Consider the following 56671-nt stretch of genomic DNA (forward strand, 5'->3'; position numbering starts at 1 on the left):
GGGGTTTCGGCGAGCGCTGCGAGCCGCCGGCCGGGAGCGGTGCCCGCGGGAGCATACGGTCCGCAGCTGACGCGGACGTGGGCAAAATATGCCTCGAAGCAACGCCACGACAAGCGGCGACCCTGACCCCGAAAGGTCGCTACAGTGGGCGCTCGGGGAGCGGCTGGGTGGCGGGGCCGTGCAGCACGGAGCCGTCCGGGTCGAAGCGGGAGCCGTGGCAGGGGCAGTCCCAGCTGCGTTCCGCGTCGTTGAAGGCGACCGTGCAGCCCAGGTGCGTGCAGGTGGCGGAGACCGCGTGCAGCGTGCCGGTGGTGTCACGGTAGACGGCGCACCGTTCGCCGTGCAGGCGGATGACGGCGCCCTGCCCGGCGGCCAGCTCGTCGGGTGAGTCCACATGCGACGTACGGAGGCGGTCGCCGATGAAGTGGCGGGCGACGGCCAGGTTGGCCTTGAGGAACGTGCCCGCCTCGGCCTTGACGTGGATCCGGCGGGGGTCGTAGACGCCGGCCCACTCCGGCTTGGCACCGCCGATGAGCGCGGCGAGGAGCCGGCCCGCCATGACGCCGCTGGTCATGCCCCAGGCGTTGAAGCCGGTGGCCACGTACACGTGGTCGGCGCCGGGATGGAACGGTCCGACGAACGGCACGCGGTCGGGGGTGGTGTTGTCCTGCGCGGCCCAGTGGTAGGCGAGGGCGTCCACTTTGAACCTTTCGCGCGTCCACGTGGCCAGGCGGTGCCAGCGATCCTCGACCCCCTCCGTGCCGGGTTTGAAGTGCTCGCCGGTGACGATCAGCAGCCGCTGACCGTCGCGGTAGGGCGCGGTGCGCACCGAGCGGGTGTTGTCCTCTGTGGTCAGATACATGCCCGCGGGGTCGTCGGCGGCCGCGATGGGCGCCGCGACCACCAGCTCGCGGCGCGGCACCAGCCGGGTGAAGAGGCTGGCGCGGTCGAAGATCGGATAGTGGGTGGCCACCACGACGTCGCGGGCGCTGACGGTGGCGCCTGACTCGGTGGTCAGCCGGCACGGCTCGCCCTCGTCCAGGTCGGTGATCCGGGTGCGTTCGAAGATCTGTCCACCCTGGTGGGTCAGGTCGTCGGCCAGCGCCAGCAGGTAGCGGCGCGGATGGAACTGCGCCTGGTCCTCCACGCGGATCGCCGCCGCCACCTCGAACGGCAGCCCGGTCTCGGTCACCAGCGACGCCGGCAGCCCCGCCGCCGAGGCCGCCTCGACCTCGGCGCGCACCTGCTCGGCCCCGTCCGCGGAGGTGGCGTACGTGAAGGCGGGCAGCCGCTCCAGGTCGCAGTCGATGCCCAGTTCCGCCGCGACGGCGGCGACCCGTTCGATCGCGTCGAGCTGCGAGCGCGCGTACCAGCGGGCGGTGTCGGCGCCGAGCGACGAGCGCAGCCGGTCGTAGATCAGGCCGTGCTGGGCGGTCAGCTTCGCGGTGGTGTACCCGGTCGTGCCGGCGACGATCCGGTCCGCCTCGAACACAGCCACCCGCCGCCCGGCCCGGGCCAGCTCCCACGCGGCGCACAGGCCCGCGATCCCACCGCCGACGACGGCGACGTCCACCTCGACGTCGCCGTCGACCGGCGGGTACGCGGTCGGCGCGGTCGAATCCATCCAGTACGACTCGGCACGGTCGGAGACGCTCGCCATACCCCGGTCGTACCCAGTCCCGACCCGGCTCAAGCCTGTTCGGGCGGGCCCTCGACGTGCAGCTGCGGCAGCCTCCGCTCCAGCGACGCGGGCAGCCACCAGTTGGCCCGGCCGAGCAGGTGCATGGTGGCCGGCACGAGCAGCATCCGCACCACGGTCACGTCGATGAGGATGGCGACCGCCATGCCGAAGCCGAGCACCTTCACCGCGACGTCGGAGCTGGGCACGAAGGCGGCGAACACCGCGATCATGATGGCCGCCGCCGCGGTGATCACCCGGCTGGTGCTGGCCAGGCCGTGGGTCACCGCGCGGGCGTTGTCCCCGGTGCGGACCCATGACTCGCGCATCCGGCTGAGCAGGAACACCTGGTAGTCCATGGACAGTCCGAAGAGGATCGCGAACATCAGCACCGGTGCGAAGGCGGCGAGCGGCGTAGCGGTGTCGACGCCGATCAGCTGACCGAGCCAGCCGCCCTCCAGCGCGAGGGCCACGACGCCGTACGCCGCCGCGACCGAGAGCAGGTTGAGCGCCGCCGCGGTCAGCGGTATCACCACGCTCCGGAACGCGAGCATCAGCAGGAGCATCGAGAGCAGCACCACGCCGCCGATGAGCAGCGGCAGCCGATTGGCGATGTCGGTGTTGGTGTCGATCGCGGTCGCGGTCACCCCGCCCACGTGCGCCTCGGCGCCGGTGCCGGCGGTGGCGGCCGGTATCACGCGGTCGCGGATGGTGCGTACGAGGTCCTTGGTGGCGGCGTCCTGCGGTCCCGTCGTCGGCACCACGGTCAGTACCGCCGCGTCGCCGGCCGGGTTGAGCTGCACCGGCGACACCGCCGCGACGCCCGCCGTGCCGGCGAGCTCGGCGGCCAGGCGGGGCGCGACGGCCGGGTCGGCGACAAGCAGCAGCGGCCCGTTGGCGCCCGGACCGAAGCCCTCGGCCACCGCGTCGTACGCCCGCCGGCTGGATGTGCCCTCGGGGTCGTTGCCGGCGTCCGGGAAGCCGACGTTGACACCGAGGAACGGCGTGGCCAGAGCGAGCAACGCCGCCACGCCGGCGAACATCGCCAGCACGCGGTGCCGGCGCACGAACCGGCCCCACCCCACACCGCGGGCCGATGCGGTGCGCCGCCGCACCATCGGCAGGCGGAGCCGGTCGATCCACTTGCCCAGGTAGCCGAGCAGCGCCGGGAAGAGCGTGACGGCCGCGGCCAGCACGACGAAGACGGCCACCATCGTGACGGCGGCGGCCCCGCTCATGAAGGACAGCCCCATCGCGAACAACCCGAGCATGCTCACCATCACCGTGCCGCCGGCCACGAGCACCGCGCGGCCGGCGGTGTCCATTGTGGCCACCGTGGCCGCCTCCGGGTCCAGGCCCGCCGCGCGCCACTCGCGGAAGCGCGTCACCATCAGCAGCGCGTAGTCGATGCCGAGCGCGATCCCCAGCATCGAGCCCAGCACCGGCGCCCAGTCGGGTACGTCGAGCAGCGCGGCGACGAGTCCAGTGAGGACACCGCTGACCGCCAACCCCGCGATCGCCACGCCGAGCGGCAGCCCCGCGGCGACCACGGTGCCGAACATGACCAGCAGGATGACGGCCGCCACCAGCAGGCCGATGCCCTCCGAGCCGACCTCGTTTCCCTCGGCCAGCTGGACCGCCTGCCCGCCGAGTGTCACCTCGAGCCCCGGCCGGCTGGCCGCCTCGGCCGCACCGAGCAGGCGTTCGGTGTCGGCGACCGGCATGTCCGCCGGGTTTGTCACGTCGAGGTTGAGCCGGGCCAGCAGCGTCCGGCCGTCCTGCGACACGCCGCCCGGTGACGCGTACGGGTCGTCGACGGCGGCCACGTGCGGCAGGCCGGCGAGGTCGTCGAGGAGCGCGCTCACCGCACCACGTACCGCCGGGTCGGTCACCGGGGCGTCCGCGCGCACCACGACGTCGACGCTGTCGCCGGCACGCGCGGGGAACCGCTGTGCCAGCACGTCCTGGGCCTGCTTGGAGTCCGAGCCGGGCGCCGAGTAGTCGGCCGCGAAGTCGCCGCCGAACGCGGACGACAGCCCGAAGGCGATCACGAGTGCCGCGAGCCAGGCGAGCAGCACGGTCCCGCGCCGGCGGAAGGCCAGCCCACCGAGCCGGCCGAGCACGCCCGGCCGGACGCGGGCCGGCGCGCCGCGCTCACCGGTCCTGGTCAGGGTAACCGTCATCGGATCCTCCCTTGGTGGATGACTGATCCGATGCTTCCGGCGGGGCGGCGCCGGGTCGTCCGCCGAGGCGCGGCAGCGCCTACGTCATCGCGCGTGGCGGGACGGGGGCCGGATACGCCTCTCGACGTACGCCGCTACGCCGATCCGCGTGCCGGGAAGGGCCACCAGCTCCGACCACGGGTCAGCGGCGCTCCAGAGCCTAGCCATCCTCGAGCGGGCCGGGTACGAGGGGCGGTACGTTGTCCACAGAGGAGGGTGGCGCATGGGTGACTGGTCACAAGTCCGTGAAACCAGGACGATCCGTGCCGGCCACAGCCCCGGCACCGCCGTCCGGTGCGGCCTGATGGACACTATGCTGGCCGACCTCCCGGTCTCCGTCGTGTTCTTCTTCGCGCGCACCCTCGACGAGACCCGCCTGGCCGACGGCCTCACCCGCGCACTCGCCCACCTGCCCGTCTTCGCCGGCCGCCTGCGCACCCGGGACGAGACGCTGGAGATCGTCTGCGACGACGCCGGCGTACCGATGACGTTCGTCGACGTCGACGAGCCACTGAGTAGTGCGATCGGCCGGGTGACCCTGCCCGCGTCGGGCTTCGTCACCCACGTCGACGCGCCCGCCGCCGGGCTGGGCGAGCGGCCGCTGCTGACCGTGCAGGTCAGCCGCATGGCCGGCGGCGGCACCGCGCTGGGCTGCTCGTGGCACCACGCGGTCGGCGACATCACCACCTTCATGCTGCTGATGCGCGCCTGGTCCGCGTCGGTGGAGGGCATGTCGCCGCCGCCCGTACAGGTGGTCGAAGACCGCGACGCCTACCTGAACAAGGTGCTCCCGGCCGAAGACTCCGGGCACCCCGCCTTCCGCCTGCTGGACCCCGCCGAAGCCGCCGAGCTGCGGGGCCAGGTCGAGCTGGCCGCCAGGTCCAGCCGCACCGTACAGGCCTACTTCGGCGACGCGGAGGTGGGCAGGATGCGCGCGGAGCTCAGCGCCGCCGCCGGCCAGCGGCTGTCCAGAAACGACGCGCTCTGCGCCCACCTCGTGAGCACGATCCGCCACCTCGACGGCGACGCACAGACCCGCGCGCTCACGCTGCCGGTCGACATGCGCCGCCGCTACGACCTGCCACCCGGCCTCGTCGGCAACCTGCTGAGCGAGATCAGCCTCGCCTGGCCGCCGCACACCGGCCCGGGAGCGCTGGCGGCCGGCATCCGGGCCGCGGTCGACGACTTCACCCGCGCACACCTGAGCTACCGGTCCAACCACGCGTTCCTCGACACGGTCGGCCGCTCCCGCGTGCGCGACTGCGTGCCCAACGGCTTCGACCCCGCCAACCGCGCCATCTCCATCTCCAACTGGAGCCGGCTCGGCGCGTACGGCGTCACGTTCGAGGGCCAGCGCCCGGCCGCCTTCAGCCCGGCCACGACCTTCCAGCTGCCGTGGGTCTCCTGGCTGGTGGAAGGCTTCGACGACAGCGGCTTCCTCTACACGATCGCCCTGCCGTCCACGCTCGTCGGCCGGCTGCGCGCCCCCGGCGGCCGCGCGGCCCTGCACCGCTTCCGCCACCCCGGCGACCCGCTGCCACGCCTAGCCACCGAGGCCCGCAAGCTTCTCTGAGCCGGAAACTTCGCCCTTTCTCCCCGACTGAGCGCGTGGCAAGCTGACCGAGGGCGACCAACGCGGGGCTGTGGGTGATCACGTGGCGACGCAGCAGATGGTGCGGTCCACGGCACCGGGGCCTACCGGGCACCCGGTGCTGGGCATGGCGCCGGCGTTCAGGCGCGACATGTTGGGCACGATGCTGGCCGGCTTCGGTCGCTACGGCGACGTCGTCGCCTACCGCTTCGGGCCGAGATGGGGACCGCTCACCCAGCGCGTGGTCATGGCGCACCACCCGGACAGCATCCACGAGGTGTTCACCACGCCGCGGCTCTACAGCCGCCGCACGACGGCGTTCCAGGTGCTCACCGAGCTGATCGGCACCGGGCTGCTGACCAGCGACGGCGAGGTGTGGCTGCGCCAGCGACGCACGCTACAGCCGCTGTTCACGCCGCGCCGCGTCGCCGGCTACGCCGAGCTGATGACCGAGGAGGCGGCGCGCATCGCCGACACGTCCCCGGTCGCGGACGGCGCCACTGTGGACCTGCACGAGCTGATGCAGCGGTACGCGCTGCGGGTGGTCAGCCGGGCCCTGTTCGGCCACGACGTCGACGAGGCCGTGCCGCGGATGCAGCGGCTCATGCCGGTGTTGAGCGACCTCGCCCTGGCGCGGACCCTCCAGATCGTCCGGGCGCCGCTGGCCTGGCCGACCCCGCGGGCCCGCCGGATCAGCCGGGAGCGCGCGGCGCAGTACGCGATCGTCGACGGCATCATCGCCCGCCACGCCGAGCGCGGCGCGGGCGACGACATGCTCAGCCGGTTGCACTCCGCCACCGATCCGGAGACCGGGCAGCCACTGTCCACTGAGGAGATACGCGACCAGGTGCTGGTGTTTCTGCTGGCCGGGCACGAGACGACGGCGGGCGCGCTGACGTTCACCCTCCAGGAGCTGGGGCGGCAGCCCGAGCTACAGGCGCGGGTCGCGGGCGGTGACGCCGAGCTGGCGCGGGCGGCGCTGCTGGAGGGCATGCGGCTGTACCCGCCGGCGTACACCACCGAGCGCCTCGCCGACGTCGACGCCACGATCGCCGGCTACCACGTGCCGGCCGGCACCCGGGTGATGCTCTCGGCGTACGTCACGCACCGGCACCCGGAGTTCTGGCCCGACCCGGAGCGCTTCGATCCGAGCCGGTTCACCGGCCAGCACGAGCGGCCGCGTTACGCGTACTTCCCGTTCGGCGGCGGGCCGCGCAGCTGCATCGGCGAGCACTTCGCGATGCTCGAAGGGACGATCCTGCTGCGGGCGCTGCTCGCGCGCTACCGCGTCGAGGCGCTCGACGAGCGGGTGCGCCTCGCGCCGATGGTCACGCTGCGTCCCGCCGGCGAGGTCCGTGCGACTCTTAGGGTTCGATGAAAGTTTTTGCCAAGCCCGCGATCTAGCCTGTAGATTCCGTTCATCCGCGTTGGTGAATGGAATGGAGCTGGGCATGACCGGTCGGACAAGACGATGGGTCCTCTCGCGTGGTGCGGTGGTCACGGCGGCCGCCGCGGGCGCGAGTTCGCTGCTCTCCACGGAGGCGCTCGCGCTGCCAGCCGTCGACATGGAGCTGGTCCTCCTCGCCGCTCAGGTCGACCCACCCAAGGCCGACACCGGCCTCACTCCCGGGGCCTCCACCCACGTCATCGAGGTGGAGCGCGCCCTGAACGCCAAGGGCCTGCTCGCCTCCGGCGCCGTCGACGGGCACTTCGGCACGTCGACCGTCTCCGCCTACGCCGCGTGGCAGCGGTCGCTCGGCTACTCGGGCCTCGACGCCAACGGCATCCCCGGACCTACGTCCCTGACCCGGCTCGGCGAGGGCAGGTTCACCGTCTCCAGGCCGGTGTCCACCGGCTCACGCACCGACACGTACGGCGGTCGGCGGGTGAACACCCGCACCCGCAACATGCTCGCCGCCGCCGACGGCATGCTCTCCTGGAGCCTGACGCTCTCCCAGGGCTCGTACACGTCCTCCAACCCCAGCTCCGCCGGCACCCACGACGGCGGCGGAGTCGTCGACATCTCGGTGACGAGCCTGACCACGACCCAGCGCTGGGAGACGGTGCGCGCGCTGCGCACGGTCGGCTTCGCCGCCTGGCTGCGCAACCCGTCCCAGGGAGACTGGCCCTACCACATCCACGCCGCCGCCGTCTCCGACCCGGACATGGCACAGGCCGCCCGCAACCAGACCCACGACTACTACTTCGGCAGAAACGGTCTGGCCAGCCACGCCGCGGACGACACCCCGTCGGCGTACCGGGTGGCCTTCACCTGGTGGGAGAAGTACCAAAGGGGTTAGTGCCGCACACGTCGCACGACCACACGCGTGCCGTGCCGTCGGCATGGAGGGTGACCACCCGCGACGCGTCGCGGTCGAAGGCGGCGGAGACGACCGGCGGCCCGAAGCTGTCGAAGACGATCGGCTCGGTGGGCGTGGTGGCCTTCCAGATCCGGAGGGTCTCGTCGGTGCCGGTGCTGACCAGCCATCGGCCGTCGCCGGAGTAACGTACCGTCCTGGCGCCGCCGGGATGGCCGGGAAGGGTAAACGCGGTGGTGCCGTCCGCGTTCCACACGCGGATGGTGCCATCCTGGCTCGCGGTGGCCAGGCGCCGACCGTCCGGGCTGAACGCGATGCCGTAGACCGGCCCCTGGTGTCCACGAAGGACGATCCGGCCGCCCGCGGTGTCGACGATCTCGACGGTGCCGTCCTGCTTGGCCAGCGCGACGCGGAACGTGCCGGACCCGACCCCGTACCCGTCGACGTCGTACGTGGCGACCGGCGAACCGGTGGTGGAGTTCCACACGCGCAGCTGGGTGTCGAGGTCGTTGCGAGCGTCCACTGTGGTCGCGGCCAACCACCCGACGGTGTCGAGCCCGATCGGTCGCACCGGGCCCCCACTCGAGATGACGGCCGCCTGCCGCATGCGGGTGAGGTCCCAGATCCGGAGGGTGCCGTCGTCGCCGCCGGTCGCGAGGCGGGTGCCGTCCGGGTGGAACACGACGCCGAGCACCCGCCCGCGGTGGCCGCTCAGCACGGCGGGTTCACGGGTGTCCTTTGTGTCCCAGACACGGACCGTGCCGTCCGCGGCGGCGGTCGCCACGCGGCGGCCGTCCGGGCTGAGCGCCACGTCGCGCACGACCGTTCCCGGTATCCGGAGGATCGCGGGGTTGGCCCACCCGCCGGTGTCCCAGACCCGGGCGGTGCCGTCGGCGGCGGCCGTCACCAGCCGGCGCCCGTCCGGCGTGAAGCTCACGGAGAGCGCGCTGTGGGTGTGGCCGCGCAGTTCGAGGGGACGACCCACGCCCGCCTGATCCCACAGGTGGATGGCTCCCCCACTGGCGGTGGTGGCGATCCGCTGCCCGTCCGGGCTGAATGCGACGCCGCGAACGAGCCGGGTCGAGGTGCGAAACACCGTGGGCTGGCCGGCGTGCCAGACGCGTGCGCCACCATCGTTGTGCCCGCTGACCACCTGCCGCCCGTCCGGGCTGAACGCCACGCTCCACACCGCGCCGCCGTGGCCGTCGAGCAGGACCGGGGGCGGGTGACCGGTCACGCCCCTTATCAACAGGACGCCGTCGTCGCCGCCGCTGGCGACCCGCTCGCCGTCCGGGCTGAACGCGACGGCGCGCACCCGCCCCCGGTGTCCGGTGAGGACGGCCGGTGCGGCGCGCCCCGCGACGGCCCAGATCCTTACGGTGCCGTCCACGCCGCCGGTGGCCACGCGGCGGCCGTCGGGGCTGAACGCCACGCTCTCCGCGGCGCCGGTCTGCGCGCCGACGGTGACCGGGCCGGTGCCGGCGGATAGGTCCCACATCCGCACCTGGCCGTCCTTCGCACCCGCCGCGAGGTGCCGGCCGTCCGGGCTGAACGCCAGCGCGAGCACCGACCCGCCGGTCAGCTCCGCCGTCCGGGTGCCGCGCGCCAGGTCCCACACCGCGACCGGCGACGTGCCGACGGCCAGGCGCGTGCCGTCGCGGCTGACCGCCACGGGTGCGAACCCGCCCGGCGAGACGGTCAGCGCCGCGTGCGTCCGGTCCACGAGGACCGCCTGGCGCAGCACCGCCTCGGCCTCCTCGGACGGCCGCGCCTCGTACGCCTGGCGGGCCAGCTCCAGGCCGCGCCGCGGGTCGACCTGGAGCTGGGTGCGCGCCTCGGCCACCAACTGGCGGGAGTAGGCCAGGTCGCGCTCGTCGCGGGCGCGGCCGGCCTGCACCATCGCGGTGGCGGCCAGCACGCTCACCACGGCCACGGCGGCCGCGAGACCCGCCACGGCGAGCCGGACGCGGCGGCGGCCGGCGCGCTGCTCCCAGGCCCGGCGGGCCCGGCTGGCGGCCAGGAAGTCGCGCTCCACGCCGTTGAGCCGGTGCAGGTCGCGGTCGTCCCAGGCGGCGAGCCGCTGCCCCCGGTAGAGGGCGCCGGTGTCCATGTCGTGCGAGCGCCAGATGTCGCTGGCGTCGGTCAGCTGCCGGTGCAGGCGCAGCGCCTCGCGGTCGGCGTGGAGCCAGCCGTGCAGCCGCGGCCACGCCCGGATCAGCGCCTCGTGGGCGATCTCGACGGTGTCGCGCCCGAGCACGACCAGCCGGGCGTCGGCCAGCTGGCGCAGCACCGCGTCGGCGTCCGGTAGGTCCAGCTCGGCGCGGTCGACCCTTCGGCGCGTGTCCTCCACCCCGTCGCCGAGCGCCACGAGCCGGGTCAGCAGCCGCTCGGCCGTCTCCCGCCGCACCGGCTCGAACCCTTGGTACACCGCCTCGGCGGTCTGCGCGATGGCACCGGCGACGCCGCCCGTCGCCTCGTACCCGGCCAGGGTGAGCACGTCGCCGCGGCGCTGCCGCCACGTCTCCAGCAGCGCGTGGGACACCAGCGGCAGGGCGCCCGGCTGGCCGGCCGCGTCGGCGAGCAGCTTGGTCACCAGCGCCCGCTCCACGCTGCCGCCGGCTCGCCGCGCCGGCTCGGTGACCGCCTCCCGCAGCTCGTCGTCCTCCAGCGGGCCCACCGGTACGGTCGCCCCGGCGAGCAGGCGCGCCAGCGTGGGCAGTTCGGTGCAGCGGCCGTAGAAGTCCGCGCGTATCCCGATCACGACCCGCGCCCGCTCCGCCACGGCCGCCAGCTCGGTCACGAACGCGGCGCGCTCGGCGGCGTCCGGGCAGAGGGTGAACAGCTCCTCGAACTGGTCCACGACGAGCAGGCCGTCCTCGGCGGGCGGCGTCAGCAGCGCCAGGCCGGGCGTCGTCACCACCGGCGCGGCGGCGGCCAGCGCCGGCACCAGCCCGGCGCGCAGCAGCGACGACTTGCCGCTGCCGGACACACCGACCACCGCCAGGAACCGGTGCTCGGCGAGCATCTCCACGATGCGCGCCACCAGCCGCTGCCGGCCGAAGAACCGGTCGGCGTCCGCGACGTCGTACGCCACGAGGCCCCGGTACGGCGCGTCCGCCGGCGCCGTGGCCGTGGCCGCCTCGCGCCACCGCCGCTCCCAGGCGACCGGGTCGCCGCCGCACGCCCGTACGAAGGCCAGCGTCACCGCCAGGCTGGGCAGCCGGCGCCCGCCGGCGGCGTTCGCCAGCGCCGCCACCGAGTAACCGGCCCGCCCGGCCAGCTCCCGGTAGCCCGGATTTCCCGCCTGCCGCCGCAGGTCACGCAGCTCAGCCGCCAGCGCCTGCACCGGACCGTCGTCCGGATCCACGGCGCGCTCCGGTCGCGGCACTCATCCCCCTTTATGCCCGATTTATTGCCGTTGTTTACCGCAGGTACCCGCTACCAGACAACCCTGGCCGATGCTGACCTGGAAAGATGGCAGACCTTGAAAGGCACACTGACCGCCGGCGGCTGTTGCGGCGCGCCGGCACGCTGGCCGCGGGCGTGGCGGGCGCCGGCGTCGCGGGTGCGGTGGTCGCGACGCCCGCACGGGCGGAGTCCACCCTCGCCGCCAACACCACCGTGCCGATCGTCCCGACGCGCGTGGTGGACACCCGCAACGCCGACCTGCGGTGGCGGATCGTCAACCCGTCGGTCCTGGACAGCGCCGGCCGGCTCCCGAAAAACCAGATCATGGACGTCAACCTCAACGACCTCGCGTCGTTCCCTGACGCGGTGTTCCTCAACGCCACGGTGACCGGCCAGACCGTGGCCGGTTACCTGAGCGTGTTCGCATACCTCCACGGACCCCCTCGGGCCTCGAGCCTCAACTACTCCCCCAACCAGAACCTCACCAACCTCGTGCTCACCGCCACCGGCGCGAACGAGGGGAACGAGGTGCACACCGGCATCTCGGTCTTCACCAGCCAGCTGACTCATGTGATCCTCGACGTGGTCGGCTTCGTGATCAGCTCCGGATCGGTCAACCCGGCCGTGGTACCGGGCGCGCTGGCCGCCGCCGGCGGCGGGGCCCTGACCGAGGCCGCGAAGCGGCGCGCGGAGGCCATCCGGAAGACCAAGCCGGTCTGGGAGTAGTTCCACGGGGGAGGTGCCCGCCGTGGCCGCGGCGGGCACCGCTACTTCGCCTCGGCCCGCCAGACCCGTTCGCCGTCGACCTCCTCGGTGGTCGCGGTGAGGCCGGCTCGGGCCGCGACGGCCGCGGAGGCGTGGTGGTCGCGATGGATGTTGGCGGTGATGACGTCCGCGCCGCGCTCGCGCAGCCACGCCACCATCGCCCGCGCGGCCTCGGTGGCGAAGCCCTGTCCCTGCCAGCGCGTGCCGACGACCCAGGCGATCGCGGCCGACCACCGGTCGCCGTCGCGGGTCACGGTGGCCTGCACCGTGCCGACCGGTTGGTCGTCGGTGCCGCGGCGCACGATCCAGTTGAGCCAGACCTGGTCCGGGTCTCCCGAGCCGGCGGCGAGCCGCTCGTAGCGCCGGCGCAGATCCGCGCGGCCGGCCGGCTGCCCGCCGATGAACTCGTGGAGTCGCACGTCGCCGAGCACGTCGACCATCGCGTCGGCGTCCGCCGGGCGCAGCGGCGTCAGGACGAGCCGCTCGGTGTCGATCGGCGCCGCTTCGAACGCGCCCACGTCAGTCGACCAGCCGCAGCGACCGCTCCCAGTCGACGGCCACCCGCTGCGGATCCCGCTCGTCCACCTTCACCTGGAGCACCCGGCCGGGCGCGACGGATCCGGCCGACGCGGCGGTCAGGAACTCACCCGTCTTCACGACGTAGGACTCCTGGCCCGGACGGCTGACCTCCAACTCCATGTACACGAGCTGCCGGAACTGGTTGGCCCGCCCGCCGTCGGCCAGAAACCGCACGACGGCGGTGGCCTCGCCGCCCGACCGCAGGACGGCCTTCTTGTGCTTGGTGGCCCGGTACGCGAGGCGGGACCGCTCGACCGGCTCCGCGACGGCCTCCTGCTTCGCCGCCAGCTCCGCCAGCGCGCGCCGCCGGGCCTCGGGCGTACGGTGACGCAACCGGAACCTGGCCCACATGGCCGTCCACAGCCCGCAGACGAGCGCGAGCGGCACGCCGACGAGCCACCACCACAGCGGCGGGTCGTCGACCGCGACGGCGGCCACGACAAGCACCAGCCCGACCACGGCTCCGCCCCACGCCACCAGGCGAAAAGCCCACCTGCTGGCCTTTACCGGTTCGTCCACCATGCCAGCAGACTCTAGAGATCTTTTAGGGGCGAGGTCACTGTCGGATCCCCGGCATCCCAGATATTTCGACCTCCGGCTGCCCCCGGCGCGCCCACCCCACCTCTTCCGCTCCATCGATGTACATTGATGGTCTACTCGTCTGAACGGAGTGAGCATGACGCGGCGACAGGTGCTCTTCGCGCTGGCTGGCGTGGTGACGGTGACGGCTTCGCTGCTCACGGCGGGCGCCGCGGGCGCCGAAAACCAGCCGGCCGCGTGCGTGCCGGGTGACGTCTACGGCGACCCGCTGCCGTCGCCGAGCGTGTCCGCCGTCCGGGTGCCGGGCCGGTTCAACTTCCTGGAGGGTCCGGTCTGGATCGCGGACCAGGGCCGGCTGCTGGTGTCGGACATGCAGCCGGCGGCCGGGCCTGAGGGCGTGCAGCCGTCCGTCATTAGGGCGCTGACGCCGCCGGACCGGTTCGACGTGTTCGTGGCCAGCGGCGGCAGCAACGGGCTCGCGCTCGGCACGGACGGCACGCACGTCCTCGCCGCGACGCACGACCAGCGGAGCGTCTCCTCCTACAACCTGGCCGACGGCACCCGCGGCACGGTGGCGCAGACGTTCCAGGGCCGCAGGTTCAACTCCCCCAACGACCTGACCGTCCGCGGCGACGGCACCGTCTACTTCACCGACCCGAACTTCCAGCGCGGCAACCGGCCGGACGAGATGGCCGGCCGCACCGGCGTGTACCGGGTCAGCGGCGGCGTGGTGTCCCTCGTCGACGACACGATCGCCCAACCGAACGGCGTCGTGCTCGCGCCGGACGGCAACACGCTCTACGTCGGCGGCAACAGCGCCGGCAAAATCTACAAGTACCCGGTGCTCCCGGACGGCAGCACCGGACCGCGCACCGAGTTCGCCAGCATGAGCGGCCCGGACGGGGCGACCATCGACTGCGCGGGCAACCTCTACTGGGCGTCCTATTCGGACGGCAAGGTACACGTCTTCGCCCCCGACGGCAGGGCGCTGGGCACCATCTCCGCCGGCACCAACACCACCAACGCGGCATTCGGCGGCGCGGACGGCCGCACCCTCTTCGTCACCTCGGGCACCTGGGGCAACTTCGGCGTCTACCAGATCCACCTGAACGTCCCCGGCTGGCCCCACTGAGCCAGCCGACCCCAGTCCGCCCGCCACTCCCGCGTCTCAACCTCCACGGTCTGACCCCGTCGCTATGGCGTGGCGGCATTCAGGCAGATTTTCCCCCGTCCGCGTCAGCTGGAGACCGTACGCTCCCGCGGGCACCGCTCCCGGCCGGCGGCTCGCAGCGCTCGCCGAAACCCCCGCCCGTCCACTGCCAGCTCCGCGAGACAAGCCCCCCTCGCGACAGGTTTCCCTTGATCGAGGTAACGAGGGCAGGTGACGCTGGCGATCGTGGTACACAACTGCCCCTGGAGGGGCAGTAAACGTCCACGATCCGTTCACCGGCCGCAAAGATCGACGCCGATCAAGGCATTGTGGACAGAGCCAACCTCGATAACGAAAGGTCTCCTAGAGGCCTTCGGGGTCAGGGTCGCCGCCCGTCGAGGCGTTGCTTCAAGGCGGCTTTTCCCACGTCCGGACGGGTGAGGCCGCGGGAGCAGCGGTCTGGACCACGACGGACGTCGCGGTAGCTCACATCTTTGTCCTAAAAGGAACTCAGCCCGGCCACCTCGACTCCGAAAGGGCGCGCTAGACCTTCTTGCCCACGGCGGCGGCGACCTTGAGGGCGGTCGGTGGCTGGTCCTCGTCCGGCCACCAGTCCTGGACGTCCACGAGGCCGGGCGGCAGCATCTCGAAGCCGTCGAAGAAGGGCAGGATCTCGTCGCGGCGGCGGAAGCACATCGGTGCCGGGGAGTTGACCGAGATCTCTTCGAGCTTGGCCTTGGCGGCCGGGTCGCTGCCGTCGGTGCAGAACTGGGACAGGCACATGTAGCTGCCGGGCGCCATGCGGTCGCGGAAGCGGGCGATCAGCGCGGCCGGGTGGTCTTGGTCGCCGACCAGGTGAAACAGGCCGATGAAGAGCAGCAGCATCGGCTTGTCGAAGTCGATCAGCGACCGCACCTTGGGGTCGTCGAAGATCCGCTGCGGCTCGCGGACGTCCTCCTGGATGGAGACGACGCCCTCCACTGTGGCCAGCAGGGCGTTGTTGTGCACGAACACGGTCCGGTCGTTGTCCACATAGACCACACGGGCGTCCGGATTGATGGCGCGGGCGGTGCCGTGCACGTTGGGCGCGGTCGGGATGCCGGTGCCGATGTCGAGAAACTGGTCGATGCCTTCCTTGGCGCACATCTGCACGACCCTGAGCAGAAACCGTCGCTGCGCCCGGCCCAGCGCGGGGAGGTCCGGCGCGAGGTCGATGACGGCCTGCGCGGCTTGGCGGTCGACCTCGAAGTTGTCCTTTCCACCTAGGACGTAGTCGTATGCCCGAGCGTGGCTCATGACGGTGGGGTCAGGGTACGAAGGCTCGGTCACGATCGCGACTCCCCTGTGGACGCGGGCTGGAGGGCTGGGGGCAGCCTAATGCCCCGCCCCGTCGCGCCCAAAGCCGGCTATCGATCTCGAACCCGACGAGCCGGGCTGCCCCCACACCGCAGCCCGCCCGTCCGTCACTCGCGAGTCACGCACCCGGCGGCTAATACCAGTAGCGGCGGCCGAGCACGGGGCGGTTGACCGAGCCGAGCAGCATGAGGACGGCTCCGACCACGAGCAGGATGATGCCGATCGTCGTAAGGATGCCGATGCCGGTCAGCCATCCGACCAGCGTGAGGATCAAACCCAGTACCAACATCTCTGGCTCCGCGGGGGTAGGGGATATGTGGACCCGCTCCCAATACCCCGGCGGCGTACCGCGGAAAACCCTTCAGCACCGCAGGTGCCGGCCGGTCTCCGGTCTCGTGGCTGGCCTGGCCACGGATCCGACGGCCGCTGAGAGGTCCCCGGCTCGGCCGCCGAGGTCACCTATTTGGCTCATCCCGTTTATAATTTGAGCCACGAGGGGCGCTATTGGCATGGTCGTCCGGCGTCAACGATCGCTTTTGGGACGATTCTCGTTGGAAATTGGCCCTACTATGCACAGGTGACCCACCCCACCAGCGCTGGCGAGCGGCTCGTCCTCGCCGCGCTCGCCGGCGGCGTCGTCGCCAGCCGGGCAGAGCTGAGCGCGGCGACCGGGCTACCGAAGACCACGGTGACCGGGATCGTCGCGCGGCTGCTGCGCCGCGGTGCGCTGGTCGAGCAGCCGGCCGAGGCCGCACCGGGCCGCGGGCGCGGTCGGCCCGCCGGCGCGGTCGCGCTCGCCGGGTCCGGCGGGATGGTCGCCGTGCTGGCGCTGAGCCACGCCGCGATCCGGGCCGCGGTCGTCGGCTGGGACGGGACCGTGGCGGCCGTCCGACACAGCCCCATCGAGGGTCCGCGCGAGGAGTCGAAGATCATCGGGCGCGGGCTGGAAATGGTCGAGCAGGCGCTGTCCGACGCCGGCCTCGGCCACGGGCAGGCGGACCGTGCCGTGGTCGGCATTCCCGGCGCGTACCAGCCGGGTGTGGGTGTGGTGGTCGGGCGCGTCCCCGACGCGGTCCGCGCGGCCGTCCCGGAGCTGGCGCGGACCTATGGCTGGCTGCGCTCCGATCCGGTGCCGGCCGTCCGGCAGCGGCTGGGCGTGCCGGTGGTCGCGGAAAACTACGCCAACCTCGCGGCGCTGGGCGAGCTGACCCGTGGCGCGGGCCAGGGCCTGACCGACGTCGTCTTCGTCCGGGTGGTCGAGGGGCTCGGCGCCGGGCTCGTCCTCGGCGGGCGGCTGCACCGCGGCGCTCGCGGGCTGGCCGGCGAGCTCGCCCACGTGCAGGTGGTCGACGACGGGGCATGGTGCGCCTGCGGGAGCCGCGGCTGCCTCGCGGTCACCAACAGCAGCCAGATCCACGGGTTCCTCAGCACGGCCTACCCGACGCCGGTCACCCTCGAGGACATCCAGGCCCTCCTGGCCGCCGGCGAACGGGGTACGCGGCGCGTCATGACCGACGCGGGCCGCCGGATCGGGCGGGTCCTGGCCGACCTCTGCGTGATGCTGAGCCCGGAGGCGATCGTGCTCGACGGGATGCTCGGCCCGGCGGCGGAGCCGATGCTGGAGGGCATCCGCGAGATGATCGACCGGCACACCCCCGGCGACGTGGCGGAGTTCGTGGGGCTGCGCGTCGGGACGCTCGGTGACCGGGCCGAGCTGCTCGGGGCGGTCGCGCTGGCGCGTGCGGAGGACCCGCGTTACGGCTGAGTTGGCGTGTACTGCACAACCGCCAGGTAGGGGATATGTTCTCGGCCACAACAAAGTCTTCCCCCGCCTCGGCCGGCCAGCGAAGGCGCCGGCGCCGCGACCGTTCCACCCGGGTTTCCGCCCGGCGTACTCGCCTGAACCGTCGCCAGCCAGCACGCTCTCGCCCCACCTCTCCCGTTCGGCTCCACCGCGGTTTCCGCGCACCCATTCCCCGTGGGCGTGCCCATCCGTCCACTCCCGTCGCCGATGGCGCGTCCAAGGTGGGCGGAGCGTCCCTACCGAAGTCGTTCGCGGAGGCGTATGCCGGCGGGAGCTGGAACGCGGTCCCCATCATGACCGGCAGCACCAGGTCGGAAAAGTGTCCAACGGGCACAGCGCCGAGCTCGCGTACATGTTCGACTTCACGCTCGGCGAACGGCCGCTGACCGCACAGCAGGAGCGCCTTCGCGCACCGCGGCGACCCCAACTTCCGCGGCGCTCCACAGTGGCCGGTGTACGGCTCCGGCCAGAACGTCATGCGGCTCCGCACCGGCGGAGCGAGCAAGGTGACCACGTCCCTCGCGGCCGAGCACAACTGCGCCTTCTGGCTCGGCTGAACCCCACCACTCGCCAGGTCCGCCCTATTTAGACAGAGGTTTGAGCTACCGCGACGTCGTCGTGGTCCAGACCGCTGCGCGGGGCCCCGGGGAAACGTGGAGCGCGGCGGAGCGTTTTCTTGGGGTGCGTTTCCCGCGGCCTCACCCGTCCGCCGCTGGTCGCGCTCACCCCTGCGCGCAACCGGCGGGGGCGGATCGAGCTCGCGCCAGCCGGTGGTCGACGTCTGTCCACAATGCCTGCTCCCGGATCGGCGATCCTGAAAACAACACAGGTTTCGTCGCCGCGAGTACCCGCGCGGCGGTGTGAGCCGCGTGAGATCCGAGATCTAGGAGAGTTAGGGCGCTATTTCAACCCTAGGTCTCCTAGATCTCGAAGTCTCGTCCACTTGACCGGGTTACGCCGCGTCAGGATGGCGCAGGTAGGCCCCGCGAAGACCCGTCGGGGCTTGTCGCGCGGACCTGGCAGTGGACGGCCGGGGATTTCGGCGAGCGCTGCGAGCCGCCGGCCGGGAACGGTGCCCGCGGGAGCATACGGTCCGCAGCTGACGCGAACGTGGGCAAATATGCCTCGAAGAAACGGTCGGCGACCCCGAAAGCTCTCTACGCCGACCGGCCGGCGTCAGTGTCCGAAGGCGTCGGAGTCGGCGCCGGCGGCGTCGCCCTGGTCGAGCGCGGAGATGGCGGCCACCTCGTCGGTGGAGAGCGTGAAGTCGAAGATGTCGAGGTTTTGCGCGAGCCGCTCCGGGTCGCTGGACTTGGGGATGGTCGTCAGGCCCAGCTCCATGTGCCAGCGGAGCACGACCTGTGCCGGCGTGCGGCCGTGGCGCTCGGCGACGTCGACCACGACCGGCTCGCGCAGCACGTCGTTGCTCGAACCGCCGATCGGCGACCACGACTGGGTGACGATCCCGTGCTGGGTGTGGTAGGCGCGGGCCGACTCGCGGGTCACGGTCGGGCTCAGCTGGATCTGGTTGACGTCCGGCACGACACCGGTCTCGGCGATGACCCGGTCCAGGTGGGCGGGCTTGAAGTTCGACGTGCCGATCGCGCGCAGGCGGCCGGCCTCCAGCAGCCGGACCAGGCCTTGGAAAGCCTCGACGTATCGGTCCTGCTGAGGGTTGGGCCAGTGGATGAGCAGCAGGTCGATGTACTCCAGCCCGAGCCGGTCGGCGCCGCGTTCGAACGCCTCGGCGGCCAGCTCCACGCCGTGCCACCGCTTGTTGAACTTGGTCGTGACGAACAGCTCCTCGCGCGGCACACCCGAGGCCTTCAGCCCGCGCCCGACGCCGCGCTCGTTGCCGTAGTTTTCCGCGGTGTCGACGAGCCGGTAGCCCAGCTCGATCGCGGCGGCCACCGTCGTCTCGGCGGCGGCGTCGTCCATCGGCCAGGTGCCCAATCCCAGGCGCGGCATCTCGGCGCCGTGCGGAAGGGTGACGGTGGGTGCGGTAGTCGACGTCATCTGTCCATCCAACCTTGCCGGCCACCGCACCGCGCGGTCGGGGGTCGGCCGCGGCGAGTCAGGTGGACGCGCCGCGGAGGGTGTCGGACACGGGACGGCGGCCGCCGAGGCCGGCGGGGACGGCGGTGAGCGCCGCCACCACGAGCACCGTCGCCACCACCAGGGCGAGCAGCTGCCAGGACGACGGAAGCGTGGCCCTGGCGCGCTCGCCGCCGGTGATCGCGTTGATGGCGGCGAAGAGCGCGTAGCCGCCCGGGAAGACGCCGAGGATGGCGCCGGCTAGTGCGGGGAGCACCTGCGCGGCCGCCAGCGCCACGCTCACCTCGCGCGGGGTGGCGCCGAGCGCGCGCGCCAGCGCCGACGAACGCCTGTTGTCGAGCACGGTCGCCCAGGTGACGACGACGGCGTTGACCGCCGCCAGGGAGAGCAGGATGACCATCCAGACGAGGATCACGTGGCGCAGCACCGCCAGCTGGGCCTCGCCGTATCCGCCGGCGGCCGCTTGGGTGTCGAGGAAAGCGTCGAGTACGAGCAGGACGTAGATCCCGCTGACCGTAACCGCGATGCTGGCCACACCCAGCACGACCCGTCGTGGGCGGCGGGCGGCGACCCGGGAGGCGAGCAGCAGCGGCACGGGCAGGCGCGCCGAGACCGCGATCAGCCAGCCGACGCGGCGGGGTGGGCGGGGCGAGTCGGCCAGCGCGTCGACGGTGCTGGAGCGGGCGGCGCGCAGGGCCGGCACGGCGGTCGCCACCACCGCGACGGCCACCGCCACGGCGGCGACGAGACCGATGGTCGACAGGTTCATCGGCGGTGTGCCCGCACCGCCGACGAGGCCGGCGCTCGACTCGGCGAGCAGAGGCGCGGCCAGCCATCCGACCACCAGCCCGGCCGCGGCGGCGACGAGGGCCACGAGGATGTACTCCGCGAGCAGCACGGCGGCGACGAGGCCCGGTGTGCCACCGACCGCCTTGAGGAGCCCGACGCGCCTTGTCTGGTCGGCCATCCGGCCTCCGACGAGGACGGAAAGGCTTGCCACGGCGAGCAGGCCGAGCAGCCAGGCGCCGATCAGCAGGAGGATCTGGGAGTCTCGGGCCACCTCGGTGGCGTCTTCGACGATCTCCTGCCAGGAGCGCATGGGTGTCGTGCCGGCGCGGTCGCCGGTGTGCGTGTCGACGAACGTCTGGGCGGCGTCGGGGTCGGCCAGCTTCAGGGGCATCACGTACCCCAGGGAGGCTGGATCCGGCGTGAGGCTCCGCACATCCGCCTGGGTGAGCCAGACCAGGCCGGGGTTGTGCAGCAGCCCGGCGGGCACGGCCTCGCCGGCGGGCACGGCACCGTTGAGGCAGGGGAAGTAGCAGGAGCTCTTTGGATAGGGCGGCATGGCGGCGGTGACCGCGACGCCGACCACCTCGAACGACCGGCCGTCCACAGTGACCGGATCGCCGACCCGCACGTCGAGCGCGCTGGCGAAGGCGGCCTCGAGCACCACGCCGCCATCGCTCACCCACCGGCCGTTTACCACCTCGGGCTGGTCGACCGGCGCGGTGGCGGTGTCGCGCCCGACGACCTGGACGTCGGATGTCCGGCCGGATACCTGAAGCCGCGCGTGCGTGACCGGGAACGGTCCACTGTGGTCGGTGACGCCGGGAGCGGTGGCCAGTGCGTCCAGGTCGGAAAGGCCGCCGGCCCGGGCGACGCTGGCGACGACGTCGGGGCCGTTGGTGGCCTCGCGGGTGCTCTGGTACGGATCGCTGGCGGCGTCGCGCAGCACGAGCCCGAGCGTCAGCGTCGTCGTGGCCGCCATGACGGCCAGCAGCAGGAGCACGGCCTCGGTGCGGCGCCGCCGGAGGTCGCGCAGGGCGAGGCGGCCCACGAGGAGGATGCGGCCCATAGCCGTCAGTCCTCCAGACCGACGAGGGCGCCGAGCCGCCCGGTGGTGCCGCCGGTCAGCCTTGTCTCGTCGACGAACGCGCCGTCGCGCATCGTGATCAGCCGGTCGGCGGTGGCCGCGATCCGCGCGTCGTGGGTGACGATGACCAGCGTCTGACCGGATCCGTGCAGGCTCTCGAAGAGCTGGAGCACGTCGAGTGTGGCGGCGCTGTCGAGGTTTCCGGTCGGCTCGTCGGCGAGCACGACGAGCGGCTCGTTGCTCAACGCACGGGCGACCGCGACCCGCTGCCGCTGGCCGCCGGAGAGCGCGGAAGGCAGGAAACGCGCGCGGTCGGCGAGCCCGACCCGCTCCAGCAGCTCCTCGGCACGCCGCCTCGCGGCTCGCGGCGAGCGCCCGGCCAGCAGAGCGGACAGCTCGACGTTTTCGACGGCGGTGAGCTCCTCCATCAGGTGGAAGGACTGGAAGACGAACCCGACGGCGGTGCGTCGCATCCGGGCCAGGGCCCGCTCGCTGATGTCGTCGATGCGGCGGCCGTCGAGCGACACCTCGCCACCCGAGGGCCGGTCGAGGCCGCCGAGCAGATGCAGCAATGTGGACTTTCCGCAGCCGCTGGGCCCCATCACCGCGACGGTCTCGCCCCTACGGACGTCGAGATCGACGCCGTCGACGGCGCGCACCAGACCATCGCCCCTGCCGTAATGCTTCAGCAGCCCGCGGGCACGAAGCACGTCGCTCACGATCCGCTCCTTCGGTGGGTCCAGTTGTGCTCGCACGCCTCGAGCCAGCGCAGGTCGGCCTGGAGCCGGAGCACGACGCCCTCCAGCAACAGCGCCGCGTCCGAACGGTGCGGCTCGGCCATGGCGGCGCGCTGGGCGTCACGCAGCCGGCGCAGCAGCTCGCGGCGCTGGGTGTCGACGACGGTGAGCGGGTCGGCCAGCCCGGCCGACGCGGCCGCGATCAGCTTGAGGTGGAACTCGGCGAGGTCGGGGCGTGGCCAGCTCACCTCGGCGATCCACTCGGCGACCCGCTGCTGGCCGTCGGCGGTGAGCGCGTACACCTTGCGATCCGACTGGTCGCCTCCGTCGGCGGACCTTTCGACCGCCAGCAGGCCGGCCTTTTCCAGCCGGGTCAGCGTGACGTAGATCTGCCCGGCGTTCATCGTGTCGCCGAGCGGGCCGAGCGCGTCGCGCAGCCGCGCGCGCAGCTCGTAGCCATGCGAGGGCTCCTTGGCCAGCATGGCGAGCACCACTTCCTGCCGCATCGACCCTCCGGATAACCGTTAGCCAGATAACCGTTATCCACTATGTAACGGTTATCCCCGCCCGTCAAGCCCTCCGCGGTATCGTCGGCGCACCGCTACGGGAGGCGTAGATTGATGCCGCATGATGTCTGAGCGCAGGTACCGGGCCGCGATCGTCGGCACCGGAGCGATCGCCACCATCCACGCGGAAGCCCTGCGACGCCTGCCGGGCCGGGCCGATCTGGTCGCCGTCGCCGACGTCGACCTGACCCGGGCCAAGACCTTCGCGGAACGCTGGGACGTGCCGCACACCTACGACGGCGTCGCCGAGCTGCTCGACGCGCACGAGTTGGACCTGGTGCACCTGTGCACGCCACCGGAGCAGCACGCCCCGCTGGCCCTGCGGTGCCTGCGGGCCGGCGCCACGGTGCTGGTGGAGAAGCCGCCCACGCTCTCGCTCGCCGAGTTCGACACGCTCGCCGCGGCCGAGGCGGACTCCGGTGGCCACGTGGCCACCGTGTTCCAGCACCGCTTCGGCTCCGCGGCCGTACGCCTCCGGCGGATGGCCGCCGCCGGCGACCTCGGCCGGCCGCTGCTGGCCACCTGCGCCACCCAGTGGTACCGGGACGACGAGTACTTCGCCGCACCCTGGCGCGGCACGTGGGAGTCCGAGGGCGGCGGGCCCACGATGGGCCACGGGATCCACCAGTTCGACCTGCTGCTGTCGGTGCTCGGGCCGTGGCGGGAGGTCACCGCGGTGGCCGCCCGCCAGGCCCGGCCCACCGACACCGAAGACCTGTCGATGGCCCTGGTCACCTTCGACAACGGCGCGGTGGCCTCGGTCGTCAACTCGGTCATCTCGCCGCGGCAGACGTCGGCCCTGCGCTTCGACTACGAGCACGCCACCGTCGAGGTCGAGCACCTCTACGGGTACGACGACCGGGACTGGACCTTCACCCCGGCACCCGGGCAGGCCACCCTCCTGACCGGGTGGAACGCGCCGGCCGACAACGTGCCGAGCGGGCATTCCGCCCAGCTGGCCGCGGTGTTCGACGCCCTCGACCGGGGCGAGGCGCCACCGGTCACCGTGTCCGACACCCGGCCGACGATGGAGTTCGTCGCCGCGCTCTACGCGTCCGCGTTCACCGGGCAGCGCGTCCGCAGTGGACAGATCGGTCCGGACCACCCGTTCGCCGCGCGGATGGACGGCACCGGCGCACCCTGGAAGGAAACCAGCGCCCCGTGAAAGTGACCCACGTCGTCGACGAGTCGATCACCGTCACCGCCGGCGGCGTCGACCTGTTCACCTACGTCTACCGGCCGGACACGCCGGTCCTGGAGTCACCCAAGCCCTACCTGCACCCGATCCGCACGCTCGCCGGCGACGAGGTCAGCCTGTTTCGCCCGCACGACCACGTGTGGCACAAGGGCATCGCCTGGTCGCTCCCCCACGTCGGCGAGCACAACTTCTGGGGCGGTCCCACCTACGTGCACGGCAGCTCCTACGTGCAGCGGGACAACAACGGCAGCGCCACGCACCGCGAGCTCACCGCACTGTCCACCCAGGACGGCCAGGCGCGGATCGGGCACCGGCTCGACTGGACCTCCCAGGCCGGCGCGCCGGTCGTCGAGGAAGAGCGCGCCCTGACCGCCACGCTCGTCGACGAGACCGCCTGGGTCCTGACCTTCGAGACCGCGATGACGAACGTCTCCGGCGCCACCCTCCACATCGGATCGCCGACGACGAAAGGGCGGCCCAACGCCGGGTACGGCGGCCTGTTCTGGCGCGGGCCGAGGTCGTTCACCGGCGGCACCGTGCAGGCGCCGAGCGGCACCGGCAGCGGCAACGACCTGCGCGGCGTGCGCGCCGAGTGGTTCGCCTTCCGCGGCCGGCACGACGGGACCGGGCGGTGGTCGACGATCGTCATGGTCGACGACACCGCCAACCCGCGGCACCCGCCGCAGTGGTTCACCCGCACCGAGGAGTTCGCCTGCCTGTGCCCCGCTCCGTTCTTCAGCGAGGAGCTGGCCCTGCCCGACCGCGACACGCTCCGGTTCCGGTACGCGGTCGTCGTGTCGGCCGGCGACCACGGCGACGAGGGGACGGCCCGGCTCGCGAAGCTCGGCCGGTCGGTGGTGGTGTCGCCGTGACCCGCGCCTTCCCCGGCGGCACCTCCGTCACCCGCCTCGACGTCTACACCAGCACCTGCCCCGACGGGCTGGCCGGCGGCACGCCGCACCTGCACACCGCCTCGACCGAGGCCTACGTCGTCATCGAGGGCCGCGGCGCCCTGCACACCCTCGACCTCGGCGGGTCGCGCGAGACCCCGCTCGAAGCGGGCAGCACCGTGTGGTTCACGCCCGGCACCATCCACCGCGCGGTCAACGACGGCGGCCTCCGCGTGGTCGTGGTGATGGCCAACGCCGGCCTCCCCGAGGCCGGCGACGCCGTCATGACGTTCCCGACCGACATCGTCGCCGACCCGGACCGCTATCGGAAGCACGCGACGCTGCCCGACGGGGCGGCGGAGGCGGACCTCGACGCGGCTGCGCGCCGCCGGCGCGACCTCGCGGTCGAGGGCTTCCACCAGCTCGCGCACAGCCTGCGAGCCGGTGACCCGAAACCACTCGAACGCTTCTACGACGCCGCGGCCGCCCTCGTCCGGCCCCGCGTGGCCGGCTGGCGCCGCACCTGGGAACGGACCGTCGCGCGGGAGACGAGCCACACCGCCGCGGTACTCGACGCGCTCGAACGCGGCGACGCCAGCCATTTGCGCGGCGCCGCATTGCTCCAGGCGCCGCCCAGCGAGACCCGCCGCTTCGGCATGTGCGGCCGCCTGCGCACATACGACGTACACGTTCACGCCCGCGAGTGACGCCAGCTCCCATCCCGCCATGCCGGCCTGGGTCGTCCCGGTCCGCGAATCATTCCACAATAGACTTGAGCTGCCGCGACGTCCGTCGTGGTCCAGACCGTCGCTCCCGCGGCCTCGCCCCTCCGCCGCTGGTCACGCGCACCCCACCGGCCGCGCCGGCCCAGGTGGGTCCGGCGAGGTAGCTGCGCGCGGGCGCCTTTGCTCTGCTTCCCCATAGTGGTCACCGCCCAGCCGCCTCCCATAGGGGAGCAGAGCAAAGGCGAGAAGAACGCCAGGGCGTGGAAACCGGCGTAAGCCGGGTTACCCTTCCCGTACTGGCAACCGGAGGGCCGCGGGGTGCGTTACTTCAGTTTGAGCGGCGAGGACCCCTCCTCCCGCGTCGACATCCTCGACGAGGCGGCCCGCCACTGCTCGGTGGCGTTCCGGGCGCGGCCGGCCGACCCTGGCCGCGCGGTCAGCTTCGAGCACCTTGACCGCTACTTCGGCGGGGTCAACGTCACCGAGACCACGCTCGACAACTTCCAGGGCTTCCGGTCCGCGAAGCTCGCGCGGCGCGACCCCACACCCCGGCTGGTCGTGACGCTCTCCTCCGGGCCGTACACGATCGAGCAGAACGACCGCCTGGACCGCCGGCGATCCGGGTCCATGGTGGCGTACTGGAGCCGGGACCCGCTCCGGCTCCAGGCGGACGTGCCGGTCCGGGCCCGGTCGGTCACCGTGACCATGGAGGAGCTGGGTCTGCCCTACCTGTTCCTGCGCGGTGTGATGGTGCGCGACATCGGTGGCAGCCCGCTCGGGCAGATGGTCGCCACCTACCTGGCCGAGCTGGCCACGCTTCCCCCGCTCTCGGAGGCGGAGGCGGCCTCGCTCGCGTACCCGACGATCGAGCTGCTCCGCGCCTTGCTGACCAGCGCGGGCGGCGAACGCGGTGGTCATCTCGGCCAGACGATCGGCATGCGGATCATGCTGCATCTGCGGGCCGCCGCGGGAGACCCGGAGCTGAGCGCCGACACGATCGCCGCGCACTTCGGCATCTCGAAGCGGTACCTCTACGCGGTGCTCGCCCGGATGGACGTCTCGCTCGGCGATTGGATCAGGACCGAGCGGCTCGGCCGGGCCGCGGGCGAGCTGACCGACCCCGCGAACGCGCGCGTGTCGATCGCCGCGATCGGTCGGAGGTGCGGGTTCTCCGACCACTCGACGTTCTCGCGCGCGTTCAAGCGGCGGTACGGGCACAGCCCGTCGGAGTGGCGGCGACTCACCGAGGCCGAGCGGGAGACCGGCGATCGGCTCAGCGGAAGGCCGGGACGCCCCCACCTGCTACTCCCGCAGTCCGATGTTCTCGATCGGTGAGGCGCGGAGCAGCCGGCCGATCGGGAGCACCGTCGTGGTCAGGGCGAGCAGCGACGCCCCGCCGAGCACGGCCGCCCAGCCGAGCGGCGGCACGTACGGGATCGGGTCGCCGGTCAGCGCGTTCACGACCGCGGCCAGGGTCACGGCGGCGATCGCCGCGCCGATGGCCAGCGCGACGCCGAGCAGGCCGCTCTGTTCGGCGTGGACCATGTTCTTGATCTGGCGGCGGGTGACGCCGGCGAGGCGGAGCACGGCCAGCTCGCGGCGGCGGGCCAGCGCGGCGACGACCATGGTGTTCGCGGCCGCCAGGGCGGCGTAGCCGACCATGACGCCGATCAGCAGCTTGTTGAGCCAGGCGCTGATCGCCAGGTCCTCGGCGAGCCGGCCGGTGAGGTCGGCGGCGGGGACCACCCTGCTGGTCGGGTAGCGGGCGGCCAGGTCGGCGAGTGGGGCGCCGGCGTCGGCCCGGATCAGGATCTCGTCGTCGAGGTTTCGGGACGTGTGCCCGGCGACGGTCTCCCGGTCGAGGAGGATGTCGCCGAAGCCCAGCCCGCGCCGGTAGATCGCGGCGACCCGCAGCGTGGCCGGGGTGCCGTCGCCGAGCCACACGTCGACATGTTCGCCGAGCTCCCAGCCCTGTCCCGAGGCGCGGACCGACGACACCGCGATGGTCGCGCCCCTCAGGTCGGCCAGGCTGCCCGCGGTCACGTCGAGATCCATGGTCGCGGCGGCGCCGTCCGGGTCGATCGCGCGGGCCGCGACCGACTCCGCCCCGTCGAAGACCTTCACGATCACACTGGTACGGCGAACGGGGGTCGCGGCCCGCACACCCTGGATCTGCCTGGCCTGGTCGGCCGCGGTGGCGGGCAACCCGGCCGCGGAGACCAGCGCGTGCTCGGCGAGTGTCCCGTCGCGGCTCTGCGCGACCGTCTGCCGTTCCAGGTTGTCCTGGAGAAACCACACCGAGCCGCCGAACCCGACGGCCAGCACCAGCGCGGTCAGGACGGTGGCCATGCCCTGGGCGTTGGCCCGCAGGTTGGCCGAGGCGAGGTAGCCGCTGGCGCCCCAGACCCGGCGCAGCACCGGGGCCAGCAGCCGGGCCGCCGCCCGGTTGATCCACGGCGCCAGCAGCGCGACCGCGGTGACGAACAGGTACAGCATGCCGATCGCGCCGGCCAGCGCGGCCTGCCCGCTCGTGCCGACCGTGAACGCGCTGGACGACGTCGCGCCGACCAGCGCCGCCACCCCGAAGCCGAGGCGAACCCGGCCGCTGCGAGCCGGCTCGACGGCCACCTCACCGAGGGCCTCGGTGGGGCGGATGGCGGTCACCCGGCGCGCGGCGATCAGCGCCGAGAGCACCGCGACGAGCGTCGTGGCGACGACCGCCGCGACGCCGGACAGCACACCGCTGGCCATCGGGAACGCCTCGGGGACGAACCCCCGCGCGACGAGCTCGCCGTGCAGCCAGTGGCTGGCGACGGCACCGGCCGGTACGCCCAGCACCGCGGCGACGCCGCTCAGCAGCGCCGCCTCCGCCATGATCATCCGGCGTACCTGGCCGGGCGTCGCGGCGATGGCGCGCAGCAGTGCGAGGTCGCGGCGCCGGTGCCGGACGGACAGGCCGATCGTGCCGGCGACGACGGCGAGGATGAGCATCGCGACGTACCCGCCGAACGACGCGCCGACGATGACCAGCAACTCCTGGGCGTCCGCGCTGTCCGACCGCTCGGCCAGCCCGCGGTCGGCGCCGGTGTACACCTTCGCTCCGGCGGCCTCGGCCAGCCGTTCCACCGCCGGGGTGAGCGCGGCCCGGTCGACGGCGATGAGGCCGACGGCGTCGACGCGTCCGGGGTGCGGGTTGAGCGCCGCGGCATGGTCGTCGGTGAAGAACACCGCGGCGGGCCCGCTCCCCTGGGCGATCCCGCTGATCCGGTATCGCCGTGGGCTGCCGCCGACCAGCAGGTCGACCTGCTGTCCAGAGTGGAGTGCGCCGGCCGCCCGCGCGTCGAGCACGACCTCGCCGTCGGCGCGTGGCGCCACCCCGGCCAGCAGCCGGTAGGGCGTCAGGGCGGCGCTGCTCCACCCGTGGCCCGTGACCGGCACGGACGCGGCCGCCAGCGGTACCACCGGGATCGAGGTGTCCGCGACGGCGGCGGTGACGCCCGGGAGCTGGCGGATCTGGTCCGCCAGCGTGTCCGGGACGGTGCCGCCCTCGGGCAGCGCCACCGTCGTGCGCTCGGTCTCGCCGTCGAAAGTCTTGCTGGTGAAGGTAATGTCGCGGTGCGCCACGACGATGTCGGCGGCCGCGTACCGCTGGGGCTGCGGCCGGAACAGCAGCCCGGACTCGGTCAGCGTGCCCATGCTCATCAGGATCATGACGCCAGCGGCGAGGGCGACCAGCGTGGCGGCGACGCTGCCGGCACGGTGGCGCAGCATGCGAAGGGCCAGGGCGGTCACCGCTCAGCCCACCCGTCCGGCGCGGCCCAGCGACGCCAGGTGCTCCGCGATGCGGTCGGCGCCGGGCTGCGGCATGTCGGCCACGATCCGTCCGTCCGCGAGGACCACCACCCGGTCGGCGTACGAGGCGGCGACCGGGTCGTGGGTGACCATCACGACGGTCTGCGCGTGCTCGTCCACGATCGCCCGCAGCAGGGCGAGCACCTCCGCCGCCGTCCCGGTGTCGAGGGCGCCGGTCGGCTCGTCGGCGAAGATGACGTCGGGTCGCATGGCCAGCGCCCGGGCGATCGCCACCCGCTGCTGCTGACCGCCGGAAAGCTGCGCCGGCCGGTGCCGCAACCGTGCGCCCAGCCCCACCCGCTCGACGACGTGCGCCAGCCACCGCCGGTCGGGGCGGGCACCGGACAGCCGCATCGGCAGCACGATGTTCTCCTCGACGGTGAGCGCGTTGATGAAGTTGTACGCCTGGAAGACGAAGCCGATCCGGTCGCGCCGCAGCTTCGTCAGCGCGGTCTCGGAGAGCCGGGAAAGCTCGGTGTCGCCGATCCAGGCCCGGCCGGCCGTCGGGCGGTCGAGTCCGGCGGCCGCCTGGAGCAGCGTGCTCTTGCCGGAGCCGGACGGCCCCATCACCGCGGTGAACGTGCCACGCGCGAACGTCGCGTCGACGCCGGCCAGCGCGGTCACCGTCTGGTCGCCGGCAGCGTAGGTGCGGGTGAGCCCTTCGACCCGCACCGCGGGCTGTTCCATGTAGACGGACATCGTGTCTCGCCTTTCCGTGTATTCACTGGTTGACAGCACACGGAAAACGCTATGGCGACTGTGGACGGACAGCCATGCAGCCTACGGGCCAGCGATGGTATAGCAGGCACTACCTCCCTCCAGGGAAGCAGAGCAAACGCATCCCGCGCGCACCTACCTACCCCGGCCGCAAGGCCCGGCGCAGCCGCCGGGGTGAGCGTGACCAGCGGCGAACGGGCGACGCCGCGGGAGCAACGGCCTGGACCACGACGCAAATCGCGGTAGCCCAAATTTTTCCCTCAGGTCTGCGTTTCCTCCAGGTAGCGCAGCACGGCCGTGACCCGCCGGTCGGCGCGGTCGTCCGGCGCCAGGTCGAGCTTGGCGAAGATGCTGCGGATGTGCTTGTGCACGGCGCCTTCGGTGACGAACAGGCGCTCGGCGATGGCGGTGTTGCCGAGCCCTTCGGCCATCAGCGCGAGCACGTCGCGCTCGCGCGGGCTCAGCCGGCTCAGCGTGCTGTCGGGGCGGCTGCGCGACAGCAGCTGGCCGACCACCTCGGGGTCGACCGCGGTGCCGCCCCCGGCCACCCGGTGCAGCGCGGTGAGAAACTCGTCGACCCGGCCCACGCGTTCCTTCAGCAGGTAGCCCAGCCGGGCCGCGCCGCCGGCGAGCAGCTCGGTCGCGAAGGTCTGCTCGACGTACGCCGACAGCACGAGCACGGCCAGGCCGGGGCGCCGGCGCCGTGCCTCGACGGCGGCGACGATCCCCTCGTCGGTGTGGGTGGGCGGCATCCGGACGTCCACGATGGCCACGTCCGGCGCGTAGGCGTCCACGGCGGACAGGAACGCGCCGGGCGAATCCGTGGTGGCGACCACGTCGAGCGACTCGGCGCGCAGCAGCAGGGCCAACCCCTCGCGCAGCAGTGGATCGTCTTCGGCGATCACGATCCGCATGGCAGCTCCACCTGTAGAGTCGTCGGCCCACCGGGTGGGCTGGTCAGCGAAAAGCGGCCGTCGTACGCCTCGACCCGCCGGCGGATGCCGGCGATCCCGGAGCCGTCGGCCTCCGCGGCGCCGCCGTGCCCGTCGTCGTCCACCCGCAGCAGCAGCCGGTCGCCGGCGCGGCGCACCGTGACGGTGGCGGTGGCGGCGCCGCTGTGCTTGGCCACGTTGGACAGTGCCTCGGCCACCACGAAGTAGGCGGTGGCCTCGACCGAGACGGCACACCGGCCGGTCACGTCGACGTCGACCCGGCAGGGCACGCCGCTGCCGCCGGCCAGGCCGGTCAGGGCGGCGGCGAGCCCGCGGTCGGCCAGGACCGGCGGCAGGATGCCGCGCACGACGGTGCGCAGCTCCGCGAGGGCCTGCTCGGCGGCGTCCTGCGCCCGCTCCAGCACGTCCGCGGCGACCGCCGGATCCCGAGCCAGTGCCCGCCGGGCGGCGCCGAGCAGGACGTTGACCGCCACCAGCCGGTTTTGGGTGCCGTCGTGCAGGGAACGCTCGATGCGGCGCAGCTCGGCGGCGTGGGCGTCGAGGGCCGCCGCGCGCGTGGCGGTCAGCTGCGCCACCCGCAGCGACAGGTCGGTGCCGGCGGACGGTGGCAGCAGGCGGCGCCCCGGCCAGGCCTGCAACCGCGCCAAACCCGGCCCGAGGCCGACGACGACGGCCAGCCACCCGACGCCCATCAGCCCTACCGCGAGCGCGTCCACCAGCCCGTCGATCCGCCAGTACACGATGCCCGGCCCACCTGCCTCGGGCGGCAGCAGCCAGTACCACAACGGGAACGTGAGGAACTGCAACGCGTACAGCGGCAGCGCGAGGCCCAGCAGGCCGATGACGAACCCGCACGTGGCGTGCACGGCCACCCACCCGAGCTCACGGCGCACGCCCGCGTCGCGCAGGGCGGCGCGCAGCCGCTCCGGCACCGGTGCCGGGCCGATCACCTCCGGACCCCACCGGGTCAGGCGGGCGCGCTCCCGGTCGGCGATCGCCCGCACCATCCGCAGCGCGGACGGCGCCAGCAGAAGCCCGACGCCCGCGGCGCAGGAGACGGCGACCGCGACAAGCGCCACCAGCGCGGCCAGCGCGAGCAGCGCCGTGCCCAGCCCGCCGACCAGATGCTCCAGGGCGTCGACGGAGACGTGCGCGCGGTGCCGCAGATAGCGCCGGATCGTCATCCCACCTCCCGGCCAGTGACCTTAGGGCACCGGTCGCGCTCCAGGCGAGATTTCCGGCCGAGAAGTACAGCCTGCTATACCCCGGTCCGCGTGCTGGCTGGATCGTCCCCCGGCCCGGTGTGTCCCTAGCGTCAGTCACATGAACGATCCGTATCGCATCTCTCCCGCATCCGAGCACCGCCGCGACCGAGGGCTGCTGCGCCCCGTGCTGTGGCTGCTCCTCATCGTCAGCGCCGCGGCCAACGCGGTCACCTCGGCCAGCGGGCTGAGCCCGGTCGCGGGCGTCGCCTTCGGCGTCGTCACGCTCGCCTGCGTCACCGCGCTGACCGTGCACCACTACCGGAATCGTCCATAGAGGAGAGTGGAATGTCGTCGAAAGTACGCGTCATCGGAGTGGCGGCCGCCGTCGCCGCGCTGCTCGGCGTGGGCGTCCCGGTCGCACAGGCCCAGACGCCGGCCGGCGCCGCGTCGGGCTGGGCCGGCATCGTCCGCGAACCCGTGTCGATCCGCATGGAGAAGGGCTGGACGTCGAAGGGCGAGCTGACCTACCCGCGCGGCTCGGGTGGCCGCCTGCCGCTGGTGGTGCTGCTGCACGGCAGCGGCGACAACGACATGAACGAGACGCTGCCGGAAGGGGCGGGCTCGATCTTCGTGCCGGTCGCCCAGGCCGCCAACCGCGAAGGGTACGCCGTCCTGCGCTTCAACAAGCGCGGCGTCACCGACGTCGGGCCGGTGCTGTCCGACGACGAGGCACAGCTCAACCCGCCGAAGCCGTACGAGCAGATCCTGCGTGACGCGGCGTCGGTCGTGCGCTTCGCCACCACGCTGTCCAAGGTGGACCCCGCGCGGATCGTCCTGCTCGGACACAGCGAGGGCACGCAGGTCGCCAGCAACCTCGCCGCGAACCCGGCGGCCGCCGGCATCCCCGAGCCGGCCGCGGTGGTCGCGATGGGCGTGGTCGGCTCCAACATCCGCGAGCTGATCACCTATCAGCTCTTCGGCCGCCAGCTCGCCCAGCTGCACGAGGAGTTCGACGTCGACGGCGACGGGCAGCTCACCGACAGGGAGTCCACCGACGGTCTCGTCGGGCAGCCGGACGAGGTCGTCACGCTCTACCGCGAGGTGCTCACCCGCGGCGCCGACCGCAACCGGGACGGTAGGCTCGCCATCGACGCGGAGGTCGGCCCGATCCTGCGTAAGAAGAGCGGCATCGACAACTATCCGAACGCGACGGGCATCCCGCCGGACATCGCCGCCTACCTCGTCGACATCGACCGGTTCTCCGACGTGTCCGAGGACCTGCCCAGGTTCGACGGACCCACGCTGCTGCTCAACGGTGAGAACGACGTGCAGACCCCGGCGCGTTCGGCGCTGATCGCGGACGCGGCCATCGCCAAGGCCGGGCGCACCGACCACACGGTCATCACGTACCCGGGGGTCGGCCACGCCATGAACGTGACGTCCAAGTTCAACGGCGCGTACGGCGAGCCCGACGCGGCCGTGCTGAAGGACATCCGGCACTGGCTGCGCGACCACGACTGAGCACCCGGTCCTGGGTGGACGGCCGTCAGCAGAGCAGGCGGGCGTCCGCCCAGTCGGCGTGGTCGTAGTCCTTGCCGTCGCCCGCGTCGGCCACGACAAGGCGCAGCGTCGTGCGGCCCGCGACGTCGACGTCGACGAGGACCGGCGACGCCGCGGTCACGGTCGGGCTCGTGTAGACGGTCGTGCCGTCGGCCACCAGGGAGAACACGGCACTGCCCCGGCCGGCGGTCTCCGCGTCGATGCCGGCCACCGCGGTGAAGCGGCTGCACCCGGCCACCCCGATCGCCAGGTCGGCGGCGGCGTGTACGCCGATGCCCTTTGGATAGAAGGCGCCGTTGACCGCCTGCACGCCGCCGTCGGAGGTGAGCTGCTCGCCGTTGGACTGGTCGCGCTCGGCACTGCCCCAACCGTTCGTGGACGACGACCAGGCGCGGTCGGAGGCGAACGAGCCGGCGCCCGAACCGCCGCAGACGAGCGTCGGGCTGCCCCAGTCGGCATGGTCGTAGTCGATGCTGTCGCGCGCGTCGGTCGCGCGTAACTCCAGGGCCAGATAGCCGCCGGTGGAGACCGCGAGTGTCGTCGGCGCCTGTCCCCCGCCCTTCACGACGGTGTGTCCGAGCAGCCGCCCGTCGCCGTAGACGGCGAAGCGCACCGAGCCGTTGCCGCCGCTCTCGGCGTCGACACCGACCCGCGTGCTGAAGGTGCGGCACGCACGGCCCAGGAAGACGTGGACGGCGGAGTCGGCGTGGGCTCCGATCCCCTTGGCGAACGTCGTGCCGCCGACGCTGATCGGGCCGCCGTCGCCCGCGCCCTGCTCCCCGTTGGACCGGTCGCGCTCGACCGGACCCCACCCGTTCGACGACGCGAGCCAGCTCATGTCGCCGACCTGGAGCGTGCCGGACGCCGGCGGCGCGGCCAGCGAGCCGGCGCGGGTCACCCGGTACATCACCACGCCGTGCGCGGGCACCGTCGCCGAGATGGCGCCGGCCGAGGTCGACGTGGCCTTCGACCACAGGTCCTTCACCGTGTACTGGCTGGAACCGCCGATCCCGACGCCGGCCGCCGTCGTCGCGACCGTGGCCGGCGCGCCGGTCCGGTTGAACAGCACCACGGCGGCTGACCCGTCGCTCATCGGCTTGGCCCACACCTCGGTCTCGCCGAAGTCGGCCACCCGGCGCCCTTGCGAGCCACCCCAGTCCTGGTTGACCGCCAGCACGTCGCGGTTGGCCACGATGGAAAGTGTGCTCGCGGACATCGAACGCAGGTCGTTGCCGAGCAGCATCGGCGAGGAGAGCAGCGCCCACAGCGAGAAGTGCGCCGTGTACTCCGCCTGCGTCATGCCGCCGTTGCCCACCTCGAGCATGTCGGGGTCGTTGTAGAAACCCTTGCGGGCGAACACTTCGAGCCCCGCCTGCTGGTCGAGGATCGAGGTCACGCTGCCCCACGAGTCGCTGATGTCGCCGGTCGTGCGCCAGGCCACCCCGCCGACCGTCGGGCCGAACAGCCACGGGTCGGCGAGGCCCCAATTGCAGATGCTGTACACAATGGAGCGTCCGGTGGCCCGCAGCGCCTCGCCCATGGCCCGGTAGCGTTCGGCGTCGGGCCTGTTCTGGTGGTTGCAGTTGTCGTACTTGAGGTAGTCGACCTCCCAGGAGGCGAAGGTCTGCGCGTCGACGGTCTCGTGGTCGAGGCTGCCCGGCAGACCCTGGCAGGTGGCCGTGCCGGCCGACTCGTAGATGCCGAGCTTGAGCCCGCGCGCGTGCACGTAGTCGGCGAGCGCCTTGATGCCGCCCGGAAAGCGGGTCGGATGTGGCTGGAGGCGCCCCTGCGCGTCGCGGGTGCTGGCCATCCAGCAGTCGTCGATGTTGACGTAGGTGTAGCCGGCCTCGCGCAGCCCGCTGCTGACCAGCGCGTCGGCGGTGGCCTTGATCAGGTTTTCGTCGATGTCGCAGCCGAACCGGTTCCAGCTGTTCCAGCCCATTGGCGGCGCGGCGATCGGACCCGGTGGCGGGGTCACCGCGGTGGCGCCTCCGGTGCCGGTCGGACCGGCGACGGCGGTGAGACTGGCGGCCGCCACGAGGATGGCGAGCGTTGCGGCGCGGCGTACGAACATCCGGACCCCCAGGACAAGAGAGCGCTCTCACACAGAGAGAACACTAAATAAAGTTAACCGTCAATACCTCCTTGCCCGAGCCGGTATCGTGGCCGGGGGACGACGGGGAGGCGAGGTGAGGTTTCTCATCCTGGGGCCGGTGAAAGTGGTGGATGGCGATCGCTCGATCGTCCCGACCGGCCGGCGACAGGCGACGGTCCTGGCGCTACTGCTAGCCAACGCCGGCCAGGTGATCCCGCTGGAGCGCCTGGTGGACGCGGTCTGGGATGACGACCCGCCGGCGACCGCTCGACGCCAGATCCAAAACGACGTATCGGCGCTGCGCCGCGCGCTGTCCGGCGGCGGCGCACGGGATTCCACCATCGTCAGCGACGGTCGCGGATACCGGATCGTGCCGCGCCCCGGCGAGCTGGACGCCCAGGTCTTCACCGACCTCGTGGCCGAAGCTCTCGACCAGGCCGGCCGGGCGGAGTCCACGGCGGCGGCCGCGAAGCTGAGATCCGCGTTGCGGCTGTGGCGCGGGCCCGCCCTGTCCGGCCTTTCCGGGCCGGCGATCGACGCGGTCGTGCTGCGCCTGGAGGAGCAGCGGCTCACCGCCGTCGAAGAGTGCTTCGACCTGGAGCTCGGCCTCGGCAGGGCTCGGGAGCTGGTGGGTGAGATCGCCGAGCTGGTCGCCGCGCACCCGCTCCGCGAGCGCCTGGTCGGGCAGCTCATGCTCGCCCTGCACGGCTCCGGCCGGCAGTCCGAGGCCCTGGCGGCGTACGACCGGCTGCGCGTCCGGCTCGCGGACGAGCTGGGCCTGACCCCGGGCTCGCCGCTCCAGCGGCTGCACACCGCGATCCTGCGCAACGAGTCCGAGGTGTGGCCGCGGTCCGAGACGCCCACCCCCGCCGGCGACGACGGCCCCGCACCGGAGATCCCCGCACAGCTGCCCGCCGACGTGCCCGGCTTCACCGGACGGGCCGACCACCTGCGCACGCTCGACGAGCTGCTGCCGGGACACCCGGGGCGAGCGGCGAGCACGGTGGTCATCTCGGCCATCGCGGGCACGGCCGGCGTCGGCAAGACCGCTCTCGCGGTGCACTGGGGCCACCGGGTCCGCGGCCGGTTCCCCGACGGGCAGCTGTACCTCAACCTGCGCGGCTTCGCCGGCGAAGCGCCGGTACGCCCGATCGAGGCGCTGGCACACATGCTGCGTTCACTCGGCGAGCCGGCCGAGCAGATCCCGGTCGACGTGCAGACGGCGGCCGGCCGATACCGGTCGCTGCTGGCCGACCGCCAGATGCTGGTGGTGCTCGACAACGCCGCCAACGCCGACCAGGTCCGCCCGCTGCTGCCGGGCAGCCCCGGCTGCCTGGTGCTGGTCACCAGCCGGGACAGGCTGACCGGTCTGCTCGCCCGTGACGGCGCCGAAAGCCTGCCCCTCGACGTGCTCAGCCCGGACGAGGCGCACGCCCTCCTGGCCGCGGTCCTCGGGCCGGACCGGGTGGCGGCCGAGCCGGCGGCCGTCGAGGAGCTGGCCCGCACCTGCTCCTACTTGCCGCTGGCGTTGCGGGTGGCCGCCGCCAACCTGATCTGCCACCCGTGGCCGAGCGTCGCCGACTACGTCACCGCGCTGCGTGAAGGCGACCGGCTGAGCGCGCTGGACGTCGACGGCGACGAGCAGACCGAGGTACGCCGCGCCTTCGACCTGTCGTACCGGACGCTGCACCCCGACGCCCGGCGGGCGTTCCGGCTGCTCGGGCTCGCTCCCGGGCCGGACATCACCGTCGAGGCGGCGGCGGCGCTCGCCGGCACCGACACGGCGCAGGCCCGCCGCCAGCTCGACAGTCTGGTCGCCGTCCACCTCGTCAACCATCCGGTCCTGGGCCGGTACAGCTGCCACGACCTGCTGCGCCACTACGCCGCCGAACGCGCCCACGCCGAAGACTCCGGCCACGACCGCCAGGCGGCGCTGCGGCGCCTGCACGACTGGTACCTGAACGGAGCCGACAGCGCGGCACGCATGCTGTACGGGCAGAGCATGCGGCTGCCGATGCCGGCCGTCGACGTGCCGACCCCGGCCGCCATGGCCGACGAGGCCGCCGCGCTCGCCTGGCTGGACGCCGAACGCGCCAACCTCGTCGCCGCGATCCGGCACGCCGCCGCGCACGGGCCCCGGTCCGGCGCCTGGCTGCTGGCCGACGCGCTGCGCGGCTACTTCTGGCTGGGCATGCACATCGTCGACTGGCAGGACGCGGCGAAGACCGCGCTGACCGCCGCCGAGGCGGAGGGCGACCTGCGCGCCCAGGCCGCCCTGCACCTCAGCCTCGGCGACTCCCACTACCGGCAGGGCCGGCGCGAGCTGGCCATCGCGCTGTACGAGCCCGCGCTGGCCCTCGCCGAACGGATCGGTTGGGCGCAGTGCGAGGCCGCCGCCACCTGCCAGCTGGGCGTCATGCACCGTGACTCGGGGCGGCTGCGGGACGCCGTCGACTACCTCGAACAGGGTCTGAAGCTGTGCCGCGCGAATGGGTGGCGGTTTGGCGAGGGGGTCACGCTGATCCATCTCGGACGCGCCTACCTGCACATGGGTCGGCTGGAGCGGGCGAGCGAGTGCTGCGCCACGGCGCTGACCATCAACCGCGCGATCGGATCGAGGCTCGGCGAGGCCACCGACCTCGGCTACCTCGGCGAGATCCGGCACGCCCAGGGCCGCCTCGACGAGGCGATGGAGTACCTCACCGAGGCACTGCCGCTTTTCCAGGAGCTGGGCGACCGCACCAACGAGGCGACCACCTTGCGCGTCCTGGCCGCGGTGCGGTGCGACGTCGGCGCCGTCGACGAGGCGGCACGGCTCGGCCAGAGCGCGCTGGCGTTGACCCGCGAGCTCGGCGAGCGCCGGATCGAAGCCGAGATCCTCAACACCCTCGGCGCCCTCGCCCACCGCACCGGCCGGCATGACGACGCGGCGCGACACCACGAACGGGCGCTGGCGCTCGCCCGCGAAACCGGAGACCGGCACCCGGAGGCGCTGGCCCTCGTCGGCCTCGCCGGTGCGTTCCGCGCGCTCGGCCGGCACGACGAGGCTCTCGACCACGCCTCGCGCGCCCTGGCGATCGCCCGCCAGCTCGAGTACGGGCTCGTCGAAGAACAGGCCCAAGCGCTCGTCGACGGGTGACCGCCCTCCCGCGTACCGGCGAGCCGGCACTCGGGAGGGCGACCACGATCAGGTGGCGAAGACCCGCCGCCGCGGGGTCTTCCTAGAGTCCACAGTAGAGGCCTCGCGACGACGTGATCACGACCTCCGACGTGTCGAACAGACCGACCAGGTCCACGTCGACGATGCTGCATCCTTCTGAGACGCGACATCCCGATCTTCCTCCTCAGTGGACGGACAGACTCTCAGCATCCGCGCGGAGGTTCACGAAACCGAATCATGCCGAACCTGTGAACGCCGCCGCCTACCGTGCGAGAAAGCGGAGGGCCCGGCCGGCTGCGCTCAGCCGGCCGGGCCCGTCAACGCGACAATCCGCGTCGGCGGTGGTCACCAGGTCAGTGGGAGGGTGGCGATGAAGGTGCCGAGCTGGTTGGCGATGACCTGGTGGTCCTGGCGCGACGGGTGCCAGTGGCAGCCGAGCAGGTCCAGGCCGGACTCGCCGTACGAGAAGTGGCGCACCCGGCTGTCGCCCTGGGTGTTGCGCTCGCGGACGACCTGCTGGGTGGCGTCGCTGAACGCGGTGGTGTTGCTCATGTAGGCGGAGACCACGACGATCACGGCGTTGGCGCCGTACCGGGCCCGTAGCTTGTCGATGAAGCCGTGGTACGCGGTGCGGTACGCGGCGATCAGGCTGTCCGGCGTCCACGGCTCGCCGGAGTTGATGGCGGTGGAGAAGTCGTTGATGCCGAGGCCTACCACGACGAGCTGTGGCCGCCAGCTGGCCGGCACGGGCCAGACGTCGCCGTCGACGGCGAGCAGCGCGCGGTCGTAGTAGGTGCGGTAGCTGGTCCCCGGTTCGCCGCCGTTGTAGTTGCGGACCATGCCGCGGCCGGAGAAGGCGTTGAGCTGGTAGTCGGCGTTGAGGCGTTTGGCGGTGATGGCGCCGAAGGTCTGGTCGGCGTTGGTGGTGCGGTTGACCTGGTCGCCGGTGCAGTCGCGGGTGGTCGACATGTTGCCGTAGCCGGCCGTGTGCGAGTCGCCGATGAACTCGATCTGCCGGGTACGCGCGGCGGGCTTGGCCAGGACCGCGCCGCCGGGTGCCGCGACGAAGCCGCCGAACGCGCTGGTGGCCCACGGGCTCTCGCCGCGCTTGACCAGGCGCACGGAGTGTTCGGTGTTGCCGAGGCCGTTGACCCAATGGGTGCCCTGGGCGGGGGTCACGAGCGTCGCGGCGGTCGCGCCGTCGACCTGGATCTCGTAGTCGCTGTTGGGGTCGTTGAGCACGACGCCGACACCGGTGCCGCGGACCCGACCCTCGAAGTAGACGCCCGGCCAACTGAACTGCGCGGTGTCGCCGGCCACCTTGACCCGGCCCGCCGTGTGCACCGAGGCGAGGCCGGTGGGAGGCGCGGTCGTCGGCGGCGCGCTCGTCGGCGGTGCCGAGGTCGGCGCGGAGGCGGTGGGGGTGACCGGGCCGTTGCAGGTCACGCCGTTGACCGTGAAGCCGGTGGCGAGCGGGTTGGTGGACGTCCAGGCGCCGATGAAGCCGATCGAGACCGTCGCGTTGGTGGCCAGGTTGCCGTTCCAGGACATGCTGGCGGCCGTGACGTGGCCGCCGGACTGGGTCCAGGTCGCGTTCCAGCCCTGGGTGAGCCGCTGACCGGCGGCCGGGAAGTCGAAGCCGAGCGTCCAACCGGCGAGCGGGTCGCCGAGGTTGGTGATCTTGACGTCACCCTGGAACCCGCCCTGCCACTGGCTGGTCACCGAGTAGTTCACCCGGCAGCCCGCGGCCGCGGCGGACGCGCTCGGCAGCACGGCCGCCGCGAGCCCGACCGCCACCGTGCCGGCCGCCAAGGCGGCGATGGAGCGCTTCATCCCGTCTCCTCGCATTGAAGATCTTTGCTGGAAGCGCTCCCAGTTTCACCGTTCGTGTTAACGCCTGTCAATGCGCTGAGTCGAGACCCACTCGCAGCGCCGTGGCGACCTCACCCGCGGCGGCGAGCTGCTCCGGTGTGAGCGCGTCGACGAAAAGCTCGCGAACGGCGCGCAGATGCGGATAGGTCGCGGCCCGGAACGCCTCACCGCCGGCCGGGTTGAGCACCACCTCCGCTCCCCTGCTGTCGGTGACGCAGTCTTCGCGGCGGATGAGCCCGCGCCGCTCCATCCGGCCGAGGTGGTGGGACAGGCGGCTGCGCTCCCAGCCGATGGCCGCCGCCAGGTCGGAGGAGCGCATCCGCGTGCCCGGCGCCTCGCTGAGCGCGAGCATCACCGCGTAGTCGCCGGGCGACAGCGAGGTCTCGCTCTGTAGCCGGGACGCTATCTCCGACCGCAGCGTCTCGGCGGTCTCGATGAACTCTCGCCAGACGCGCAGCTGCTCCTTCGTCGGCAGCTGGCGTCCCCTCCGGCGGGGTGTGTCCTGCGCCATGGGTCCTCCTTGTTGACGCGTCAACCACATGATACATAATTGACGTGTCATCTACTTGCGAGGAGCTTCTCATGTCCGACCTGGAGTTCGGCCTCGACACCTTCGGCGACGTGCCGGAGGACGACGCCGGCACCCTGCTGTCGCACGCCGCCGCGATCCGCCAGGTCGTCGACGAGGCGGTGCTGGCCGACGAGCTCGGCGTCGACGTCATCGCGCTGGGCGAGCACCACCGGCCGGAGTACTCGATCTCCACCCCGGAGACCGTGCTGGCCGGGATCGCCACCCGCACCGAGCGGATCCGGCTCGCGTCCGGCGTCACCGTGCTCAGCTCGGACGACCCGGTCCGGGTGTTCCAGCGCTTCGCCACAGTGGACGCGCTGTCCCGTGGCCGCGCCGAGGTCATCCTCGGGCGCGGCTCGTTCACCGAGTCGTTCCCGCTGTTCGGGTACGACCTGCGCGACTACGACAAGCTGTTCGAGGAGAAGATCGAGCTCTTCGTGAAGCTGCTGGACGAGAAGCCGGTCACCTGGAGCGGCACCGTGCGCCCCGCGCTCGACGCCGCCGACGTCTTCCCCAAGACGGAGTCGGGGCGGCTGAGCACGTGGGTGGGCGTCGGCGGCTCGCCGCAGTCGGTCATCCGCACCGCCCACTATGGACTGCCGCTCATGCTCGCCATCATCGGTGGCCCGCCCAAGCGCTTCGCCGGATACGTCGACCTGTACCGGCGCGCCGCCGAGCAGTTCGGCACCACCGCGCACCCGGTCGGCATGCACTCCCCCGGCTTCGTCGCCGACACCGACGAGGAGGCCAAGGAGGTGTTCTGGCCGCGCTACCGGGTCATCCGCGACCGCATCGGACGCCTGCGCGGCTGGCCGCCGGTCCGCCGCGAGGAGTTCGACGCGGACGTCGAGCACGGCTCCCTCTACATAGGATCGCCCGACACCGTGGCCCGCAGGATCGCCCGCACCGTCAAGGATCTCGGCGTCGGCCGGTTCGACCTCATCTACACCGCGGGAACGCAGCCGGCCGGCGCCCGCATGCGCGCCGTCGAGCTCTACGGCGGCAAGGTGATCCCGATGGTCCGCGACATCCTTGGCGGATGACGTGACGACCATCGGCATCCTCGGCGCCGGCAAGATGGGCACGGTGTTGGCCAGGCTCGCGCTGGCGGCCGGCTACCGGGTGCTGGTAGCCGGCTCCGGCGACCCGGCGAAGATCGCCCTCACCGTCGAGGTGCTCACGCCCGGCGCGGTCGCCACCACGGCCGCCGACGCCGCGGCGCGCGCGGACATCGTCGTGCTCGCTCTGCCGCTCGGCAAGTACCGGGGCCTTCCCGTGGAGGCGTTGCGCGGCAAGCTCGTCCTCGACGCCATGAACTACTGGTGGGAGGTCGACGGCATCCGCGACGACCTCACCGACCCGCGTACCTCGTCGAGCGAGACGGTCCAGGCGTTCCTGCGCGGCGCACGCGTGGTCAAGGCGTTCAACCACGTCGGCTACCACGACGTCGAGGACAAGGCCCGCCCCGCGGGACAGCCGGGGCGCGTGGCCGTCGCGATCGCCGGCGACGACCCGGACGACCTCGCCACGGTCGCCGACCTCGTCGACAGGTTCGGCTTCGACCCGGTCGTCGCCGGCCCGCTTTCCGCGGGCGTCCGATTCGAACCGGGTACCGAGCTGTTCGGCGCCGACGTGGACGCCGAGGAGGTGCGCGCCCGGCTCGACCGCTTCCCGAGCTCCGCGCGCGGGCGGACCGTCGTCCGCGCCCGCATGTCGCCTATCTCACGCCGCGCCACATGATCCGCCGGGCGTAGGCTCGGATCGGCGTAGTTGATACGTCAACTTCAATGGACGGAAGGGGCCACGACCATGGCTACCGTCAGGTTCGAAAAGGCCACCCGGGTGTACCCGGGCACCACCCGGCCGGCCGTCGACGCGCTCGACCTGGACATCGCGGATGGCGAGTTTCTTGTGCTGGTGGGTCCGTCCGGCTCCGGCAAGTCGACCGCGCTCCGGATGCTCGCCGGGCTGGAAGACGTCGACGAGGGCGCCATCTTCATCGACGACCGCGACGTCACCAACCTGCCACCCAAAGATCGGGACATCGCCATGGTGTTCCAGAACTACGCCCTCTACCCGCACATGACGGTGTACGAGAACATGGCGTTCGCGCTCAAGCTCCGCCACACGCCCAAGCACGAGATCGCGGAGCGGGTGAAGAAGGCCGCGGCGCTGCTCCAGCTGGAGGAGTACCTGGACCGCAAGCCCAAGGCGCTCTCCGGCGGCCAGCGCCAGCGGGTGGCGATGGGACGAGCGATCGTGCGGCAGCCGCAGGTCTTCCTGATGGACGAGCCACTGTCCAACTTGGACGCCAAGCTGCGCGTGCAGACCCGCACGCAGATCGCGACGCTCCAAGCCGACCTCGGCATCACCACTGTGTACGTCACGCACGACCAGGTCGAGGCGATGACCATGGGACACCGGGTGGCTGTGCTGGACGGCGGCGTGCTCCAGCAGGTCGACACCCCGCGGGCGCTGTACGACCGGCCGGTCAACGTGTTCGTCGCCGGGTTCATCGGCTCGCCGGCCATGAACATCAAGGCGGTGCCGCTGACCGACGAAGGTGGCGTGTTCGGCGGCATGGTGGTGCCGCTGACCGCCGAGCAGGTCGCCGCCGCCCGCGCCGACGGGGCCGCGCACGTGCGGGTCGGGTTCCGGCCGGAACACACCGAGCTGGTCGGCGCCGACGACGGCGGCATGCCGATCAAGGTGGAGCTCGTCGAGGAGCTCGGCTCGGATGCATACGTATACGGCACCGTGGCGCTCGAGGGACACGACGAGCGGTTCGTGGTCCGGGTCGAGCCGCGACGGGCACCGCAGATGGGCGAGGTCGTCTACGTCAAGCCTCGCGTCGGCTCACACCACGCTTTCCACGCCACCACCGGCGAACGGCTGTAACTAAAGACCTTTCACCGAAACCCCCGGCCGTCCACTGCCAGCTCCGCGAGACAAGCCCCGCCGGGGTCTTCGCGAGCCCTACCTCCCGCGATCCTGACGCAGGGTAGCCACCCAAAGGGGGCCAGACTCGAGATCTAGGAGACTTAGGGCTGAAATAGCGCCCCAACTCTCCTAGATCTCGAACGTCGCGCCGCGCACACCGCCGCAGCGGTTACCCGCCGCGACGAAACCCCTGTTGCTTTCCGGATCGCCGATCCGGGAATAGACATTGTGGACAAACGTCGACCACCGGCGCGACCAACAGCGGACGGGTGAGGCCGCGGGAGCAACGGCACGGACCACGACGCACATCGCCGTAGCTCAAACCTCTGTCTAAATAGGGCCGAAGCCACCCTGACCCCGAAAGGTCTCCAGAGCCTTGAGGACCGCTCGAAACGGGTATCCCGGATTCGCGTCAGCCGCGGACCGCCGCTCCCGCCGGAGACCGCTGCGGCCGGCGGCTCGCAGCACTCGCCGAAACCCCCGCCCTCCGCTGCCACGCCCGCGCGGCAAGCCCTAGTGAGGACACGACTGGTGGAAGCCTTCACGGACCGGCTGCGGCTGGTCCGTCGGGAAGGCTGTCGACTAAACGGCGCAAGGGCCCGGCGCAGCCGCCGGGGTAAGCGTGACCAGCGGCGGACGGGTGAGGCCGCGGGAGCAACGGCACGGACCACGACGGGCATCGCGGTAGCTCACATCTTTTGTCCAAAGAGGGATCCAGAGGCCAGAGCAACCCCGACTCCGAAAGCTCTCTAGTGCGTCGGCCGGCTTCGCCGGCTCGGGTGAGCGTTGGTGGCCACCGCGCTAAAGACCGGCCTGGACCCGCACGGTCTGGATGGCCTCCGCGATCTCCGCGTCGGTCAGCTCGACCCCGGGCCCGGGCCGCACCACCCAGCGCACCTCGCCTTCACCGCCGGCCGGCCGCCGCGCCGTCAGCCACCCGACCCGCACGAGCGTGGTCGCCCTGATCCGCTCGCGCGCGAGGTCGAGCAGCCGGCGGGCGCCCGGCGAGCGCAGCACCAGGTCGGGCGCCGCCGCCAGGCTTACCAGGTGGAGCTCGCCGCGGTCGGCGTCCCAGTCGGCCCGCTCGACCTCGTCCCAGCCGAGCCGGTGCCAGGCCGCGAACCCGCGATCGAGGTCCTGGTAGTGGACCGCGCCGGCGGTGGCGACCACCCGCCGCCTGGTCCCGGCGTCGCGCTCGCTCAACAGCACCCGCTCGCCCTTGGACAGCGCGGGACGCCGCCGACCGGCGGCTGCCGTGGTCACGCCCCACAGCCGGATGGAGGGCAGGTACGCGCGCATCGTCAGAGAACCCATGGTGACCTCCACCGAGAGGTGTTTGATGCTTCAACTACCTGGCGTCAACTCCGCCGCGTCCGTACGCATTCCCCCACTGCGGTTCAGTGGCCGGTTCCGTGGTGAACACGGATGTGGATCCGCGCCGCCCGACGAGAAGCTGATCTCATCAGCCACTCGTTAGGAGACAAGCCATGCACTCGCTCGCGGATGTCAGCGTGAACCCCGTCGCCGTCGAGAACCAGCGGCGTGAGCTGCGGTTGACCCTCAACGGCGTACTCTGGGCGCTCCAGATCCTCTGGGGCTTCTTCTTCGCCGGCAGCGGCTTCGGCAAGGTACTGCTCTACGACGCGGTCCTGTACGCGGAAGCGCCTCGGGCCGCCGCCTGGTACGCCGCGGTGCCGCAGCCGCTCATCGTCCTCATCGGGGTCTGCGAGGTGCTCGGCGGCATCGGCCTGATCCTGCCGGCCATCACCAGGGTCAAGCCGAAGCTGGCTCCGCTCGCCGCCGCCGGTCTGGCGCTGACGATGGTCCTGGCCGCCGGCTTCCACATCACGCGCGGCGAGTACGCGCTGGTGCCGGCGAACCTCGTCCTGGGAGCGGTCGCCGCGTTCATCGCGGTGGGACGGTCTGGCCACCGGCCCATCGCGCCGGCGCCGCCCACGACCCGGCGCGTGCTCACGTCGCTCGCGGTGCTCGTGGTAATGGTGCTGACCACGATCGTTCCGACCTGGTACACGATGACCCACGCCCAGTTCTGAGCCGTCTCGCTCCACGGCGCCGGCACGTCGATGGTCTCGACGTGCCGGCGGCTTCGCCGGCGCGGATCCCGGCTCAGACGACGTCGTACGTGAGGTGGGTCGCCGTCGTGGTGGCGGTAACGCTCCGCCGCACCAGCGTGCGCGGCGCGCCGCCGGTGAACAGCGGCGTCCCGGCCCCCAGCACGACGGGCGCGAGGTGCAGCGTCAGCACGTCGACAAGTCCAGCCGCGATCGCCGAGCCGATGACGGCGCCACCGCCCATCAGGACGACGTCGAGGTCCTGGCCGCTGGCCGACGACGCCTCCTCCGCACGCCGGCGCGCCACACCGATGGCGTCGGACAGACCGGTGGTGACGAACGTCCAGTCGAGGTTGGTGAGCCGCACCGACTCCGGCGGCGCGCTCGTCACGACGACGAACGCGGGCTTGCCGACCTCGCCGGCGCCGTAGCCGACCTCGTCGTCCCAGCCGCCCGGCCCGTCGACCACATCGAAGAGCCGCCGGCCGAGGACGACCGCGCCCGAACGGGCCGTCGCCTCGCGCAGGACCCGGCGATCGTCGGGGTCGTCGGAGAACGCCCAGGTGTGCAGCGCCTCACCCCCGGTACCCAGACCGTTGTCCGGGCCCGGGTCGGGCCCGGTGACGAAGCCGTCGAGGGAGACCGAGATGTCCGCGATGATTCGAGTCATGTCGGGTAAGACGCGATCCGCCAGGCGGACTCATCGCTCGCGGTGGTCATCTCACCCGCACCGAGAACTCGTTACCGTCGGGATCGGCCAGCCACACGGCGCCGTCCGGACCGGCTGGGAGGCGGGTGGCCCCCAGCGACACCAAGCGGTCGACCTCGGCCTGCTGGTCGTCACCGCCTGCGACGAGGTCGAAGCACTGCCGGTTTTTCCCGACCTTCGGGGCCACGGGCGGGCCTCCCCACGCGACCTTGGTGCCGCCGTGCGGTGACTGGATCGCGGTCTCCTGGTCCTGGTCCCACACCAGGGGCCAGCCCAGCGCCTCGCTCCAGAACAGGCCGACCTGCCGGGTGCCGTCGCAGGCCAGCTCACCGAGCAGCCCGCACCCGGCGAGGAAGGCGTTGCCCGCTTCGATCACGCAGAACTCGTTGCCCTCGGGATCGGCCAGCACGACGTGGCCCTCCTCGGGGAGCTGTCCGACATCGAGGTGGGCGCCGCCGAGCCCCAGCGCCGCCGCCACCTTGTCCTGCTGGTCGGCGTCGGTGTCGCTGGTCAGGTGGAGATGCATACGGTTCGGCCCGGCGTTCTCACCGCGGCTCGGGACGAACCGGAGGCCGAGCTGGGTGTCGTCGCCGGGCAGGAGCGCACCACCGGCGTCCTCGACGACCTCCCGGCCGAGCATGCCGGCCCAGAACTCCGCCAGCCGAGCCGGGTCGTGCGCGTCGAAGGTCACCGCCAGCAGTCGCGAAATCATCACCGCACCGTAGACAAGGGACAGCCAGACGACAAGGAACCGAGCCGGCGCCTGCGGTATCCAGAAAGGCGCGGCCGCGCCCGGGGCTGGTCGCGCCGTGACGCTACCGTCGAGGTCATGGCACAGGTGATCCACGACCGACGTGAGCAGCTACGCCAGATCCGGAGCGGCCTCCTCGACGGCGAGGAGGTCATCGCCGTCTACGACGCGATCGGTGCCGGCACCGGCTTCATCGGCCTCACCACGCGGCGCGTCATCATCCAGGACAAATCGTTCGTGGGCAAACGCGTCGCGATCACCAGCATCCCGTACCAGAAGGTCACGAGCGTGAGCGTCGTGAGCAACAAGTCATGGGGCGGCGAGTTCTTCTCCACCGGCTCCATCGCGATCAACGTGGGCACCCACACGTACGAGGTGGAGTTTCGCGGCGCGCAGAAGGCCCACCACGTACACAACGTGATCCTGCATTACATTTCCTAACAGTGCGTCCAGAACGTGTGCGGCAACGCCTCGAGGTCCGTGGCGGCCGACTCGAAATAGCGCGCGACAAACAACAGTCTGGCCGCAGCCTGGTCCCCTTCGTCGGCCATCCGGCGGATCGCCGCGGCTTGACGGCGGGCCCGCCGCACGATCACCGCTCCGAACGCCGCCCGGTCTCCCTGGTACCCGTACGCGTCCAGCAACAGATGCAGGCGTCGGGACCGGCCTGCGAAGTCGTGGAAGCCCAGCGGCTCGACCGCCTCCGGCGGGCACAGCGGCACCCACCACAACGCGGACAGCGCCAGATCGAACTCCCGTGAGGACGGGCCCGCCGCACCCCAGTCGCAGAAGCCGACCAGCCGGTCACCGTCCACCACCGCGTTGTACGGCGCGGCGTCCTGATGGCCGACGATCAGGCCCGGCCGCACCGCCTCACCGATGAACCACCGCTCCCCCGCCGGCGGCACGAAGCTCGCCGTCGCGTCGTGCAGCCGCCGCAGCCAGCGACCGACCTGGACCAGGATCGACTCCGCGGAGACCCACCGCGGCCACGGAATCCCTTCACCGACCGTGTCGCCGGGCAGATAGGTGACCATCTCCCGGCCCTGGTCGTCGAAGCCGAGCGCCCGCGGAGCGCCGTCGAACCCGACACCCTCCAGGTGTCGCAGCAGCGCGTGCACCGTCGCCGTCGACGGCGCGGCAGGCTTGTGGACCACATCGCCGATCAGCACGGCGCCCGTGGTGTGACCGCCCGACAGCCGCACCTCACCCATCCGTCGTGTCTACGCCAGACGCCCCGACGATCGGAACCGATTTTCCGCCGGGCGCCGCCGCACCTCGGGCTCGGCGGTCACGGCTTGTGGTAGGCGGTCCAGCTGTTTCCGTCGTCGCCCACGTAGTAGTACACCAGGTATACGACACCTTCCCGGCGCTTCGCGGTCAGCTCCGGCCCGTCGCCCTGCGTCTGCCTGCCGCCGAACTCCTCGAAGCGCATCGTCACACCGGACGCCGCCTCGCGGACCGTCTCGATCTCCCAGGTACCGCTGCCGTCGAGCCGGTCGCGCGCGGGGTCGAAACCGTCGGGCACCATGGACGCGAACGCCTCGCGCGGGAGGTCGGCCGCGGAAAACCTGCCGTCCTCGGCGAAGGTGATCGTCCGCGACGCGCCGCTCTGCCAGGTGCCCACCACGTCGGCCGGCTTCAGGACCACCGACTCGCCGTAGTCGGTCAGCGCCTCGCCAAGGCCGCAGGCACCCACAAAGACCACGAGCACCGTGTACAACAGAACCCGCCGCATGGCCGCCCATTATCGCGGGCCCTCGGAGGCGGACGCGACCGCTCAGAGGCGGTCCAGGACAAGCTCGTGGATCGCGTCGAGGAGGTCGTTGTCGCGCTCGGAGTGTGCGGTGACGGTGACCGCGGCGCGGCGGCGCGGGCTGATCACGGCGTACCCGGTCGTCCGACCGAAACCGATGTACGGCATCCGGCACACCCTCCCGATGGACCACGATGCCGTACGTCGAGGCGGCGTTCCCGATCGGCCTCGACGAACTCCCGCAGAAGATCATTTCCCACCCCGGAAGGATACGAGCGCCCACCCTGCGCCTGAGTGGCCGGTCAGCCCATCTGGGACTTGACGTGGTCGATCACCTTCTTGAACTCTTCGGTCGGCGAGAAGTCCACGTACTCGCAATCCTCGAGGGCCTCCGGCACGTGACCGGGGGGCCAGTAGAACGCCTGCCCCTCCTCGTAGATCTGGTCTCCTTCTTTCGTCCGCATCCGCAGCCGGCCCTTGAACAGGTATCCCCAGTGCGGGCATTGACACATGTCATCGGGCAGCCCTTTGACGGCCGGCGTCATGTCGGTGCCCTGCGGGAGCCGGACGAACGCGACGGTCAGGTCGCCGCCGACCTCGCGCATACGCAGTTCCACACCGCCACCCTCGATCGCCAAGGGCGTCTCGTTTCGGGTCATCGCAGTCATGGTTCCTCCACAACCCATCCGCGCGGCAGCCTGGTTCGCGCGGCTACCTTCCACGCTAGGTACGAAGCGGCCGGCGGTCTGAAGATCGCCAAGATTGCCGAGGCCTAAGCTGCGTGGCGTGGACGGTCTGACGGTTCCGGCGGATTTCAGCGGCGTGATCTCGGTGGACCGCGCCGGCGGGCCGTCGTCGCGGCGGGCCTACGGTCTGGCCAACCGGGCGTACGGGGTGCCAAACCGGGACGACACCCGCTTCGCGCTCGCCAGCGGTTCCAAGGGTTTCGTCGCGGTCGCCGTCGCGAGCCTGATCGAGTCGGGCGACCTGCGGCTGGACACGACCGCCCGGTCGATTCTGGGCGTGGACCTGCCGCTCGTCGCCGCCGACGTCACCGTCGAGCAGTTGCTGGCGCACCGGTCGGGCATCGGCGACTACCTCGACGAGGACGGCGACTTCGAGCTCACCGACTACGTCCTGAGCGAGCCGGTGCACCGCCTGGACCGCACCGAAGCGTTCCTGCCCATGCTCGACGGCCGTCCCACGGTGTTTCCGGCCGGCGAGCGGTTCAAGTACTGCAACAGCGGATACCTGGTGCTCGCTCTCGTCCTCGAACGCGTGAGCGGCATGCCCTTCCACGACGTGGTCGCCGCGCGGGTGTTCGGTCCGGGCGGCATGGCCGACACCGCCTACCCGCGCTCCGACGAGCTGCCGCCGAACACCGCTACCGGCTACCTGTACGCCGACGGCTTGCGCAGCAACGTGCTGCACCTACCGGTACGAGGCAACGGCGACGGCGGGGCGTACAGCACGGTGGCGGACATCAGCACGTTCTGGCGCGCGCTGTTCGCCGGCGCGATCGTGTCACCGGCGTCCGTGGCCGACCTGGTCCGCCCGCGCACCGAACGGGCCCACAAGGATTTCGGGTACGGGCTCGGCTTCTGGCTGCGGCCGGACGGGCGCGTGCAGCTCGACGGCCACGACGCCGGGGTGTCGTTCCGCTCTGTCCACGACCCGGACACCGCCACCACCTGGACCGTGGTCTCCAACTGGTCGGGCGGCGCCTGGCCGGTCGCGCGCCAGCTCATCCGGTGACGCGCCGTCAGGTTTGCCGGGTGTGGACGAGGCCGGCGGGCGCTGAGGAGCCGCGGTCACGAAGGACCGGAGCGGGCGAAGCCCGTCTGGTAGGCCAGGACGACGAGCTGGGCGCGGTCGCGCGCGCCCAGCTTGGCCATGATCCGGTTGACGTGCGTCTTCGCGGTCAGCGGGGAGACGTAGAGGCGTTCGGCGATGGCGTCGTTGGAGAGTCCGGCGGCGACGAGGGTGAGCACCTCGCGCTCGCGTTCGGTCAGGGCGGCCAGCTCGGCGGGTGCGGCGCCGGTGGTGGGTTCAGGGCTGGCGAGGTACCGGGCGATGAGGGCTTTGGTGGCTTTCGGCGACAGCAGCGCCTCGCCGCCGGCGACGACCCGGATCGCGTCGAGCAGGTCGGCCGGCTCGACACCTTTGCCGAGAAAGCCGCTGGCCCCGCCGCGCAGGGCTTGGAAGACGTACTCGTCGGCCTCGAACGTGGTCAGGATCAGCACCCGTACCCCGGCCAGGGCGTCGTCGGCGGTGATGGCCCGGGTCGCGGCGAGGCCGTCCAGGTCGGGCATGCGGATGTCCATCAGGATGACGTCGGCGCGGGTTTCGCGGGCCAGCCGCACCGCCTCGTGCCCGTTCGTCGCCTCGCCCACGACGTCGAGGTCGGGCGCGTTCTGGATCAGCATGCGGAAGCCGGCCCGGATGAGGGCCTGGTCGTCGGCGAGCAGGACGCGGATGGTCATCCGGCGGTCTCCATCACGGCGACGTGGCCGTCGGTCGGCAGGTCGGGCAGGGGCAGCCGGGCCTCGAGGCGGAAGGTGCCGTCCGGGTCGAGCCCGGCGTCCAGGGTGCCACCGACGGCGTGGGCGCGTTCGCGCATGCCGGTCAGCCCGTTTCCGGTGCCGGCGGCCGCGGACGGGCGGCTGCTCACGGCGTTGCGAATCTCGATGCGCAGCGCGTCCGGCCGGTAGTCGACCAGCAGCCGGGCCCCGCCCGCGCCGTGTTTCTGGGCGTTGGTCAGCCCTTCCTGGATGATCCGGTACGCGGCGATGTCGACGGCGATCGGCACCGGCCGCGGCTGGCCGGCCTGCCGGTGCTGGACCCGCAGCCCGGCGGCGGTCAGCGACTCCACGAGGTGCCCGAGGCGGGAAAGGCCCGGGACGGGCTCGGTGGGTTGCGCCTCGTCCCCGGACTGGCGCAGCACGTACAGCAGGGAGCCCAGCTCGTCCAGGACCGTGCGGCCGGCCTCACGGATGTGGCCGAGCGCCTCGTCGGCCTGGTCGGGCTGGCTGCGCAGGACGTGGCTGGCAACACCGGCCTGGATGTTGATCAAGGCGATGTGGTGCGCGATCACGTCGTGCAGCTCCCGGGCGATGCGCAGTCGCTCCTCGGCGACCCGGCGGCGGGCCTCCTCCTCCTTGGTCGCCTCCGCACGGATCGCCCGCTCCTCGGTCGCGGCGAGGTAGTCGCGCCAGGTGCGGACGGTGCCGCCGATGGCGGCCGCCATGCCGGTCCAGGCGATCGCACCCAGGCTCTCGGGGTCGGTGAGCGAACCGATCGTGACGGCGTTGATCGCGTACAGGCTGACGGCGGCGACGAGCGCGGCGACGAGCGCGACCCGCCGGCTGGCGGTCCGGGTGACGGTGTAGACCGCGATGATCGCGGTGACCTCGAGTATCGGCGTCCGGTCGCCGGACGCGGCGGTGACCGCGATCTCACCGAGGATCGCGAGCGCCAGCACGGCCAGCGGCGCCCGGCGCCGGGCCAGCAGGAGTACGAACGCGAACACCGCGGCCACCGCGTCGGCGCCGGTCGGCTGGCGGTCGTCGGGGCCGAAGCCGAGCACGAACGGCAGCGCGCCAACCCCCGCCACCAGGGTGGCGAGGGCGGCGTCGAGCAGGTGTGGGTGCTTGCGGTTCAACCGCCGCAGCCACGCCAGGCCGATCATGTGTTCACCGTACTGTCACGCGTCGCGGCGCCGGAGCAGGACGGCGGCGCCGGCCAGGAGTACCACCACGTAGCCGGCGAAGACCGCCAACCCGGGCCAGGCCGACAGCGACGGGCTTGCCGCCTCCACGGCCATGAACGACCCGGCGGCGTTCGAGGGCAGGTAGGGCGAGATGGCGTCGTTCCAGCTGGCCGGCAGGAGCTGGATGAGAATGGGCGCCACGAACAGCGCGCCGACCACGGTCGTGATCGCGCCGGCGGTGTTGCGCAGCAGCGCGCCCACGGCCAGACCGATCAGCCCGGCACCGGTCAGGTAGACCGCCGCGCCGACGACCGCGCGGAACACCCCGGGATCGGCGAGCGTGACGCTGTCGAAGCCGCGGGAGGAGAGGATCGCCTGGCCGGCCAGGAAAGCCACCATCGACGTGGCGAACATCAGCACGAAGCTCACCGCGGCGAAGACGATCGCCTTGGCCCACAGCACCGGCAGGCGGGCCGGTACCGCCGCCAGCGTTGCCCGGATCATCCCGGAGGCGTACTCGCTGGTGCTCATGAGCACGCCCAGTGCCGCGATGGAGAGCGCGGCGAGCATCACCCCGTTGAGGCTGATCGCGGCCGGGTCGCTGAAGTCGTCCTGGCCGGGACCGTCGTCCGCGGCGCTGATGACGCTGGTGATGAGCGTCCCGATCCCGATCGTGAGCAGCGCCGTGATCGCCAACGTGTAGATCGTGGAACGCAGCGACCAGAACTTGATCCACTCCATGCGGACTACCCGCGGCGGTGTGACCCGCAGGTCGGTGGTGGTCATCAGTTCGTCCTTCCGGCGCTGGCCAGCGCGTCGGTGCTGGCGTGGTACTCGACGGAGTCGCGGGTGAGCTCCATGAACGCCTCCTCCAGCGAGGCCTCCCGCGGCGACAGCTCGTGCAGGACCACGCCGGCGGCGGCCGCGCGCTCACCGATCTCCGCGGCGTCCAGCCCGGTGACCTCAAGGACGCCTGGTTCAGCGTTGGTGACCGTGACGCCGTCGCCCAGCAGCACGCCGCGCAGGCTCGCGGCCTGCGGCGAACGCACCCGGACGCTGCGGCTGGACGCTTGGCCGATGAAGTCGGCGATCGGCCCGGCGGACAGCAGCCGCCCCCGGCCGATCACGATGAGGTCCTCGGCGATCAGCGCCATCTCGCTCATCAGGTGTGAGGAGACGAAGACCGTCCGGCCCTGCCCGGCCAGGCTCTTGAGCAGGTTGCGGATCCACAGCACGCCCTCGGGGTCCAGCCCGTTGACCGGCTCGTCCAGCATGACGATCCGCGGGTCGCCGAGCAGCGCCGAGGCGATGCCCAGCCGCTGCCCCATGCCGAGCGAGAAGCCGCCGGCCCGCTTGCGGGCCACGTCGGTCAGCCCGACCATGTCGATGACGTCGAGCACCCGGCTCTTGCCGATGCCGTTGCTCGCCGCCAGGGCCAGCAGATGGTGGTACGCCGAGCGCCCCGGGTGGATCGCCTTCGCCTCCAGCAGCGCCCCGATCTCCCGCAGCGGCGCCTTCAGCTGCGCGTACTGGCGGCCGTTGACCCGCACCTGACCCGCCGTGGGCCGGTCCAGGCCCATGATCACACGCATCGTCGTCGACTTGCCCGCCCCGTTGGGGCCGAGAAAGCCGGTGACCACGCCCGGCCGTACGGCGAAGCTCAACGAGTCGACCGCGAGCTTCTCGCCGTACCGTTTGCTGAGCTCGTTCACCTCGATCATGTGCCACCCTCCAGCTGTCTCACTCGATGTGGCTCAAGATTCGTCGCAAGATCGGGCGGCGGCATCGTCCAGCCGCAGACACTCCGGCGTACTGCGATCGCGGTACACCCCCTACGGGTGGGGGTTCCGATTCAGTAGTCAGCTGCCATCAGCCGCAGGACGACAGGCACGGGTCGTCACGGAGATCGTGATGTCTTCCGACACTTCAGATGGAGACGTCCTGTGGCAACGTTATTGGCTCGGCTCGGCCGGTTCGCTTTCAGGCGCCGCGGCCCGGTGGTGCTCGTGTGGCTGGCCATCCTGGCCGGCACTCTCTTCGCCGGCCTGACGGCGGCGGCAGCGCCCGACGACGACTTCTCGGTGCCGGGCATCGAGTCGCAGACCGCCTTCGACCTGATGCGGCAGCGGTTCCCCGGCCTCACCGCCGACGCCGGCGACGCGACCGTCGTGTTCGTGGCCCCGGCGGGCGCGACGGTGACCTCGGCGCCGTACAAGTCGGCGATCGAGTCGGCCGTCCGGCAGCTCGCCGGCGGCGGTCAGGTCGCCATGGTGGACGACCCGTTCCAGGCCGGCGCGGTCAGCGGCGACGGATCGGCGGCGTACGCGAGCATCAGGTTCGCCGTGAAGGCCAGCGCGGTCACCGACGCCAGCGTCGCGGAGATCGAAGCCGCCGCCGATGCCGCGAGGAAGGCGGGGCTGACCGTCGAGGCCGGCGGCAGCGCGATGGAGCCCGGTGGCGGTGGTGGCGTCGCGGAGATCATCGCCATCGGTCTCGCCGCGGTGATCCTGCTGATCACGTTCGGCTCGCTTGTCGCAGCGGGGCTGCCGCTGCTGACCGCGCTGCTCGGGGTCGCGGTGAGCATGATGTCGATCCTCGCGGTCGGCAACGCGCTCGGCCTGTCCGCCACCACCGGCACGATGGCGCTGATGCTGGGTCTCGCCGTGGGGATCGACTACGCCCTGTTCGTGGTCTCCCGATACCGCGAGGAGCGGGCCCGCGGCCTTTCCGCCATCGACGCGGTCTCCCTCGCGGTGGGCACCGCCGGCTCCGCCGTGGCGTTCGCCGGCCTGACCGTGGTGATCGCGCTGGCCGGCATGGCGGTGATCGGCATCCCGATGCTGACCAAGATGGGGCTGGCCGCGGTCGCCGCGGTGGTGGTGGCCGTCCTTGTCGCGCTGACCCTGGTACCGGCGGTGCTCGGGTTCGTGCCCGACAAGGTGCTGTCCCGCTCCGCCCGCCGCGGTCAGGTGGCCGCCGGCGACAAGGCTCCGGGTCGCGGCGGCACCCGGTGGGCGCGGCTTGTGCTTCGCCGGCCGATCGCCGTCCTGGGCCTGGGTGTGGCGTTGCTCGGCGCGCTCGCGATCCCCGCCGCGTCGCTGGAGCTGGGTATGCCGGGGGACGAGTCCAGGCCGACCTCGACGACGCAGCGTCGGGCCTACGACGCGCTGGCCAAGGCGTTCGGCCCCGGCTTCAACGGCCCACTGATGATCGTGGTCGATGCCAAGGGCGCGGCCGACCGGGAGAAGGCGGTCGAGTCCATCGCCGGCGGGATGGCCGGGACGAGCGGGGTGG

49 protein-coding genes (1 of these 49 cut by a window edge) are annotated in these 56671 nt (G+C 72.2%); 20 read left to right on the forward strand and 29 right to left on the reverse strand.

All coding sequences use genetic code 11. The features are described from left to right. Positions 1–139: 139 nt before the first annotated feature. Together ACTMTJ_RS14265 and ACTMTJ_RS14270 are read right to left on the reverse strand one after the other, a co-directional pair. Entirely contained in the window at positions 140–1660 is a 1521-nt protein-coding gene (locus ACTMTJ_RS14265; RefSeq protein ID WP_441216857.1) for an FAD-dependent oxidoreductase, read from the reverse strand. Between the two features lie 29 nt (positions 1661–1689). After that, positions 1690–3861: an MMPL family transporter gene (locus ACTMTJ_RS14270; RefSeq protein WP_441216858.1), complete on the reverse strand. Its 2172-nt coding sequence runs from the start codon at positions 3859–3861 to the stop codon at positions 1690–1692. A gap of 343 nt (positions 3862–4204) precedes the next feature. Between ACTMTJ_RS14270 and ACTMTJ_RS14275 the strand changes: the two genes are divergently transcribed. The 3 genes from ACTMTJ_RS14275 to ACTMTJ_RS14285 all read left to right on the forward strand — a co-directional run bounded on the left by ACTMTJ_RS14275 (position 4205) and on the right by ACTMTJ_RS14285 (position 7791). Then, positions 4205–5473, forward strand: coding sequence for an acyltransferase (locus ACTMTJ_RS14275; RefSeq protein WP_441216859.1), 1269 nt, complete (start codon positions 4205–4207; stop codon positions 5471–5473). 82 nt (positions 5474–5555) lie between these two features. Then, a complete protein-coding gene (locus tag ACTMTJ_RS14280; protein WP_441216860.1) occupies positions 5556–6869 on the forward strand; it encodes a cytochrome P450 in 1314 nt (437 codons plus the stop codon). Between the two features lie 73 nt (positions 6870–6942). Continuing rightward, positions 6943–7791, forward strand: a complete 849-nt coding sequence (locus ACTMTJ_RS14285) for a peptidoglycan-binding protein (RefSeq protein WP_441216861.1) — start codon at positions 6943–6945, stop codon at positions 7789–7791. Here ACTMTJ_RS14285 and ACTMTJ_RS14290 read toward each other — a convergent pair. Beyond that, the gene (locus ACTMTJ_RS14290; protein ID WP_441216862.1) at positions 7760–11176 is read right to left on the reverse strand and encodes an nSTAND1 domain-containing NTPase; all 3417 of its coding nucleotides are present in this window, start codon (positions 11174–11176) and stop codon (positions 7760–7762) included. The two genes, ACTMTJ_RS14285 and ACTMTJ_RS14290, sit on opposite strands and share 32 nt — an antisense overlap. A 107-nt stretch (positions 11177–11283) precedes the next feature. Here ACTMTJ_RS14290 and ACTMTJ_RS14295 point away from each other — a divergent pair, with 107 nt between their 5' ends. Next, positions 11284–11943: a hypothetical protein gene (locus ACTMTJ_RS14295; RefSeq protein WP_441216863.1), complete on the forward strand. Its 660-nt coding sequence runs from the start codon at positions 11284–11286 to the stop codon at positions 11941–11943. A gap of 41 nt (positions 11944–11984) precedes the next feature. Here ACTMTJ_RS14295 and ACTMTJ_RS14300 read toward each other — a convergent pair whose 3' ends face one another. Further along, the gene (locus ACTMTJ_RS14300; RefSeq protein WP_441216864.1) at positions 11985–12500 is read right to left on the reverse strand and encodes a GNAT family N-acetyltransferase; all 516 of its coding nucleotides are present in this window, start codon (positions 12498–12500) and stop codon (positions 11985–11987) included. A gap of 1 nt (position 12501) precedes the next feature. Next, positions 12502–13083 carry a hypothetical protein gene (locus ACTMTJ_RS14305; protein WP_441216865.1) on the reverse strand — a complete coding sequence of 194 codons (582 nt, stop codon included), beginning with the start codon at positions 13081–13083 and terminating at the stop codon, positions 12502–12504. A 154-nt stretch (positions 13084–13237) separates the two neighbouring features. On the opposite strand from ACTMTJ_RS14305, the gene ACTMTJ_RS14310 reads away from it, so the two are divergent. After that, the gene (locus ACTMTJ_RS14310) at positions 13238–14233 is read left to right on the forward strand and encodes an SMP-30/gluconolactonase/LRE family protein (RefSeq protein WP_441216866.1); all 996 of its coding nucleotides are present in this window, start codon (positions 13238–13240) and stop codon (positions 14231–14233) included. Between the two features lie 561 nt (positions 14234–14794). Here the strand turns inward: ACTMTJ_RS14310 and ACTMTJ_RS14315 are convergent. Both ACTMTJ_RS14315 and ACTMTJ_RS14320 read right to left on the reverse strand, forming a co-directional pair. After that, complete coding sequence (locus ACTMTJ_RS14315; protein WP_441216867.1) at positions 14795–15580, reverse strand: SAM-dependent methyltransferase; 786 nt, start codon at positions 15578–15580, stop codon at positions 14795–14797. A gap of 160 nt (positions 15581–15740) precedes the next feature. After that, a complete protein-coding gene (locus tag ACTMTJ_RS14320; protein WP_441216868.1) occupies positions 15741–15896 on the reverse strand; it encodes a hypothetical protein in 156 nt (51 codons plus the stop codon). Positions 15897–16184: 288 nt separating this feature from the next. Here ACTMTJ_RS14320 and ACTMTJ_RS14325 point away from each other — a divergent pair, with 288 nt between their 5' ends. Further along, a complete protein-coding gene (locus ACTMTJ_RS14325) occupies positions 16185–17372 on the forward strand; it encodes an ROK family transcriptional regulator (protein WP_441216869.1) in 1188 nt (395 codons plus the stop codon). Positions 17373–18587: 1215 nt separating this feature from the next. On the opposite strand, the gene ACTMTJ_RS14330 is transcribed toward ACTMTJ_RS14325, so the two are convergent. From ACTMTJ_RS14330 to ACTMTJ_RS14345, 4 genes are read right to left on the reverse strand one after another with little or no spacing between them, the layout of a single operon-like run. Then, positions 18588–19427, reverse strand: a complete 840-nt coding sequence (locus tag ACTMTJ_RS14330; protein WP_441216870.1) for an aldo/keto reductase — start codon at positions 19425–19427, stop codon at positions 18588–18590. Positions 19428–19485: 58 nt separating this feature from the next. After that, complete coding sequence (locus tag ACTMTJ_RS14335; RefSeq protein WP_441216871.1) at positions 19486–21321, reverse strand: FtsX-like permease family protein; 1836 nt, start codon at positions 21319–21321, stop codon at positions 19486–19488. Positions 21322–21326: 5 nt separating this feature from the next. Continuing rightward, positions 21327–22058, reverse strand: a complete 732-nt coding sequence (locus tag ACTMTJ_RS14340) for an ABC transporter ATP-binding protein (protein WP_441216872.1) — start codon at positions 22056–22058, stop codon at positions 21327–21329. After that, positions 22055–22582, reverse strand: a complete 528-nt coding sequence (locus ACTMTJ_RS14345; protein WP_441216873.1) for a PadR family transcriptional regulator — start codon at positions 22580–22582, stop codon at positions 22055–22057. The genes ACTMTJ_RS14340 and ACTMTJ_RS14345 overlap by 4 nt, the downstream gene beginning before the upstream one ends. Before the next feature lie 121 nt (positions 22583–22703). On the opposite strand from ACTMTJ_RS14345, the gene ACTMTJ_RS14350 reads away from it, so the two are divergent. From ACTMTJ_RS14350 to ACTMTJ_RS14365, 4 genes are all read left to right on the forward strand, one after another. Next, positions 22704–23807 (forward strand): Gfo/Idh/MocA family protein, encoded by a 1104-nt coding sequence (locus ACTMTJ_RS14350; RefSeq protein ID WP_441216874.1) that lies wholly within the window; start codon positions 22704–22706, stop codon positions 23805–23807. Beyond that, the gene (locus ACTMTJ_RS14355; protein ID WP_441216875.1) at positions 23804–24712 is read left to right on the forward strand and encodes a PmoA family protein; all 909 of its coding nucleotides are present in this window, start codon (positions 23804–23806) and stop codon (positions 24710–24712) included. Before ACTMTJ_RS14350 ends, ACTMTJ_RS14355 begins: the two co-directional genes overlap by 4 nt. Then, entirely contained in the window at positions 24709–25437 is a 729-nt protein-coding gene (locus ACTMTJ_RS14360; protein WP_441216876.1) for a cupin domain-containing protein, read from the forward strand. Before ACTMTJ_RS14355 ends, ACTMTJ_RS14360 begins: the two co-directional genes overlap by 4 nt. A gap of 336 nt (positions 25438–25773) precedes the next feature. After that, on the forward strand, positions 25774–26790 hold the full coding sequence (locus tag ACTMTJ_RS14365; RefSeq protein ID WP_441216877.1) for a helix-turn-helix domain-containing protein: 1017 nt from the start codon (positions 25774–25776) through the stop codon (positions 26788–26790). On the opposite strand, the gene ACTMTJ_RS14370 is transcribed toward ACTMTJ_RS14365, so the two are convergent. The 4 genes from ACTMTJ_RS14370 to ACTMTJ_RS14385 all read right to left on the reverse strand — a co-directional run bounded on the left by ACTMTJ_RS14370 (position 26758) and on the right by ACTMTJ_RS14385 (position 32161). Continuing rightward, on the reverse strand, positions 26758–29247 hold the full coding sequence (locus ACTMTJ_RS14370; protein WP_441216878.1) for an FtsX-like permease family protein: 2490 nt from the start codon (positions 29245–29247) through the stop codon (positions 26758–26760). The two genes, ACTMTJ_RS14365 and ACTMTJ_RS14370, sit on opposite strands and share 33 nt — an antisense overlap. A gap of 3 nt (positions 29248–29250) precedes the next feature. Further along, complete coding sequence (locus tag ACTMTJ_RS14375; RefSeq protein ID WP_441216879.1) at positions 29251–30006, reverse strand: ABC transporter ATP-binding protein; 756 nt, start codon at positions 30004–30006, stop codon at positions 29251–29253. Positions 30007–30284: 278 nt separating this feature from the next. Continuing rightward, entirely contained in the window at positions 30285–30938 is a 654-nt protein-coding gene (locus tag ACTMTJ_RS14380) for a response regulator (RefSeq protein ID WP_441216880.1), read from the reverse strand. Then, positions 30926–32161 (reverse strand): sensor histidine kinase, encoded by a 1236-nt coding sequence (locus tag ACTMTJ_RS14385; RefSeq protein ID WP_441216881.1) that lies wholly within the window; start codon positions 32159–32161, stop codon positions 30926–30928. Before ACTMTJ_RS14385 ends, ACTMTJ_RS14380 begins: the two co-directional genes overlap by 13 nt. A gap of 139 nt (positions 32162–32300) precedes the next feature. Here ACTMTJ_RS14385 and ACTMTJ_RS14390 point away from each other — a divergent pair, with 139 nt between their 5' ends. Next, positions 32301–32516: a hypothetical protein gene (locus ACTMTJ_RS14390; protein WP_441216882.1), complete on the forward strand. Its 216-nt coding sequence runs from the start codon at positions 32301–32303 to the stop codon at positions 32514–32516. Positions 32517–32527: 11 nt separating this feature from the next. Beyond that, positions 32528–33703: an alpha/beta hydrolase family protein gene (locus ACTMTJ_RS14395; protein WP_441216883.1), complete on the forward strand. Its 1176-nt coding sequence runs from the start codon at positions 32528–32530 to the stop codon at positions 33701–33703. Between the two features lie 25 nt (positions 33704–33728). Here ACTMTJ_RS14395 and ACTMTJ_RS14400 read toward each other — a convergent pair whose 3' ends face one another. After that, positions 33729–35816, reverse strand: coding sequence for an NPCBM/NEW2 domain-containing protein (locus tag ACTMTJ_RS14400; protein WP_441216884.1), 2088 nt, complete (start codon positions 35814–35816; stop codon positions 33729–33731). Positions 35817–35955: 139 nt separating this feature from the next. On the opposite strand from ACTMTJ_RS14400, the gene ACTMTJ_RS14405 reads away from it, so the two are divergent. Further along, a complete protein-coding gene (locus ACTMTJ_RS14405; protein ID WP_441216885.1) occupies positions 35956–38976 on the forward strand; it encodes a tetratricopeptide repeat protein in 3021 nt (1006 codons plus the stop codon). 366 nt (positions 38977–39342) lie between these two features. Here ACTMTJ_RS14405 and ACTMTJ_RS14410 read toward each other — a convergent pair whose 3' ends face one another. Both ACTMTJ_RS14410 and ACTMTJ_RS14415 read right to left on the reverse strand, forming a co-directional pair. Further along, on the reverse strand, positions 39343–40830 hold the full coding sequence (locus ACTMTJ_RS14410; protein WP_441216886.1) for a cellulose binding domain-containing protein: 1488 nt from the start codon (positions 40828–40830) through the stop codon (positions 39343–39345). A gap of 67 nt (positions 40831–40897) precedes the next feature. Next, positions 40898–41380 (reverse strand): MarR family winged helix-turn-helix transcriptional regulator, encoded by a 483-nt coding sequence (locus ACTMTJ_RS14415; RefSeq protein ID WP_441216887.1) that lies wholly within the window; start codon positions 41378–41380, stop codon positions 40898–40900. 71 nt (positions 41381–41451) lie between these two features. Here ACTMTJ_RS14415 and ACTMTJ_RS14420 point away from each other — a divergent pair, with 71 nt between their 5' ends. The 3 genes from ACTMTJ_RS14420 to ACTMTJ_RS14430 all read left to right on the forward strand — a co-directional run bounded on the left by ACTMTJ_RS14420 (position 41452) and on the right by ACTMTJ_RS14430 (position 44338). Continuing rightward, positions 41452–42483, forward strand: a complete 1032-nt coding sequence (locus ACTMTJ_RS14420) for an LLM class flavin-dependent oxidoreductase (RefSeq protein ID WP_441216888.1) — start codon at positions 41452–41454, stop codon at positions 42481–42483. A gap of 1 nt (position 42484) precedes the next feature. Beyond that, on the forward strand, positions 42485–43180 hold the full coding sequence (locus ACTMTJ_RS14425) for an NADPH-dependent F420 reductase (protein ID WP_441216889.1): 696 nt from the start codon (positions 42485–42487) through the stop codon (positions 43178–43180). Between the two features lie 69 nt (positions 43181–43249). Then, positions 43250–44338, forward strand: a complete 1089-nt coding sequence (locus tag ACTMTJ_RS14430) for an ABC transporter ATP-binding protein (RefSeq protein WP_441216890.1) — start codon at positions 43250–43252, stop codon at positions 44336–44338. A gap of 843 nt (positions 44339–45181) precedes the next feature. Here ACTMTJ_RS14430 and ACTMTJ_RS14435 read toward each other — a convergent pair. Beyond that, the gene (locus ACTMTJ_RS14435) at positions 45182–45694 is read right to left on the reverse strand and encodes a hypothetical protein (protein ID WP_441216891.1); all 513 of its coding nucleotides are present in this window, start codon (positions 45692–45694) and stop codon (positions 45182–45184) included. A 173-nt stretch (positions 45695–45867) separates the two neighbouring features. On the opposite strand from ACTMTJ_RS14435, the gene ACTMTJ_RS14440 reads away from it, so the two are divergent. Next, the gene (locus ACTMTJ_RS14440; protein ID WP_441216892.1) at positions 45868–46434 is read left to right on the forward strand and encodes a DoxX family protein; all 567 of its coding nucleotides are present in this window, start codon (positions 45868–45870) and stop codon (positions 46432–46434) included. 73 nt (positions 46435–46507) lie between these two features. Here the strand turns inward: ACTMTJ_RS14440 and ACTMTJ_RS14445 are convergent, their stop codons facing one another. Both ACTMTJ_RS14445 and ACTMTJ_RS14450 read right to left on the reverse strand, forming a co-directional pair. After that, positions 46508–47122 carry a dihydrofolate reductase family protein gene (locus ACTMTJ_RS14445; RefSeq protein WP_441216893.1) on the reverse strand — a complete coding sequence of 205 codons (615 nt, stop codon included), beginning with the start codon at positions 47120–47122 and terminating at the stop codon, positions 46508–46510. A gap of 46 nt (positions 47123–47168) precedes the next feature. Next, positions 47169–47873 carry a VOC family protein gene (locus ACTMTJ_RS14450; RefSeq protein WP_441216894.1) on the reverse strand — a complete coding sequence of 235 codons (705 nt, stop codon included), beginning with the start codon at positions 47871–47873 and terminating at the stop codon, positions 47169–47171. A 117-nt stretch (positions 47874–47990) separates the two neighbouring features. On the opposite strand from ACTMTJ_RS14450, the gene ACTMTJ_RS14455 reads away from it, so the two are divergent. Next, positions 47991–48353 carry a PH domain-containing protein gene (locus ACTMTJ_RS14455; protein WP_441216895.1) on the forward strand — a complete coding sequence of 121 codons (363 nt, stop codon included), beginning with the start codon at positions 47991–47993 and terminating at the stop codon, positions 48351–48353. Here the strand turns inward: ACTMTJ_RS14455 and ACTMTJ_RS14460 are convergent. The 4 genes from ACTMTJ_RS14460 to ACTMTJ_RS14475 all read right to left on the reverse strand — a co-directional run bounded on the left by ACTMTJ_RS14460 (position 48350) and on the right by ACTMTJ_RS14475 (position 50327). Beyond that, a complete protein-coding gene (locus tag ACTMTJ_RS14460; protein WP_441216896.1) occupies positions 48350–49126 on the reverse strand; it encodes a phosphotransferase in 777 nt (258 codons plus the stop codon). The two genes, ACTMTJ_RS14455 and ACTMTJ_RS14460, sit on opposite strands and share 4 nt — an antisense overlap. Before the next feature lie 77 nt (positions 49127–49203). Next, a complete protein-coding gene (locus ACTMTJ_RS14465) occupies positions 49204–49650 on the reverse strand; it encodes a hypothetical protein (protein ID WP_441216897.1) in 447 nt (148 codons plus the stop codon). 42 nt (positions 49651–49692) lie between these two features. After that, complete coding sequence (locus tag ACTMTJ_RS14470) at positions 49693–49836, reverse strand: hypothetical protein (RefSeq protein WP_441216898.1); 144 nt, start codon at positions 49834–49836, stop codon at positions 49693–49695. 134 nt (positions 49837–49970) lie between these two features. Beyond that, on the reverse strand, positions 49971–50327 hold the full coding sequence (locus ACTMTJ_RS14475) for a hypothetical protein (RefSeq protein ID WP_441216899.1): 357 nt from the start codon (positions 50325–50327) through the stop codon (positions 49971–49973). Positions 50328–50454: 127 nt separating this feature from the next. Between ACTMTJ_RS14475 and ACTMTJ_RS14480 the strand changes: the two genes are divergently transcribed. Further along, entirely contained in the window at positions 50455–51423 is a 969-nt protein-coding gene (locus ACTMTJ_RS14480; RefSeq protein WP_441216900.1) for a serine hydrolase domain-containing protein, read from the forward strand. Between the two features lie 56 nt (positions 51424–51479). Here the strand turns inward: ACTMTJ_RS14480 and ACTMTJ_RS14485 are convergent, their stop codons facing one another. The 4 genes from ACTMTJ_RS14485 to ACTMTJ_RS14500 are packed head-to-tail and all read right to left on the reverse strand — an operon-like array spanning position 51480 to position 55098. Next, entirely contained in the window at positions 51480–52151 is a 672-nt protein-coding gene (locus ACTMTJ_RS14485; RefSeq protein ID WP_441216901.1) for a response regulator, read from the reverse strand. Next, positions 52148–53356 (reverse strand): sensor histidine kinase, encoded by a 1209-nt coding sequence (locus ACTMTJ_RS14490; RefSeq protein ID WP_441216902.1) that lies wholly within the window; start codon positions 53354–53356, stop codon positions 52148–52150. The genes ACTMTJ_RS14485 and ACTMTJ_RS14490 overlap by 4 nt, the downstream gene beginning before the upstream one ends. Positions 53357–53371: 15 nt before the next feature. Then, positions 53372–54163: an ABC transporter permease gene (locus ACTMTJ_RS14495; RefSeq protein WP_441216903.1), complete on the reverse strand. Its 792-nt coding sequence runs from the start codon at positions 54161–54163 to the stop codon at positions 53372–53374. After that, positions 54163–55098, reverse strand: coding sequence for an ATP-binding cassette domain-containing protein (locus ACTMTJ_RS14500; RefSeq protein ID WP_441216904.1), 936 nt, complete (start codon positions 55096–55098; stop codon positions 54163–54165). The genes ACTMTJ_RS14495 and ACTMTJ_RS14500 overlap by 1 nt, the downstream gene beginning before the upstream one ends. A gap of 222 nt (positions 55099–55320) precedes the next feature. Between ACTMTJ_RS14500 and ACTMTJ_RS14505 the strand changes: the two genes are divergently transcribed. Beyond that, positions 55321–56671 carry the 5' portion of an MMPL family transporter gene (locus ACTMTJ_RS14505; RefSeq protein WP_441216905.1) on the forward strand. 851 nt of this gene lie beyond the right edge of the window, so 1351 of the gene's 2202 nt are visible here — the first part of the coding sequence; its start codon is at positions 55321–55323; its stop codon lies beyond the right edge, outside the window.

Origin of the sequence: Phytohabitans sp. LJ34 (assembly GCF_052068095.1) — a bacterium.
Classification (GTDB): Bacteria; Actinomycetota; Actinomycetes; order Mycobacteriales; family Micromonosporaceae; genus Phytohabitans.

What these genes read in the sequence shown, in the direction of transcription:
- ACTMTJ_RS14265 (WP_441216857.1), bottom strand. Translation starts at nt 1,660, where the DNA reads ATGGCGAGCGTCTCCGACCGTGCCGAGTCGTACTGGATGGATTCGACC.
- ACTMTJ_RS14270 (WP_441216858.1), bottom strand. Translation starts at nt 3,861, where the DNA reads ATGACGGTTACCCTGACCAGGACCGGTGAGCGCGGCGCGCCGGCCCGC.
- ACTMTJ_RS14275 (WP_441216859.1), top strand. Translation starts at nt 4,205, where the DNA reads ATGGACACTATGCTGGCCGACCTCCCGGTCTCCGTCGTGTTCTTCTTC.
- ACTMTJ_RS14285 (WP_441216861.1), top strand. Translation starts at nt 6,943, where the DNA reads ATGACCGGTCGGACAAGACGATGGGTCCTCTCGCGTGGTGCGGTGGTC.
- ACTMTJ_RS14295 (WP_441216863.1), top strand. Translation starts at nt 11,284, where the DNA reads ATGGCAGACCTTGAAAGGCACACTGACCGCCGGCGGCTGTTGCGGCGC.
- ACTMTJ_RS14305 (WP_441216865.1), bottom strand. Translation starts at nt 13,083, where the DNA reads ATGGTGGACGAACCGGTAAAGGCCAGCAGGTGGGCTTTTCGCCTGGTG.
- ACTMTJ_RS14310 (WP_441216866.1), top strand. Translation starts at nt 13,238, where the DNA reads ATGACGCGGCGACAGGTGCTCTTCGCGCTGGCTGGCGTGGTGACGGTG.
- ACTMTJ_RS14320 (WP_441216868.1), bottom strand. Translation starts at nt 15,896, where the DNA reads ATGTTGGTACTGGGTTTGATCCTCACGCTGGTCGGATGGCTGACCGGC.
- ACTMTJ_RS14330 (WP_441216870.1), bottom strand. Translation starts at nt 19,427, where the DNA reads ATGACGTCGACTACCGCACCCACCGTCACCCTTCCGCACGGCGCCGAG.
- ACTMTJ_RS14335 (WP_441216871.1), bottom strand. Translation starts at nt 21,321, where the DNA reads ATGGGCCGCATCCTCCTCGTGGGCCGCCTCGCCCTGCGCGACCTCCGG.
- ACTMTJ_RS14345 (WP_441216873.1), bottom strand. Translation starts at nt 22,582, where the DNA reads ATGCGGCAGGAAGTGGTGCTCGCCATGCTGGCCAAGGAGCCCTCGCAT.
- ACTMTJ_RS14350 (WP_441216874.1), top strand. Translation starts at nt 22,704, where the DNA reads ATGATGTCTGAGCGCAGGTACCGGGCCGCGATCGTCGGCACCGGAGCG.
- ACTMTJ_RS14375 (WP_441216879.1), bottom strand. Translation starts at nt 30,006, where the DNA reads ATGTCCGTCTACATGGAACAGCCCGCGGTGCGGGTCGAAGGGCTCACC.
- ACTMTJ_RS14380 (WP_441216880.1), bottom strand. Translation starts at nt 30,938, where the DNA reads ATGCGGATCGTGATCGCCGAAGACGATCCACTGCTGCGCGAGGGGTTG.
- ACTMTJ_RS14385 (WP_441216881.1), bottom strand. Translation starts at nt 32,161, where the DNA reads ATGACGATCCGGCGCTATCTGCGGCACCGCGCGCACGTCTCCGTCGAC.
- ACTMTJ_RS14390 (WP_441216882.1), top strand. Translation starts at nt 32,301, where the DNA reads ATGAACGATCCGTATCGCATCTCTCCCGCATCCGAGCACCGCCGCGAC.
- ACTMTJ_RS14395 (WP_441216883.1), top strand. Translation starts at nt 32,528, where the DNA reads ATGTCGTCGAAAGTACGCGTCATCGGAGTGGCGGCCGCCGTCGCCGCG.
- ACTMTJ_RS14400 (WP_441216884.1), bottom strand. Translation starts at nt 35,816, where the DNA reads ATGTTCGTACGCCGCGCCGCAACGCTCGCCATCCTCGTGGCGGCCGCC.
- ACTMTJ_RS14410 (WP_441216886.1), bottom strand. Translation starts at nt 40,830, where the DNA reads ATGAAGCGCTCCATCGCCGCCTTGGCGGCCGGCACGGTGGCGGTCGGG.
- ACTMTJ_RS14415 (WP_441216887.1), bottom strand. Translation starts at nt 41,380, where the DNA reads ATGGCGCAGGACACACCCCGCCGGAGGGGACGCCAGCTGCCGACGAAG.
- ACTMTJ_RS14420 (WP_441216888.1), top strand. Translation starts at nt 41,452, where the DNA reads ATGTCCGACCTGGAGTTCGGCCTCGACACCTTCGGCGACGTGCCGGAG.
- ACTMTJ_RS14430 (WP_441216890.1), top strand. Translation starts at nt 43,250, where the DNA reads ATGGCTACCGTCAGGTTCGAAAAGGCCACCCGGGTGTACCCGGGCACC.
- ACTMTJ_RS14435 (WP_441216891.1), bottom strand. Translation starts at nt 45,694, where the DNA reads ATGGGTTCTCTGACGATGCGCGCGTACCTGCCCTCCATCCGGCTGTGG.
- ACTMTJ_RS14440 (WP_441216892.1), top strand. Translation starts at nt 45,868, where the DNA reads ATGCACTCGCTCGCGGATGTCAGCGTGAACCCCGTCGCCGTCGAGAAC.
- ACTMTJ_RS14445 (WP_441216893.1), bottom strand. Translation starts at nt 47,122, where the DNA reads ATGACTCGAATCATCGCGGACATCTCGGTCTCCCTCGACGGCTTCGTC.
- ACTMTJ_RS14450 (WP_441216894.1), bottom strand. Translation starts at nt 47,873, where the DNA reads ATGATTTCGCGACTGCTGGCGGTGACCTTCGACGCGCACGACCCGGCT.
- ACTMTJ_RS14455 (WP_441216895.1), top strand. Translation starts at nt 47,991, where the DNA reads ATGGCACAGGTGATCCACGACCGACGTGAGCAGCTACGCCAGATCCGG.
- ACTMTJ_RS14460 (WP_441216896.1), bottom strand. Translation starts at nt 49,126, where the DNA reads ATGGGTGAGGTGCGGCTGTCGGGCGGTCACACCACGGGCGCCGTGCTG.
- ACTMTJ_RS14465 (WP_441216897.1), bottom strand. Translation starts at nt 49,650, where the DNA reads ATGCGGCGGGTTCTGTTGTACACGGTGCTCGTGGTCTTTGTGGGTGCC.
- ACTMTJ_RS14470 (WP_441216898.1), bottom strand. Translation starts at nt 49,836, where the DNA reads ATGCCGTACATCGGTTTCGGTCGGACGACCGGGTACGCCGTGATCAGC.
- ACTMTJ_RS14475 (WP_441216899.1), bottom strand. Translation starts at nt 50,327, where the DNA reads ATGACCCGAAACGAGACGCCCTTGGCGATCGAGGGTGGCGGTGTGGAA.
- ACTMTJ_RS14485 (WP_441216901.1), bottom strand. Translation starts at nt 52,151, where the DNA reads ATGACCATCCGCGTCCTGCTCGCCGACGACCAGGCCCTCATCCGGGCC.
- ACTMTJ_RS14490 (WP_441216902.1), bottom strand. Translation starts at nt 53,356, where the DNA reads ATGATCGGCCTGGCGTGGCTGCGGCGGTTGAACCGCAAGCACCCACAC.
- ACTMTJ_RS14495 (WP_441216903.1), bottom strand. Translation starts at nt 54,163, where the DNA reads ATGACCACCACCGACCTGCGGGTCACACCGCCGCGGGTAGTCCGCATG.
- ACTMTJ_RS14500 (WP_441216904.1), bottom strand. Translation starts at nt 55,098, where the DNA reads ATGATCGAGGTGAACGAGCTCAGCAAACGGTACGGCGAGAAGCTCGCG.